At 60.8% G+C, this 55,985-nt stretch carries 55 protein-coding genes (2 of these 55 only partly in view); 28 read left to right on the forward strand and 27 right to left on the reverse strand.

Annotation, left to right across the window (positions count from 1 at the left end; all coding sequences use genetic code 11):
• The 5 genes from gltB to E8M77_RS15615 all read left to right on the forward strand — a co-directional run.
• Positions 1 to 382 carry the end of a glutamate synthase large subunit gene (gene gltB / locus E8M77_RS15595; protein WP_137131548.1) on the forward strand. Its footprint begins 4,334 nt before the window's first position, so the window shows 382 of its 4,716 coding nt (coding positions 4,335-4,716); its start codon lies off the left edge, out of view; it ends in the stop codon at positions 380 to 382.
• 24 nt (positions 383 to 406) lie between these two features.
• Entirely contained in the window at positions 407 to 709 is a 303-nt protein-coding gene (locus tag E8M77_RS15600) for an AbrB/MazE/SpoVT family DNA-binding domain-containing protein (protein ID WP_137131549.1), read from the forward strand.
• Positions 706 to 1,104 (forward strand): type II toxin-antitoxin system VapC family toxin, encoded by a 399-nt coding sequence (locus tag E8M77_RS15605; protein ID WP_137131550.1) that lies wholly within the window; start codon positions 706 to 708, stop codon positions 1,102 to 1,104. The genes E8M77_RS15600 and E8M77_RS15605 overlap by 4 nt, the downstream gene beginning before the upstream one ends.
• Before the next feature lie 24 nt (positions 1,105 to 1,128).
• Positions 1,129 to 2,583: a glutamate synthase subunit beta gene (locus E8M77_RS15610; protein ID WP_137131551.1), complete on the forward strand. Its 1,455-nt coding sequence runs from the start codon at positions 1,129 to 1,131 to the stop codon at positions 2,581 to 2,583.
• 73 nt (positions 2,584 to 2,656) lie between these two features.
• Positions 2,657 to 3,244: a nucleoside 2-deoxyribosyltransferase gene (locus E8M77_RS15615; RefSeq protein WP_137131552.1), complete on the forward strand. Its 588-nt coding sequence runs from the start codon at positions 2,657 to 2,659 to the stop codon at positions 3,242 to 3,244.
• 13 nt (positions 3,245 to 3,257) lie between these two features.
• Here E8M77_RS15615 and E8M77_RS15620 read toward each other — a convergent pair whose 3' ends face one another.
• Together E8M77_RS15620 and E8M77_RS15625 are read right to left on the reverse strand one after the other, a co-directional pair.
• Positions 3,258 to 4,442 (reverse strand): DUF459 domain-containing protein, encoded by a 1,185-nt coding sequence (locus E8M77_RS15620; RefSeq protein WP_137131553.1) that lies wholly within the window; start codon positions 4,440 to 4,442, stop codon positions 3,258 to 3,260.
• A gap of 53 nt (positions 4,443 to 4,495) precedes the next feature.
• A complete protein-coding gene (locus E8M77_RS15625; protein WP_137131554.1) occupies positions 4,496 to 5,710 on the reverse strand; it encodes a lytic murein transglycosylase in 1,215 nt (404 codons plus the stop codon).
• A gap of 204 nt (positions 5,711 to 5,914) precedes the next feature.
• On the opposite strand from E8M77_RS15625, the gene galU reads away from it, so the two are divergent.
• Positions 5,915 to 6,799, forward strand: a complete 885-nt coding sequence (gene galU / locus E8M77_RS15630; RefSeq protein ID WP_137131555.1) for a UTP--glucose-1-phosphate uridylyltransferase GalU — start codon at positions 5,915 to 5,917, stop codon at positions 6,797 to 6,799.
• 73 nt (positions 6,800 to 6,872) lie between these two features.
• On the opposite strand, the gene E8M77_RS15635 is transcribed toward galU, so the two are convergent.
• The gene (locus E8M77_RS15635; RefSeq protein ID WP_137131556.1) at positions 6,873 to 8,399 is read right to left on the reverse strand and encodes an outer membrane beta-barrel protein; all 1,527 of its coding nucleotides are present in this window, start codon (positions 8,397 to 8,399) and stop codon (positions 6,873 to 6,875) included.
• Between the two features lie 147 nt (positions 8,400 to 8,546).
• Between E8M77_RS15635 and E8M77_RS15640 the strand changes: the two genes are divergently transcribed.
• Positions 8,547 to 9,530, forward strand: coding sequence for a KpsF/GutQ family sugar-phosphate isomerase (locus tag E8M77_RS15640; protein ID WP_137131779.1), 984 nt, complete (start codon positions 8,547 to 8,549; stop codon positions 9,528 to 9,530).
• Positions 9,531 to 9,542: 12 nt separating this feature from the next.
• Here E8M77_RS15640 and E8M77_RS15645 read toward each other — a convergent pair whose 3' ends face one another.
• On the reverse strand, positions 9,543 to 10,004 hold the full coding sequence (locus E8M77_RS15645) for an NfeD family protein (protein ID WP_137131557.1): 462 nt from the start codon (positions 10,002 to 10,004) through the stop codon (positions 9,543 to 9,545).
• Position 10,005: 1 nt separating this feature from the next.
• On the reverse strand, positions 10,006 to 11,013 hold the full coding sequence (locus E8M77_RS15650; protein WP_137131558.1) for an SPFH domain-containing protein: 1,008 nt from the start codon (positions 11,011 to 11,013) through the stop codon (positions 10,006 to 10,008).
• A gap of 174 nt (positions 11,014 to 11,187) precedes the next feature.
• On the opposite strand from E8M77_RS15650, the gene queC reads away from it, so the two are divergent.
• The 4 genes from queC to E8M77_RS15670 all read left to right on the forward strand — a co-directional run bounded on the left by queC (position 11,188) and on the right by E8M77_RS15670 (position 13,830).
• Entirely contained in the window at positions 11,188 to 11,895 is a 708-nt protein-coding gene (gene queC, locus E8M77_RS15655) for a 7-cyano-7-deazaguanine synthase QueC (protein ID WP_137131559.1), read from the forward strand.
• 4 nt (positions 11,896 to 11,899) lie between these two features.
• Positions 11,900 to 12,256 (forward strand): 6-carboxytetrahydropterin synthase QueD, encoded by a 357-nt coding sequence (queD, locus tag E8M77_RS15660; RefSeq protein ID WP_137131560.1) that lies wholly within the window; start codon positions 11,900 to 11,902, stop codon positions 12,254 to 12,256.
• Positions 12,235 to 12,990, forward strand: a complete 756-nt coding sequence (gene queE, locus E8M77_RS15665) for a 7-carboxy-7-deazaguanine synthase QueE (RefSeq protein ID WP_246659299.1) — start codon at positions 12,235 to 12,237, stop codon at positions 12,988 to 12,990. The genes queD and queE overlap by 22 nt, the downstream gene beginning before the upstream one ends.
• 75 nt (positions 12,991 to 13,065) lie before the next feature.
• A complete protein-coding gene (locus E8M77_RS15670; RefSeq protein WP_137131562.1) occupies positions 13,066 to 13,830 on the forward strand; it encodes an MBL fold metallo-hydrolase in 765 nt (254 codons plus the stop codon).
• Positions 13,831 to 13,877: 47 nt separating this feature from the next.
• Here the strand turns inward: E8M77_RS15670 and hemH are convergent, their stop codons facing one another.
• From hemH to E8M77_RS15715, 9 genes are all read right to left on the reverse strand, one after another.
• Positions 13,878 to 14,915 carry a ferrochelatase gene (gene hemH, locus E8M77_RS15675; protein WP_137131563.1) on the reverse strand — a complete coding sequence of 346 codons (1,038 nt, stop codon included), beginning with the start codon at positions 14,913 to 14,915 and terminating at the stop codon, positions 13,878 to 13,880.
• 145 nt (positions 14,916 to 15,060) lie between these two features.
• Positions 15,061 to 17,052 carry a 5'-nucleotidase C-terminal domain-containing protein gene (locus E8M77_RS15680; protein ID WP_137131780.1) on the reverse strand — a complete coding sequence of 664 codons (1,992 nt, stop codon included), beginning with the start codon at positions 17,050 to 17,052 and terminating at the stop codon, positions 15,061 to 15,063.
• 267 nt (positions 17,053 to 17,319) lie between these two features.
• Positions 17,320 to 17,682, reverse strand: a complete 363-nt coding sequence (gene omp10, locus E8M77_RS15685; RefSeq protein ID WP_137131564.1) for an outer membrane lipoprotein Omp10 — start codon at positions 17,680 to 17,682, stop codon at positions 17,320 to 17,322.
• A gap of 137 nt (positions 17,683 to 17,819) precedes the next feature.
• Positions 17,820 to 19,271: a homospermidine synthase gene (locus tag E8M77_RS15690; RefSeq protein ID WP_137131565.1), complete on the reverse strand. Its 1,452-nt coding sequence runs from the start codon at positions 19,269 to 19,271 to the stop codon at positions 17,820 to 17,822.
• Between the two features lie 168 nt (positions 19,272 to 19,439).
• Positions 19,440 to 20,660 (reverse strand): hypothetical protein, encoded by a 1,221-nt coding sequence (locus E8M77_RS15695; RefSeq protein WP_137131566.1) that lies wholly within the window; start codon positions 20,658 to 20,660, stop codon positions 19,440 to 19,442.
• A 264-nt stretch (positions 20,661 to 20,924) separates the two neighbouring features.
• Positions 20,925 to 21,821, reverse strand: coding sequence for a DUF3445 domain-containing protein (locus E8M77_RS15700; protein ID WP_137131567.1), 897 nt, complete (start codon positions 21,819 to 21,821; stop codon positions 20,925 to 20,927).
• A complete protein-coding gene (locus E8M77_RS15705; RefSeq protein WP_137131568.1) occupies positions 21,818 to 22,495 on the reverse strand; it encodes an aminotransferase class IV family protein in 678 nt (225 codons plus the stop codon). The genes E8M77_RS15700 and E8M77_RS15705 overlap by 4 nt, the downstream gene beginning before the upstream one ends.
• On the reverse strand, positions 22,423 to 23,619 hold the full coding sequence (locus tag E8M77_RS15710; RefSeq protein WP_137131569.1) for an aminodeoxychorismate synthase component I: 1,197 nt from the start codon (positions 23,617 to 23,619) through the stop codon (positions 22,423 to 22,425). Before E8M77_RS15710 ends, E8M77_RS15705 begins: the two co-directional genes overlap by 73 nt.
• A 76-nt stretch (positions 23,620 to 23,695) precedes the next feature.
• Positions 23,696 to 25,537 (reverse strand): M3 family oligoendopeptidase, encoded by a 1,842-nt coding sequence (locus E8M77_RS15715; protein ID WP_137131781.1) that lies wholly within the window; start codon positions 25,535 to 25,537, stop codon positions 23,696 to 23,698.
• A gap of 206 nt (positions 25,538 to 25,743) precedes the next feature.
• On the opposite strand from E8M77_RS15715, the gene E8M77_RS15720 reads away from it, so the two are divergent.
• The 4 genes from E8M77_RS15720 to E8M77_RS15735 all read left to right on the forward strand — a co-directional run bounded on the left by E8M77_RS15720 (position 25,744) and on the right by E8M77_RS15735 (position 32,260).
• Positions 25,744 to 27,282, forward strand: coding sequence for a sigma-54 dependent transcriptional regulator (locus E8M77_RS15720; RefSeq protein WP_137131570.1), 1,539 nt, complete (start codon positions 25,744 to 25,746; stop codon positions 27,280 to 27,282).
• Between the two features lie 277 nt (positions 27,283 to 27,559).
• Positions 27,560 to 29,455: a DUF882 domain-containing protein gene (locus tag E8M77_RS15725; protein WP_246659283.1), complete on the forward strand. Its 1,896-nt coding sequence runs from the start codon at positions 27,560 to 27,562 to the stop codon at positions 29,453 to 29,455.
• A gap of 144 nt (positions 29,456 to 29,599) precedes the next feature.
• Entirely contained in the window at positions 29,600 to 30,352 is a 753-nt protein-coding gene (locus E8M77_RS15730) for a response regulator transcription factor (RefSeq protein WP_246659284.1), read from the forward strand.
• 51 nt (positions 30,353 to 30,403) lie between these two features.
• Positions 30,404 to 32,260, forward strand: coding sequence for an ATP-binding protein (locus E8M77_RS15735; RefSeq protein WP_170975896.1), 1,857 nt, complete (start codon positions 30,404 to 30,406; stop codon positions 32,258 to 32,260).
• Positions 32,261 to 32,276: 16 nt separating this feature from the next.
• Here the strand turns inward: E8M77_RS15735 and E8M77_RS24075 are convergent, their stop codons facing one another.
• Positions 32,277 to 32,621, reverse strand: a complete 345-nt coding sequence (locus tag E8M77_RS24075; protein ID WP_246659285.1) for a hypothetical protein — start codon at positions 32,619 to 32,621, stop codon at positions 32,277 to 32,279.
• A 218-nt stretch (positions 32,622 to 32,839) separates the two neighbouring features.
• Here E8M77_RS24075 and E8M77_RS15745 point away from each other — a divergent pair, with 218 nt between their 5' ends.
• From E8M77_RS15745 to E8M77_RS15765, 5 genes are all read left to right on the forward strand, one after another.
• Positions 32,840 to 34,768, forward strand: a complete 1,929-nt coding sequence (locus E8M77_RS15745) for a mechanosensitive ion channel domain-containing protein (RefSeq protein ID WP_170975897.1) — start codon at positions 32,840 to 32,842, stop codon at positions 34,766 to 34,768.
• Between the two features lie 95 nt (positions 34,769 to 34,863).
• Positions 34,864 to 36,051 carry an alpha/beta fold hydrolase gene (locus E8M77_RS15750; protein WP_170975898.1) on the forward strand — a complete coding sequence of 396 codons (1,188 nt, stop codon included), beginning with the start codon at positions 34,864 to 34,866 and terminating at the stop codon, positions 36,049 to 36,051.
• A gap of 47 nt (positions 36,052 to 36,098) precedes the next feature.
• Positions 36,099 to 36,377, forward strand: coding sequence for an EF-hand domain-containing protein (locus tag E8M77_RS15755; RefSeq protein WP_137131574.1), 279 nt, complete (start codon positions 36,099 to 36,101; stop codon positions 36,375 to 36,377).
• Positions 36,378 to 36,431: 54 nt separating this feature from the next.
• Positions 36,432 to 37,550 carry an efflux RND transporter periplasmic adaptor subunit gene (locus E8M77_RS15760; protein ID WP_137131575.1) on the forward strand — a complete coding sequence of 373 codons (1,119 nt, stop codon included), beginning with the start codon at positions 36,432 to 36,434 and terminating at the stop codon, positions 37,548 to 37,550.
• Between the two features lie 25 nt (positions 37,551 to 37,575).
• Positions 37,576 to 40,686: an efflux RND transporter permease subunit gene (locus tag E8M77_RS15765; protein ID WP_137131576.1), complete on the forward strand. Its 3,111-nt coding sequence runs from the start codon at positions 37,576 to 37,578 to the stop codon at positions 40,684 to 40,686.
• Positions 40,687 to 40,874: 188 nt separating this feature from the next.
• Here the strand turns inward: E8M77_RS15765 and E8M77_RS15770 are convergent, their stop codons facing one another.
• The 3 genes from E8M77_RS15770 to E8M77_RS15780 all read right to left on the reverse strand — a co-directional run bounded on the left by E8M77_RS15770 (position 40,875) and on the right by E8M77_RS15780 (position 42,441).
• On the reverse strand, positions 40,875 to 41,135 hold the full coding sequence (locus tag E8M77_RS15770; RefSeq protein WP_137131577.1) for a DUF2312 domain-containing protein: 261 nt from the start codon (positions 41,133 to 41,135) through the stop codon (positions 40,875 to 40,877).
• 173 nt (positions 41,136 to 41,308) lie between these two features.
• Positions 41,309 to 41,614 carry a DUF1244 domain-containing protein gene (locus E8M77_RS15775; protein ID WP_137131784.1) on the reverse strand — a complete coding sequence of 102 codons (306 nt, stop codon included), beginning with the start codon at positions 41,612 to 41,614 and terminating at the stop codon, positions 41,309 to 41,311.
• A gap of 26 nt (positions 41,615 to 41,640) precedes the next feature.
• Positions 41,641 to 42,441: an N-formylglutamate amidohydrolase gene (locus E8M77_RS15780; protein WP_137131578.1), complete on the reverse strand. Its 801-nt coding sequence runs from the start codon at positions 42,439 to 42,441 to the stop codon at positions 41,641 to 41,643.
• A 226-nt stretch (positions 42,442 to 42,667) separates the two neighbouring features.
• Between E8M77_RS15780 and E8M77_RS15785 the strand changes: the two genes are divergently transcribed.
• Together E8M77_RS15785 and pyk are read left to right on the forward strand one after the other, a co-directional pair.
• Positions 42,668 to 43,099: a DUF1036 domain-containing protein gene (locus E8M77_RS15785; RefSeq protein WP_348639909.1), complete on the forward strand. Its 432-nt coding sequence runs from the start codon at positions 42,668 to 42,670 to the stop codon at positions 43,097 to 43,099.
• Positions 43,099 to 44,538: a pyruvate kinase gene (pyk, locus tag E8M77_RS15790; RefSeq protein ID WP_137131579.1), complete on the forward strand. Its 1,440-nt coding sequence runs from the start codon at positions 43,099 to 43,101 to the stop codon at positions 44,536 to 44,538. The genes E8M77_RS15785 and pyk overlap by 1 nt, the downstream gene beginning before the upstream one ends.
• 121 nt (positions 44,539 to 44,659) lie before the next feature.
• On the opposite strand, the gene E8M77_RS15795 is transcribed toward pyk, so the two are convergent.
• The 7 genes from E8M77_RS15795 to E8M77_RS15825 form a co-directional block, all read right to left on the reverse strand.
• Positions 44,660 to 45,373, reverse strand: a complete 714-nt coding sequence (locus tag E8M77_RS15795) for a dienelactone hydrolase family protein (protein WP_137131580.1) — start codon at positions 45,371 to 45,373, stop codon at positions 44,660 to 44,662.
• Positions 45,370 to 46,371: an alpha/beta hydrolase gene (locus tag E8M77_RS15800; RefSeq protein ID WP_137131581.1), complete on the reverse strand. Its 1,002-nt coding sequence runs from the start codon at positions 46,369 to 46,371 to the stop codon at positions 45,370 to 45,372. The genes E8M77_RS15795 and E8M77_RS15800 overlap by 4 nt, the downstream gene beginning before the upstream one ends.
• A gap of 27 nt (positions 46,372 to 46,398) precedes the next feature.
• Positions 46,399 to 47,001, reverse strand: a complete 603-nt coding sequence (locus E8M77_RS15805) for a hypothetical protein (RefSeq protein WP_137131582.1) — start codon at positions 46,999 to 47,001, stop codon at positions 46,399 to 46,401.
• A 93-nt stretch (positions 47,002 to 47,094) separates the two neighbouring features.
• Positions 47,095 to 47,220, reverse strand: a complete 126-nt coding sequence (gene ykgO, locus E8M77_RS15810; protein WP_062279996.1) for a type B 50S ribosomal protein L36 — start codon at positions 47,218 to 47,220, stop codon at positions 47,095 to 47,097.
• A gap of 148 nt (positions 47,221 to 47,368) precedes the next feature.
• Positions 47,369 to 48,427 carry a 5-(carboxyamino)imidazole ribonucleotide synthase gene (locus E8M77_RS15815; protein ID WP_137131583.1) on the reverse strand — a complete coding sequence of 353 codons (1,059 nt, stop codon included), beginning with the start codon at positions 48,425 to 48,427 and terminating at the stop codon, positions 47,369 to 47,371.
• Complete coding sequence (gene purE / locus E8M77_RS15820; protein WP_137131786.1) at positions 48,424 to 48,891, reverse strand: 5-(carboxyamino)imidazole ribonucleotide mutase; 468 nt, start codon at positions 48,889 to 48,891, stop codon at positions 48,424 to 48,426. The genes E8M77_RS15815 and purE overlap by 4 nt, the downstream gene beginning before the upstream one ends.
• Before the next feature lie 51 nt (positions 48,892 to 48,942).
• On the reverse strand, positions 48,943 to 49,146 hold the full coding sequence (locus E8M77_RS15825; RefSeq protein WP_137131584.1) for a DUF465 domain-containing protein: 204 nt from the start codon (positions 49,144 to 49,146) through the stop codon (positions 48,943 to 48,945).
• A gap of 373 nt (positions 49,147 to 49,519) precedes the next feature.
• On the opposite strand from E8M77_RS15825, the gene E8M77_RS15830 reads away from it, so the two are divergent.
• Complete coding sequence (locus E8M77_RS15830) at positions 49,520 to 49,696, forward strand: DUF465 domain-containing protein (protein ID WP_137131585.1); 177 nt, start codon at positions 49,520 to 49,522, stop codon at positions 49,694 to 49,696.
• Between the two features lie 301 nt (positions 49,697 to 49,997).
• Here the strand turns inward: E8M77_RS15830 and E8M77_RS15835 are convergent, their stop codons facing one another.
• Both E8M77_RS15835 and E8M77_RS15840 read right to left on the reverse strand, forming a co-directional pair.
• Complete coding sequence (locus tag E8M77_RS15835) at positions 49,998 to 50,258, reverse strand: metalloregulator ArsR/SmtB family transcription factor (RefSeq protein ID WP_137131586.1); 261 nt, start codon at positions 50,256 to 50,258, stop codon at positions 49,998 to 50,000.
• 100 nt (positions 50,259 to 50,358) lie between these two features.
• A complete protein-coding gene (locus E8M77_RS15840; RefSeq protein WP_137131587.1) occupies positions 50,359 to 51,135 on the reverse strand; it encodes a sulfite exporter TauE/SafE family protein in 777 nt (258 codons plus the stop codon).
• A gap of 204 nt (positions 51,136 to 51,339) precedes the next feature.
• On the opposite strand from E8M77_RS15840, the gene E8M77_RS15845 reads away from it, so the two are divergent.
• The 5 genes from E8M77_RS15845 to E8M77_RS15865 form a co-directional block, all read left to right on the forward strand.
• Complete coding sequence (locus E8M77_RS15845) at positions 51,340 to 51,993, forward strand: thiamine phosphate synthase (RefSeq protein ID WP_137131588.1); 654 nt, start codon at positions 51,340 to 51,342, stop codon at positions 51,991 to 51,993.
• A gap of 8 nt (positions 51,994 to 52,001) precedes the next feature.
• A complete protein-coding gene (locus E8M77_RS15850; protein ID WP_246659286.1) occupies positions 52,002 to 53,117 on the forward strand; it encodes a tetratricopeptide repeat protein in 1,116 nt (371 codons plus the stop codon).
• 233 nt (positions 53,118 to 53,350) lie between these two features.
• Positions 53,351 to 54,151: an inositol monophosphatase family protein gene (locus E8M77_RS15855; RefSeq protein ID WP_137131589.1), complete on the forward strand. Its 801-nt coding sequence runs from the start codon at positions 53,351 to 53,353 to the stop codon at positions 54,149 to 54,151.
• Between the two features lie 129 nt (positions 54,152 to 54,280).
• A complete protein-coding gene (locus E8M77_RS15860) occupies positions 54,281 to 55,321 on the forward strand; it encodes a flagellar motor protein MotA (RefSeq protein WP_137131590.1) in 1,041 nt (346 codons plus the stop codon).
• A 3-nt stretch (positions 55,322 to 55,324) separates the two neighbouring features.
• Positions 55,325 to 55,985, forward strand: partial view of a peptidoglycan -binding protein gene (locus E8M77_RS15865; RefSeq protein WP_137131591.1) — the 5' portion only. The gene runs 371 nt beyond the window's last position; the window shows 661 of its 1,032 coding nt (coding positions 1-661); it begins with the start codon at positions 55,325 to 55,327; its stop codon lies off the right edge, out of view.

Raw genomic sequence — 55,985 nt, forward strand, 5'->3', positions numbered from 1 at the left:
CAACTTTGCAGCCGGCATGTCTGGCGGCGTGGCCTATGTGCTGGATGAAATCGGTGATTTCGCCAAGCGCTGCAACATGGCCATGGTCGAGCTGGAACCGGTGCCGGAAGAAGACGACATGCTGGAGAAGCTCCACCACCGTGGCGGCGATCTCATGCACAAGGGGCGCGTGGACGTCTCCGGTGACATGACCCGCCATGACGAGGAGCGCCTCTACCAGCTGATCTCCAACCACCTGCATTACACGGGCTCCAACCGTGCCAAGGAAATCCTTGACCGTTGGAGCGAATATCGCCCGAAATTCCGCAAGGTCATGCCGGTCGAATACCGTCGTGCGCTGGAGGAGATGGAGCGCATGCGCATGGGTATTGCGGCGGAGTAGTTTTGCTCTTGAAGGTCTTGTGATATGACGTCGTCATATCACAAGGCGGAGATGATCATGTATCCAGTCCCAAAGGAGCGTAGGGCGAAGATATTTATGAACGGCAGAAGCCGAGCTGTCCGGATACCGAGCGATTTCGATCTCAGCGGAGATGAAGTTGTAATCCGTCAGGAGGTTGATGGCGTCATAACCATTCAACCCGCCAGGCAAAAACTTTCACCTGGCGGATTGATCGAATGGCTGAGGAAAGCGGAGCCACTGGGCGAGGATTTTCCGGAGATCGAGGATCTGCCTGTTCGGGAGATTGATCTGGACCTTCCGAAATGAGTTACCTGTTCGACACCAACGCCATTTCGGAATTTATCCGAAACCCGGATGGTCAGACTGCCAAAAGAGTGGCCGCGCTCAAGGATGGTGAACTGAGAACCAGCCTGATCGTCGCCGCCGAACTGAGATATGGGGCAGCCAAGAAAGGCTCCGAACGTCTGACACGGGTCATCGAGACAGTGTTGGCCGAATTTGAGGTGCTGCCCTGGGAAGCGCCGGCCGATGTTCACTATGCCTCGCTCAGAAACAGCCTGAGCCGAAGTGGGCAGCCGATCGGTGACATGGATATGCTGATAGCGGCACATGCACTCGCCCTAGACGCAGTGCTTGTAACGGACAATGAAAGAGAGTTTTCCCGCGTGCCGGGATTGAGAGTTGAAAACTGGCTGCGCTAGCGGCGGAGATTGAGGGTTGAAGACATGGGCAAGGTAACGGGTTTCCTCGAAATCGACCGGCAGGTGGCAAAATACCAGCCGGCCTCCGACCGCATTCGCCATTTCCGCGAATTCGCCATCCCGATGTCGGATGCCGAAGTCACCAAGCAGGCAGCGCGCTGCATGGACTGTGGCATCCCCTATTGCCATGGCCCGACCGGCTGCCCGGTGCATAACCAGATCCCGGACTGGAACGATCTCGTCTATAACAACAAGTGGGAAGAGGCGATCCGCAACCTCCATTCCACCAACAATTTCCCGGAATTCACCGGCCGTGTCTGTCCCGCTCCGTGCGAGGAGGCCTGCACGCTGAACCTGGAAGATGCGCCGGTCGCCATCAAGACCGTCGAGCAGGCTATTGCCGACAAGGCTTACGAACTGGGCTTCATCGCGCCGCAGCCGGCCACCGTGAAGACCGGCAAGCGCGTTGCCGTCATCGGCTCAGGCCCCGCCGGCCTTGCGGCTGCCCAGCAGCTTGGCCGCGCCGGCCATGAAGTGCATGTCTTCGAGCGCGAGAGCAAGCCCGGCGGGTTGCTGCGCTATGGCATCCCGGATTTCAAGATGGAGAAGAACTTCATCGACCGCCGCGTCGAGCAGATCACCGGCGAAGGCGTCACCTTCCATTGCGGTGTCAATATCGGCGTCGATATGCCCATGCAGCAGCTTCTGGATGCGCATGATGCGGTTGTCTATTGCGGCGGCTCGGAAACCCCGCGCCCGGCCGGCATTCCCGGTGTCGATCTGCACGGCGTCTATGATGCCATGCCCTATCTGGTGCAGCAGAACCGCCGCGTCGGCCGCGAAAACATCGACAGCGTCGGCTGGCCCTCGGAGCCGATCCTGGCCGGTGCGAAGCACGTCGTCGTCGTCGGCGGTGGCGATACGGCATCCGACTGCGTCGGCACTGCCTTCCGTCAGGGCGCCGTCAAGGTGACGCAGCTCGACATTCGCCCCATGCCGCCCGAGAAGGAAGACAAGCTCGCCGTCTGGCCGTTCTGGGCCACGAAGATGCGCACCTCCTCCAGCCAGGCCGAAGGCGCAAACCGCGAATTCCAGGTTGCGACGCTGGAATTTGTCGGCGAAGACGGTCAACTGACCGGCGTGCGCTGCTGCCAGGTGGATGAGCGCCGCAAGCCGATTGCCGGCACGGATTTCATCATCAAGGCTGATCTGGCCTTCATCGCCATTGGCTTTTCGGGTCCTGCCAAGGAAGGCGTGCTGACCGAGATGGAAGGCAAGCTGGCGCTCAATGTCGATCGCCGCGGTTCCACCAATGTCATCGCCAATGAGCGCGACTACAAGACCTCCGTTGACAAGCTCTGGGCTGCCGGTGACGTGCGCCGTGGCCAGTCGCTGGTCGTCTGGGCAATCCGTGAAGGTCGCCAGGTGGCCCGCGCCATCGACGAGGCGCTGATGGGCGCCACCGTTCTGCCCGCCTGATCCGTTTCCCCACCTGTCAGCCCGGTTCGCCGGGCTGATCTTTTTTCCCCTTTCATTTACCGGATACCCGGCCATGTCGTTGAAACTCTATCTTGCCGGGCCGGAGGTTTTTCTACCCAATGCCCGCGAAATTCTCGATGCCAAGGCGGCGATGACCCGCGCCTATGGCTTTGAGCCGATCTGCCCCGGTGACATATCGATCGAGCCGGCACCGACCCGCCATGAATTCGGCCTGAAGATCAGCGGCGTAGACGAGGACATGATGAACCGCGCTGATGGGGTGATTGCCAATCTCACGCCGTTTCGCGGGATCGCGGCCGATGTTGGCACGGCCTTCGAGCTTGGCTATATGTGCGCTCAGGGCAAGCGCGTTGCCGCCTATACCAACATGACTGCCAACCATTTCGCCCGCACCCGCGATTTTTATGAGGGCGATATCCGCGAGGGTGCCGATGGCCGCAAGCGTGGTCCCGACGGCCTGTCGCTTGAAGATTTCGACATGATCGAAAACCTGATGCTGCATGGCGGGATCGAGCGTCGTGGCGGGCATATTGCCGTGCATGCGGCGGCTATGGATGCGCTCTATACCGACCTTACGGCATTTGAAGAATGCCTGTCGGTTCTCGCCTCCGGCAAGGCAAAGCCTGCCCTCTCGGCTTGAATTGCCAGTCGCTTTACTGCGGTGTCGCGCCGGTCGTGTCGGCGCGGTAATAGTCCACCCGGCCGATCGGCGCTTCGGCCATGGCGCCTTTCGTCAACAGCAGGCTGCGCGGCGTGTCCGTGGGTATGCTCGCCGGGCCGGCGGCACCCAGCAGATCCTTGCCGCCATCGAGTTCCGGATCTGAGAGGCTGATCGGCTGGCTCGGAACATTGGCCTCGGCCTCCGGCGGCAGGCTGGAGAGAAGCGGCAGATTGCCGGCATCGAGGCGGATCAGCTCGCTTATGCCGAGATCTCCCAGATAACGGCGGGCGAGCTTTTCCACGTAGAAGGCGAGCTTGCGCTTGCCGGCCTCGGTGAAACCCAGACCGTCCGCGCCACGTAGGCGCACCTGCTGGCCGTTGATATCCGAGCCGGTGACGATGAACTGCCCGCCTTCATCGACAAAGCCATCCCAGATGTCGACGAATTCACCGCCCGTCTTTTCGACCGTCTGCCGGTAGATGCCGTTGAGGGTCACGGCATCGGCCGTCAGTGATGGCGACTGGAAGGCCGGCAATCCGACCCAGAGAAGCGGCAGCTTGCGTTCTATAACGATCAGCGCCAGTTGCGCCACGCGCGCCTCGTATTCTTTCAGCCAGGCCTCGGTGCGAAATTTTTCGCGGATATCGCCTATGCTCATGGCCTGGCGGTCATTGGCGCCGATCATTACCACGACCATGGCCGGCTTCTCTGCGTCCAGAAGCTGGCGCAACTCGCGCGGCCAATCGTAGAAATCCTGTCGCACGAGGCCGGAGGAGCCGGACCCGTTTTCCAGAATGGCCACGGTCGGATCTTCGGCAAAGGCGGCAGAAAGGCCAGTTGCAAGGCCTGACGCGGTAAAATCGCCGATGACGAGGATCTTGCGGGCGTTTTCCATCTTGTCGGCGGCAATCGGCGGGGCGGCTGCGACCGGCGCCGAGGGTGCGGTAGGCAATCGCCGCGGCAGAGGCGTGACGGCATCCGGCTCGCGGTTGCGCTGGCGGGGCGGCTGGATGTCGATGATCGACCGGCGTGGCGGTGGCTGCTGGGCACGGCGGTCACCAAACATCAGGTCGAGAAGCGTGCGCCTTTCCTGCGCAAGCGCCGGCGCTGTGTGCCCCTGCAGGACCAACAGAACGCAGACCGCGACAAGGCTGCGCCGTGCTTTCGCCTTCACCATGCCTGCCGTGGCCTCCCTTATGCCGCTGCCATCTGGCGCGCGACACTCCAATGTCATTTGCGCAGGGCGTGCAACAGCGATTTCGACGGTTCGCCATCACTTTGCATGCCAAGTCGTGTCTGCAGGGCACTGATGGCGGCCTTGGACCCTGAGCCGAAATTGCCGTCGATCTCGCCATCATAATAGCCGAGGGCCTTCATGCGGCTTTGCAGCTCGAATTTTTCCTTGATGTCCAGCGTGCCGTTCGGCCGCGGCCAGGATTGCGTCATGCCGCCGACGCCGGCGATTTCATCGGCCAGAAGTCCGACGCCGAGCGCATAGCTGTCGGCCGCATTATATCGCTTGATGACGAAGAAATTCTTGGTCATCAGGAAGGCAGGGCCACCGGCGCCGGCCATCAGCTTCAACTCGGCCCGGTCGCCCTGGCGCGGAAATTTCTTGCCGTTTGGTCGCGTGAAGCCCAGCGCTGCCCATTGGGCCAGCGTCTTCGTCTGGCCGGCATAGCGCGCCGCACCCGCCGGCAGAACCGCTTCATAGCCCCAGCTATGCCCCGTCTGCCAGCCGTTCTCGGCCAGAAGATTGGCAGCCGTTGCCAGCGCATCCGGGATCGATGTCCAGATATCGCGCTTTCCATCGCCATCCGCATCGACGGCATAGAGCAGGTAGCTGGTCGGGATGAATTGTGTGTGGCCCATGGCGCCGGCCCAGGACCCGGTCAGGTGGCTCGGTGTCACATCGCCCCTCTGCAGGATTTTCAAAGCTGCGATCAGCTGCGTGCGGGCAAATTTGGCACGCTTGGGATCACCCCAGGCCAGTGTCGCCAGCGCCTGCGGCACGTGATGCAGCCGGTCGTGCTTGACCAGAACTGCACCATAATTGGATTCCATGGACCAGATGGCGAGCAGGATATGCTTGTCGACGCCAAAATGCTTTTCGAGCGCATTTAGTGTGCGCCCGTGACGCGCCAGCATCTCGCGGCCAATGCGGACAGTATAGGGGTTTACCCGCGAATCGAGATAGTCCCAGATCTGCGACTTGAACTCTGGCTGGAAGTTGGCCTTGTCCAGAACTTCTTTGTCCGGCGCGGTAACGCCAGCAAATGCCTGCTCATAGGTCGAGCGGCTGATACCGTTTTCGGCAGCGGACTGGTAGAATTTGGAGACCCACGACTTGAAACTCGCATCTGCTCGGGCATCTATCGCCGAAGTCACAACCATCATTGTGGCGATGGTGGCGAGGGCGAAGCGATGGTTGCGAAGAATTGTCATCAGCAGCCGTTTCCCTTGTGCTGTCCGGTCTCAAATATGCCAGGATCGGGAACGACGCCCTGGCTACGCCACAGGGTAAGCCGACAGTGTCAACAAATTCTTTACCATAAGGACACGCTTCTGTCATTGTTTGTGAGATGGTAGTGATTATTCAATAAGCGATGCAGTGCACCGCAATGAATGTAAGTGCTCTAGGAGGCATGAGTGGGACAACAGAAGATTCGTAAGGCCGTATTCCCCGTCGCTGGTTTGGGTACACGCTTCCTTCCGGCAACCAAGGCGGTTCCGAAGGAAATGCTGACCGTCGTCGACAAGCCGGTCATTCAGTATGTCGTCGATGAAGCAGCGGAAGCCGGCATCGAGCATTTCGTTTTCGTTACCGGCCGTGGGAAGGGTGTCATCGAAGACTATTTCGACATCCAGTTCGAACTCGAGCAGATGCTGCGCGAGCGCAACAAGAATGCCGAACTGACGCTTCTCGCCGATCTTCTGCCGACTGCCGGCACGGCGAGCTTCACGCGCCAGCAGGTTCCGCTCGGTCTCGGCCACGCCGTCTGGTGCGCCCGTGATATTGTTGGCAATGAGCCGTTTGCCGTTCTCCTCCCCGACATGATCATGTCATCGGAAAAGAGCTGCCTGAAGGGCATGGTCGAGGTCTATGACAAGACCGGCGGCAATGTTCTGGCCGTGGAAGAATGCGATCCGGCCCTGGCACACAAGTATGGTATTGTCGGCGTTGGCGACAAGGTTGGCGAGGAAGGCTTCAAGATCACCCAGATGATCGAAAAACCGGCCAAGGGCACTGCCCCGTCGAACTTTTTCATCAATGGCCGCTACATCCTGCAGCCGGAAATCTTCAAGATCCTGGAAACCCAGGAGCGCGGCGCCGGCAACGAAATCCAGCTGACCGACGGCATGCTGGCGCTGGCCAAGAGCCAGGATTTCTCCGCCTACCACTTCAAGGGCGAAACCTATGACTGCGGCGCCAAGGATGGCTTCATCCTGGCCAATCTCGCCTTCGCCCTGAAGCGCGACGATATCCGCCCGCTGATCGAAGGTCCGCTGAAGGCGATCACCTCGAAGCTCTGAGCTTCACTGCACCGTGTAAAAACGAAAAGCCTCGCAGGCGAGAATCTGCGAGGCTTTTTTGTGGAGTCTGAGATCAGCGGCGCAGGCTGAGACCGAGTCCCGCCCGTACCAGGTTGCTGTCCGTGCCGCCGGCCACATCAGTATGCTCGTAGCCAACCGTTGCGGTCACGTCGAAATAGCGGTTGATGGTCCACACGAGACCGGCCCCGAGCTGCCAGTCGGTTTCGCTTGCCGTTGCGGGAAAGTCGCGAAGCGTGGTCGAACCGTTGAGCCGGCCGGTGAGATCGTTCAGCAATTGCTGGCTGACCCCGGTGCTCAGCTGATATTCCACCCAGCCGCTGGAACCGGGCGTCGTCGAATCCTGAATGGTGGTGCGCAGTCCGGCATCTACTTCCGTGCCGCGATGCGGCGACCAGACGAGCGTGCCATCGGTGGTAAAGGCCTCAATGGAGGAGAGCCGCGCGTCCTCGTAATTGACGGTGGCATAGCCGAGGCCCAGTTCGCCGCGCAGCTTTTCGCCGAAATCAAATTGCAAGCCGGTGCGCCCGCCATAGCTCTTGGATGAGCGCGCATAGCCCGACGCGTCGCGTTCCTCGTCGTAATTCGACTGGCCGATCGTTGCCTCGATGAAGGGAATGAGCGCCGGCGACAGTTCGTAACCGAGGCGCACGCGCCCTTCGACGGCGGTGCGATCACGGTCGCTGAGGCTGAGGTTGCTGCCATCGGAAAGCCTTGCACTGCCATAGGCAACGCGGGTGGCGGCAAGCGCTGCCGTGCCGCGCAACAGGCCGAGATCACGGGTAACGGCTGCGCCCGCCGTATAGCGATCGACACCGGCCTGGGTGCTGGCAGAGGAAATGGCGTTCGGATCGTTGGCGTCTTCGCGCTCGAAAGCATAGCCGGTCGTCAGGTTGACGATCGTCTCGTCGGAAAGGTCGAGCCGCAGATCGGCGTTGATGTTTGCCTGCGGTTCCGTTGCGCGGTTGCCGCTCAGATTGCGTTCATAAGTGCCCTGTCCGGTCACCGTCAGCGCATGGCGCGACCAGTCGGAGGTCAGCGTCGCATTGCCGGTGGTGGCCAGATAGCTGCGGCTGGATGTGGTGGTGCCGCTTTTCGTGCGTTCCGAATTAATGCTCTGGTTGACCGTGGGGCGCAGGGTGAAGGTGCCGATGCGCACGCCCATGCCGTCATCGGTTCTGCCAAGCGGTTCTTCGCCGGGCTCGATGGCCGTATCTGCGGGTTCGATCAACTGGTTAATATCGTCGGCTTCAAAGCCGTCCACGGCATTCAGCGTCTCGCCTTGCAGCATGCCACCACGCAGGGCGGTGTTGCTGGCAGCGTTTGCGCTTTGCTCCGGGCTCAGCTCTGTGCTAGCGGCATCGCTGGTGACATCGGTTTCGTTGTCTGCCGCAGCTGCGCTTGTCGTTGTCCCGCTTGTCGCTGCCCTTGTGGCAAAGGGGCTGGCTTGCGCAGTGGTCTCCGTTGCCGGGCTTTGCGCCTGCGCACCGGTCGGCAGCAGGATGACGACCGATGCAACGAGGAGCGCAAGCCGCGCGTCACGTCGGGTCGAAAAACCGCCGTTGGGTAAGGAGATCGTCATTGCGCCTGCCTGGCATGGTGAATTGCTTACCCAAAGGTAAAGCAGGCTGGTTAACGATTGATTGAGAATGCGGTGTCAACGCACTTGGCGGCGCATGGACTTCGAACACAGCGCAGGATAATTTCAGGCATGGATACAAACACAGTCATGAACACCAATGTCGAAGCGGATGCCGTTCGTTCTGCCCTGAAGACCATCGCTTTGGAAAAGGCCGGACTTGCAGCGCTGGAAGCGGCGCTTCAGAACGGGCTTGGCGAACCGATGCGCCGCGCCGTCGAGATGATTTCCGGCATTACCGGGCGCGTCATCCTGACCGGCGTCGGCAAAAGCGGGCATATCGGCGTCAAGCTGGCTGCCACCTTCGCCTCCACCGGCACGCCGGCCTCCTTCGTGCATGCGGCGGAAGCCAATCATGGCGATCTCGGCATGATCGCCGCCAATGATCTGGTGATCGCGCTGTCGAAGGGCGGCGAAAGCGCCGAACTGCGCAGCATTCTTGCCTATACGCGGCGGTTTTCCATTCCGCTGATCTCGCTCACCTGCGCGCCGGATTCGTCGCTGGCCAAGGCATCGGACCTCGTTCTGCTGCTGCCCAATGAGCAGGAAGCCTGTCCGCATGGGCTGGCGCCCACGACATCCACCATGATGCAGCTGGCCATGGGCGATGCGCTAGCGATTGCGCTCCTCGAGGCACGCGGCTTTACCGCCCATGATTTCCACGTCTTCCATCCGGGTGGCAAGCTGGGTGCCAGCCTTATCCATGTGAAGGACATCATGCACACCGGCGACCGCCTGCCGTTGGTGCCTTGCGGCACGTCCATGCAGGAAGCCGTTCAAGTTCTGTCGCACAAGCGCTTTGGTTGCGTTATCGTAGCGGACGGGGATGGTAGGATCGCCGGCATCATGACCGCTGGCGATCTCTCACGAAATCTCACCCGGAATCTGGGAGCTTTGACTGTCGATGACGTCATGACGCGGACGCCGAAAACGGTGCCGCCGGACACCTTGGCAACGACTGCTTTGGCGATGATCAACAAGCACAGCATCGAAGCATTGGTCATTGTTGATGAGACAAAGCGGCCTGTCGGCCTCATTCACTTCCACGATCTGCTGCGCATCGGCGTCGCCTGATACGCACCTGTCTCAGGCGACGGGTTCGACAATCAGCTCGTTGCCATCCCACACAGCAACCCGCACCCGCATGCCGGCCGGCAGATCCGGGCCGGAGACCGACCACCAGGTATCATCCAGCCGGATGCGTCCGCGTCCCTCGCGGATGGGCTCCACCAGCGTTGCCGTGCGCCCGACAAGACTCTGACCCCGCTGGTTGAGCAGCGGTTCGTCGGTGGTGATATCCCGGCCACCGAAAAAGTGGCGGCCGGTAAGCGTCATGGCGATGGAAAGTACGGCAAACAGCACCAGTTGCACATGCCAGCCCCAGAAGGCCATGTCCCACAGCGCCAGCGAGGCGCCGCCCATCACCAGGGCTGCAAGCCCTATCCAGATCAGGAAATTGCCGGGTGCGGCAAGTTCTGCCGCCAGAAGCACAAGGCCGAGGATCAGCCAGCTCCAGGGCCCAAGCCCGGCGAGGAGGTTCACCAGCATGTCAGCTCTCCGGCGTTGTGAAGGGCTTGACGGTTGGCGTTGACCGGGCAGGGGTGACGCGGCGTACGGAACCGGCTGCTGCATCGCCATTATCACCGAAGACTTCGCGGGCAATCGCACCGATGCCGCCGAGCGATCCGATAAGCGCCGAGGCTTCCATCGGCATCAGCACGATCTTAGAATTGCTGGATGTGCCGATCGCTGCCATGGCTTCGGTGTATTTCTGGGCGACGAAATAGTTGATGGCGTTGACATTGCCGGCGGCAATCGCGTCCGACACCATCTGCGTCGCCTTGGCTTCCGCTTCGGCCAGACGCTCACGGGCTTCTGCCTCGCGGAAGGCGGCTTCGCGGTCGCCCTCGGCCTTCAGCACGGCGGCCTGCTTGGCGCCTTCGGCGCGCAGGATCTGCGCATTGCGCGAACCTTCGGCCTCCAGCACCTGGGCGCGCTTTTCACGCTCCGCCTTCATCTGCCGGCCCATGGATTCAACCAGATCGCGCGGCGGCTGGATATCCTTGATCTCGACGCGGGTGACCTTGATACCCCAGGGGCCGACCGCATCATCCACCACGCGCAGCAGTCGTTCGTTGATGACTTCGCGGTTCGACAGAAGCTCATCGAGATCCATCGAGCCCATGACCGAGCGGATATTGGTCATGGTGAGGTTCTGGATGGCATTTTCCAGGTTGGAAATCTGATAGGCGGCCTGCGCCGGATTGAGGACCTGGTAGAAGGCGACCGCATCGGCCGAGACGCTGGCATTGTCCTTGGTGATGACCTCCTGCGTCGGCACGTCCAGCACCTGCTCCATCACATTCATCTTGGCACCCAGCTTGTCGATGAAGGGGATGATCAGGTTGAGGCCCGGATCGAGCGTGCGCGTATAGCGGCCGAAACGCTCCACCGTGTAGCGGTAGCCCTGCGGCACGGTCTTGATCCCGGCAAACAGCACAAGGATGACGAAGACCACAAGTGCAATGACGACGATATCGAAGCCGGACAGATCCATGTGCCTCTTCTCCTTGAAGATGGGTGATGCTCGCCCTCATGTAGGTTACGCAGGCACATGATGCCAGTGGCCGTGGCCATGCGTTGCGTTTGCGTCGCGGTGCATTTTCGGTTATCAGGCCCGCCTTAGAACCACCGGTCGCAGCCTACCCGGTAAAAACAAGGACCCTGACCCATGAAGATACTCGTCGTCTGCTCCGGCGGACTCGATTCCGTGACGCTTGCCGAAAAGGTGGCCGCGGAACACCAGTTGATCGGCCTGATTTCCTTCGACTATGGCCAGCGCCATAAAAAGGAGCTGGATTTCGCCGCCCGAGCTGCCGCCCGTCTCGGCGTGCCGCATGATGTGATCGACATTTCCGGCATTGGCCGTCACCTGACAGGTTCGGCACTCACCGATGATCTCGATGTGCCGGACGGGCACTATGCCGAGGATACGATGAAGGTGACGGTGGTGCCCAACCGCAATGCCATCATGCTGTCCATCGCCTTCGGGCTTGCTGCTGCCCGCAAGGCAGACGCCGTGGCCGTTGCCGTGCATGGCGGCGATCACTTCATCTATCCAGACTGCCGGCCGGGTTTCATCGACAGTTTCCAGGTGATGCAGGACCATGCGCTGGAAGGCTATGCGGACGTGGTGCTGTATGCGCCCTTCGTGCGGATCTCCAAGGCCGATATCGTCACCGAAGGGGCAAGGCTTGGCGCCTCCTTCGCCGAGACCTGGTCCTGCTACAAAGGCGGGCAGCATCATTGCGGGCGTTGCGGCACCTGCGTGGAGCGTCGCGAGGCCTTCTTCCTGGCCGGCGTCGAGGATCCGACACATTACGAGGACCCGGATTTCTGGAAGGCCGCCACGGTCGGCTTCAAGGCCGAGGCGGTGTGACGCCATGTTCAGGATCACCAAGGAATTTCACTTTTCCGCTTCGCACCAGCTGACGCATTTGCCCGATGACCACCAGTGCGCCCGCCTGCATGGCCATAATTACATCGTCGTCGTGGAGCTTGCCGGCGAGGCGCTGAACAGCGATGGCTTCGTGCGCGATTATCACGAGCTGAAAGTGCTGAAGACCTATATCGATGATGAGTTCGACCATCGTCACCTGAACGATGTGATGGGCACGTCCATGTCTACGGCGGAAAATCTCGCCCGCCATTTCTACGACTGGTGCAAGCAGCGCTTTCCCGAAACCTCTGCCGTGAAGGTCAGCGAGACGCCGAAGACCTGGGCGGAGTACCGACCGTGAGCGTGAACGAGACCTCGCTGATCCGCATCAGCGAGATTTTCGGGCCGACCATTCAGGGCGAGGGCGTGCTGATTGGCCAGCCGACTGTTTTCGTGCGCACCGGCGGCTGCGATTACCGCTGTTCGTGGTGCGACAGCCTGCATGCGGTGGAAAGCCGCTTCCGCGCTGACTGGAAGCCGATGAGCGTCGAGGCGATCTGGGCGGACGTCCGTGCCTTGTCCTCTGGCCGGCCGCTCACCGTCTCCCTGTCGGGCGGCAATCCGGCCATTCAGCCGCTCGGAGACCTCATCGCGCATGGCCATGGCCTCGGCTATCGTTTTGCGCTGGAAACGCAGGGCTCGATTGCAAAACCCTGGTTTGCCGATCTCGACGTGCTGGTTCTGTCGCCCAAGCCGCCATCCAGCGGCATGAAGACGGATTTTGCAGCCCTTGCCGACTGTCTGGCGATGGCGGGGGAAAAGCCGCGCATCGTGCTGAAATTCGTCATTTTCGACGAGGCCGACTATGCCTTTGCCGGCAGGGTGGCAAGCCTGCATCCGGGCCTGCCGGTCTATCTCCAGCCCGGCAACCACACGCCACCGCCGCCGGAGGCCGACGACGCCGTGATCGATCTCGACGGCATCATGGAGCGCATGCATTGGCTGGTTGACCGGGTGATCGCCGATGGCTGGTTTTCCGCAACCGTTTTGCCGCAACTGCATGTACTGCTCTGGGGCAACCGGCGCGGGGTATGATCCATTCAAACCTCTGATTGGACCATCAGCGCATCCTGCGCGAATTTCGGCAGATGATCCCGACGAGGCGCCCCGATGAAGCTGCAATTGATCCGCAATGCCACGCTGAAGCTTCACTATGCGGGGCGCTGCATCCTGATCGACCCCTATTTTGCGCCGCGCCATAGCTTGCCATCCTATACAGGCCGCTCTGCCAATCCGCTGGTCGATCTGCCGTTGCCGGTTCCAGACATCCTCGATGGCGTCGAATTGGTCATTGTTTCGCACCTGCATTCGGACCATTTCGATAGTGTCGCCAAGGCGCTTGTACCCAAGGACCTGCCCATTCTCTGCCAGCCGGGCGATGAGGGCGAGATTGCCAAAGCGGGGTTCACGGATGTGACGCCGCTTGCCGATGAGATCGACTGGCAGGGCATTCGCTTCACGCGCTGCGAGGCAAGCCATGGGCTGGGGCCGGTGGTCGAAATCATGGGCAAGGTCATGGGCGTTTTGATCTCCAGCCCGAAAGAGCCAAGCCTCTACTGGGCCGGCGATACGGTGCTTTACCCGCCGGTTTTGCAGAGGATCCGCTGCGACAGGCCGGATATCACCGTCAGCCATTCCTGCGGTGCGCTCTGGGATGATGATCTGATCGTCATGGATGCGGCTGAGACGGTTCATCTCGCGAACGCCGCTCTGGCGGCGAATGCCGGCGCGATTGTCGTTGCCACGCATATGGAGGCGCTGGACCATGCCAGCGTCAGCCGTGACGATCTGCGCGCCGCAGCCAATGCCGCCAGGATTGGCGTGGACAGACTTGTCATTCCGCAGGACGGTGAGGCGATCAGTTTCGAGATCTGAGGCAGGATGAAAGCGGCGCCGGTCGGAACGGCGCCGCCATTTCCGATTTACACCCAGCCCATCAGTTCGCGGCGGGTGATGTGTTCCAGTACGCGCATGCCGTCCTCGCTGTCGTTCAGGCAGGGGATATGCGAAAACTTCTCGCCGCCATTGTGCAGGAAATCCTCGCCGGCTTCCACGGCGATTTCTTCCAGCGTTTCCAGGCAATCGGAGACGAAGCCGGGATTGAGAATGGCGATGCGCTTGACGCCGTCCTTGGCGAGCTTTTCCACGGTCTTGTCGGTATAGGGCTGCAGCCATTCTTCCGGCCCGAACCGTGACTGGAAGGTCAGCATCATCCTATCCTTTTCCCAGCCCAGACGGTCGCGCAGCAGGCGCGTCGTCTTGTAGCACTGGCAGTGATAGGGGTCGCCCTTGTTGAAATAGGACATCGGGATGCCGTGATAGGAGGTGATGACGAGTTCAGGCTCCCAATCCAGCGTCGCCAGGTGCTTTTCGATCGAACAGGCCAACGCATCGATATAGACCGGATCGTCATGATAGCGCGGCACGGTGCGAAGCGCCGGCTGCCAGCGCATCTTCAACAGCGCCTTGAAGGCCTCGTCATTGACCGTGGCGGTCGTTGCCGCCGCATATTGCGGATAGAGCGGGAAGAGCAGGATCTTCTCGCAGCCGGCCTTCTGCATTTCTTCCATCTTGGCCTGGATGGCTGGCTGGCCGTAACGCATGGCCCAATCGACATGCACATGCGGCATGTCCTTGAAGCGTTCCGCCAGGATTTCCGCCTGGTTGCGCGTATAGGTGCGCAGATAGCTCTCGTCGAGATCCTTGTTCCAGATGCTCTTATAGGCCTCGCCGACCTTCTGCGGACGCTTGTTCAAGACGATGCCATAGAGGATCGGATACCAGAACAGCCGCGACCATTCGATGACGCGTTTGTCGGTCAGGAATTCCGCCAGATAGCGGCGCATCGACCAGTAGTCGGTGCCGTCCGGTGTGCCGAGATTGACGATGAGAACACCGACCTTGCCGAAACGAACGGGTGGGTGATCGGGCGGCAGATGAGAGACGGGGGCATTCGACATCAATAAATTTCCCGGAAAAATGCGTGAAGGTCCAAGTCCGGCTACGCAGGCCGGAACCGTTCAGTTCTCTGTAGAAACAAAAAACGGCCCGGGAAAGCCCGGACCGTTGTCCTTTGTCGTGACAAATGGTCCCTGATGCTGCGGCTTACTTGGCCGGCAGCAGCAGTTCGGCGCCAACGGCGATCACATTGGGATTGCGCAGCGTGTTTGCCTTGGCAATCTTGGTCCACTGTTCACCGTCGCCATAGGCTGTTTCGGCGATCTTCCACAGCGATTCACCCTTGAGCACGATATGCTTGGTCGGGCCGGCCGGAGCCGGAGCGGCAGGCGCTACCGGGGCGGGGGCGGCAGGCGCTGCGGCCACAACCGGTGCGGCTGGCGCTGCCGGCGCTGCAGGAGCAGGAGCGACTGCCGGTGCTGCGGGTGCAGGTGCAGGTGCAGGTGCTGCAGCAACAGCCGGGGCTGCCGGAGCGGCTGCGGGGGCAGCGGCAGCCGGTGCCGGAGCCTTCGGCGGAGCCACATAGCCAGCCGGCGTCAGGTCCTTGATGCGACCGTCCGTATAGGGCTTGTAGGGCGAATTGGCGCTGATGTAATCGGCCACGGCCTGTTCCAGGTTCGGCCCGAAGTCATAAGGGTTCACCGCATTGGTGGCGAACATCTTGAAGCCGTCGCCGCCGCCGCGCACATAATTGTTGGTCACGACGCCATAGGTCTTGGCCGGATCGAGCGCCACGAAGCCCGTGCCTTCCTTGACCATCACGTCGCTGACGCGGCTGCCGACCGGCTTGGAACGGTCGAAGGCATAGGTCATGCCGCCCACCTGCACGAAGCGGCCTGCGCCGTCCTCGATCTGGCTGACACCGTTTTCAAGGGCCGCCTTCAGATCGGCACCCTTGATCTGGAAGGTTGCGATCGTGTTCTGGAACGGCAGGACCGTCAGAACTTCGCCCATTGTCACATCGCCCTGGTCGATGGAGGCACGCAGGCCCCCGCCATTGACGATGGCGATCGTGATGCCCTGTTCCTTGACACGGGCGAGCGAGGCGTCGGCAACGAGATTGCCCATCGAGCATTCCAGTGCACGGCATACCTTGCGGTCGCCGTTGATATCGCCTTCAGACGTGCCGACAACCTTCTTCTTCAATTCTTCCAGCGGCGCGCCGAGTTCCTTCACCTTGGCCACATAGGCTTCGTCCGGCTTCACCGATGCATCGAGAAGCTTCGGCCCGCCGGTTGCCGATTTCACCACGCCATTGTCGTCGAAGGTGACCGTCAGTTCGCCGAGATATTTGGAATAGGCATAGGCCGTGACGACCGGAATTTCGACGCCTGCCGGGTTCTTCACCATGGTCGGATAGGGACCGGAGGACTTCGGGTCTGTCGAGGACAGGTAGGTGTGGCTGTGGCCGCCGACCACCACGTCGAGACCATCGACGGCTGCTGCGATTTCCTTGTCCTTGTTATACCCGACATGTGTCAACGCAACGATCTTGTTGACGCCCTGGGCCTGCAGGTCCTTCACGGCCGAGCGCAGATAGGTGATTTCGTCTTCAAACGAGATATCCGGGCCAGGTGAAGAGGTCTCGCCGCTATCGGTTGCCAGAACCGAGACGACACCCACCTTCTGGCCGCCGATCTCCTTGACCACATAGCCCTTATACTTGCCGTCGAGCAAAGTGCCCTTCTTGGCAATCGTGTTGCCGGAAATGATCGGGAACTTCAGCGCCGCAATAAATTTGTTCAGCTCTTCCGGGCCGTCGTCGAATTCGTGGTTGCCGATTGCCATGGCATCAAAGCCGATGCCGTTCATGAAGTCGGCAACCGGGGCGCTCTTGAAGGTCGAATAGTAGAGCGATCCCTGGAACTGGTCGCCGGCATCGAGAACCAAGATATTGGCGCCGCTATTGGCCGCGCGGAAACCATCGATAGCGCTTTTGACGCGCGCAATGCCGCCGAAGCATTCATTGGCATCGGCTTCCTTCTGCGAACACGTGGCGTCGGACTTGTTGATCGCCTCGATGCGCGAATGCAGATCGTTGATGTGCAGGATGTCGAGCTTGTAGTCGGCAAAGGCCACCCCGGCGGACAGGGCGAACGTCGTCGCTGCGACTACACTTAAACCCACGCGTCTGATCATCATCGTAACTCCTGTTGTTCAGGCGACGGTTTGCGCCGCCTTGTTCCGCCTGTTTTTAATTATGGATTGTGACAGTCATTCCACTTGGCATGTTTCCATCAAGGAAGAGCGACTTCAAGCGAAATATGACAGGCGTGCCGCGCTCTATCCACACAAGCTGTGGCTGCAGAATTATTTCAGCCTGCCCGGTCGCTCCCGGCGTGCTTGGTCCAGATATGCAAAACCCCGCCGGAGCGGGGTTTCAGGAGAGATGAGCAAGCTGAATGGTCAGATGCGCCGTGTCAGTGAGAATTGCGAGCCGCTATCGGCCGTGCAGTTGAGCTGCGAGGGCGAGACCATGGCGCAGTTGACGCGTGATTGGGTCTGGCGAACAATCGAGGTCATGTTGATCTCGACCAGCGTGGGCGACACATTGGTATAGGTGCCGCTGGCCAGAAGTGCGTTGGTATCGGTCGCGCGGGTGTTGAACGTGCCGCCCTGGAAGGTGGATACGATGCCGTTCGGATCGACCCAGCTGCCTTCGACGCCCTGCGGCTGCGGGGGTGGTGGGGCAATGCGCGGTCCCGGCGATGAAACGCAGGCCGTCAGCATTGCAGCGGCAACAACCGCCAGGGCTCCCTTGATCTTCATAGTCTGTCTCCCGCGATTCGCTCGCCAATCTCTAAAATAACGATGGCGCGAACCCCCATCTAATGCAAGGCGGACACATTGACAGTCCGCCTTGCCTGTTTTCCCCGCAAAGCTTCGTTATGCGGGCTGAAATCCGATCAGGTGCGTACCAGAATATTCTTGAACTGCCAGGGGTCCTTCTCGTCCAGCTCTTCCGGGAAGAGGCCCGGACGGCCATCAAGCGGCGTCCAGTCCGTATAATGGCCTTCGACCGGGCCAAGATAAGGGGACTGAACTTCCAGGCAGCGCTTGTAATCGACTTCGTCGGCTTCGACGATACCGGCCTTCGGGTTCTCGATGGCCCAGACCATGCCGGCGAGCACGGCAGAGGTTACCTGCAGGCCCGTGGCGTTCTGATAGGGCGCGATGCGACGGGTTTCTTCCAGCGAAAGGCGTGAGCCATACCAGTAGGCGTTCTTTTCGTGGCCGTAGAGCAGCACGCCGAGTTCGTCGATACCCTCTTCCAGCTCATGTTCGTCGAGAACGTGCAGGACCGGCTGTGCTGTGCCGCCATTGCCGAACATTTCGTGCAGCGACAGCACGGCATCATTGGCGGGATGGTAGGCGTAATGGCAGGTCGGGCGATAGACGACTTCGCCATCCTTCTCGACCGTGAAATAATCGGCAATCGAGATGGATTCGTTGTGGGTGACGAGGAAGCCGTATTGCGGGCCGGGTGTCGGGCACCAGGTGCGAACGCGGGTATTGGCGCCGGGCTGTTCCAGATAGATGGCTGCCTTGCAGCCCTTCTTGTGCTTCTTGGCGTTCTTCGGCATCCAGTTCTCATGGGTGCCCCAGCCGAGTTCGGCTGGCTGCAGGCCTTCCGAAATGAAGCCTTCGACCGACCAGGTGTTCCAGAACACATTGAGGGGCTTGGGGTGCTTGGTCAGCTGCGTGTCGCGTTCGGCAATGTGGATGCCCTTGACGCCGAGCTTCTTCATCAGCTTGGCCCAGCCTTCGCGGTCGTTCTGGTCGGGCTCTTCGAACTTCAGGCCGGTGTCTGTGGCCAGGTTGACGAGCGCCTGCTTGACGAACCAGGACACCATGCCCGGATTGGCGCCGCAGGTGGACACGGCCGTCGTGCCGCCGGGGTTCTTGCGCTTTTCAGCCCGTACGGTTTCGCGCAGCGCGTAATTGGTGCGCTCGGAATTCTTCATGCTCTTGTCGAAGTAGAAGCCGAGCCAGGGTTCGACGACGGTATCGATATAGAGCACGTCCAGCTTGCGGCAGAGCTTCATCAGGTCGAGCGAGCCCGTATCAACCGAGAGGTTGACGCAGAAACCCTGGCCTTCGCCTTCGGTCAGAAGCGGCTTCAGCAGTTCTTTGTAGTTTTCCTTGGTCACATGCGCCTTGATGTGACGCACGCCATGCTTGGCCAGGATCTCCATGTCGGAGGGCTCCTCGCGCGGGTCGATGACGACCATCCGGCTCTTGTCGAATTTGAAATGGCGCTCGATCAGCGGCAGCGTACCGCGCCCGATCGAACCGAAGCCGATCATTACGATCGGGCCGGTGATTTCGCCATAAACCGGATAGGTCTGCGTGGTCATTGCGTATCTCCTTAGAAGGGCGGCTGCGCGCGGCTCTGATGTCCGCAAAGCTTTGTCTGAAAAGCTTGCCGGGACCGTTTGCGCCCTAGATCACAATTCCACGACAGAATAAAGACCGTCCTTCCGGCAAGTGCGTGCTGGCGAGTGCTTGGCACCCGCCGCCTCCGATCAGATGGCCACCCGGTTCTGCCCGACCTGCTGTCTGCGCAGATGCCGGAACAGGCCAAGCATGGTCATGACGAGGCCCGCAGAGATCAGCGCCAGCCACAGGCTTTCGACTGGATTGGAAGCGGCGACCGCAATGCAGTCAGTATAGGCAAGATACCAGAAACCGACATAGATCAGCATGAAGAACGCCAGCGCAACATAATAGATCAGCGGAAGCAGCAAGGCCCGCGCTGCAAGCGAGTGCGACGGCAGGCTTGCAAGGGCGCCGATGCGACCATTGCCGAACACCACGGTGATGCCGAGCGCGGCGATGATGGGCATGTGGCCGACGAGATCCACGCGGCCGAAATCCACGACGGCGCCGAGGAAGATAAAGGCGAGCACCACGGCCGAGGCCCGGCTGGATGCCTTGCCGCCCAGCAGAAGCATGGCGGCCGCGCCAAATTCCACCCAGCCGGCAAAATTGAGGAAAACTTCCGGCGGCATGCCCATGGAGAGATGTGGAAACTTGGCCAGGAGCGGTATCGACCAGCTGGCATAGGCCCATTTTTCGATGGCCGCCCACATCAATGTCCAGGACATGAAAAGGGCAAGAACGCCCAGCCTGTCTTTGGCAAGCCAGTTCAGCCGCCTGATGCCGAGATAGTCGACGCTGATTCCGATGACGTAAAAGGCGATGCCGAAGAACAGCGGATAGTCGAGCAGATGGTAGATGCCATATTGTCGTGCCGCCCCTGTCCAGAGACAGATCAGGCCAGCTCCGGCCAGCCAGGTTGTCTGCCGGCTGAGGCATGTCAGCGCCAGCAGCAGTTGAAGCCATTGCAGGGAAGGGTTTTGGGCAAACAGTTCCGGCGTCAGCCAGATCGGGGCGGGCAGAAGCCAGAGCCAGGACAGCCAGACGCCAAGTGCGACGCGAATCAGCCGATCGGCCACGATGAATGGCTCGTTCGTCAGCGCTGTCGGCAGCGCCATGCCCTTGTGGGCGACATCAAAGCCGATGCACAGCCACAGCGCCGGCAGGCTCAAGGCGAAACCGACCAGCCAGGGCCAGTTCGCCATGAAGTCCAGCGGCGAGACCGGCGCCACGGACAGATCATAGGGTTGAAACCATTTCACATGCGCGCAGGCGGCTGTGGGCCAACTCGCCATCGTGATGCAGAGCGCAATAATGACTGCCTGTTTCGTGCCGAGACGGCTTGCCGACGATCCAAATGTAAGCATGGAAATATCTCTTGCGGCGACTATAAAGCCATTATGCTGCATAGCGTTTTAGCCGCAAGAAGGCAGAATAAAGTAACCTTCACATTCGCAGAGTGAAATGTATTTCTACTTTTGAGTGTGTTATTCTGAAATTTTCCAGCCGGCTGAAAGATCGATAGAAAGACTATGATTTTAATAGAATCATACTCTTGCTAGAGGTTCTTGTGATTCCGACATTTGCTCAAGAGGGTGCGACTAAGAGATGCAAATGTTGGAATCGAACCGCTAGGAGAATGCGGCGGCCTTTTCCCGCAGCATGGCAATCATTGCGCTGCGCTTGGCCAGAAGCCCCTTGTAGGCCGCTTCTTCCGGCGTCATCGCCTCCAGTTGATCGGCAAGCGATGCCATCAGGGCTGCGCCATTCGCTTGCCTGGCCAGTGCGGTGATCGGATCGAGATAGATGCGGATGGTGAACAGGATGTCGCCGCTTGCCGGCAGCTTGCGCAGCGTCTGGCGTTCCACCCGCAGGAAGCAATCTTCCGGCGGCAGGTCCGGCAGTTTGCGTTCGCTCTTGGGCTTTGGGGTAAACAGCTGGTCGTTCCAGTTCACCGACCAGTTCATGCGCTTGACCGCCCTGTCCGGCGACAGCCGATCGAACATGCGGTTGATGAGATCCGCATTGCGGCTGGCCCCATCGAAACCCGGCACATCGGCATGTACCTCATCCATCACCCGCCCGAATTTTTCCTCCAGCGACCAGGAGGAGGGGAAAGCAACGAAGGCGGCGGCAATGCGCCAGCCGTCTTGCCCGCGCCGCATGATGACGAGATCGTCCTCGACCAGAAGCCCGGCCCGCACAAGCGGCGGTGTGTTTTCGTCTACAAGATCGACAGGCGCGCCACCCTCGGGACACAGGTTTTCTGCCTCCCGCCGGTAAAGATTCGGATAGCGGTCTGGCAGATAGGCGGCAAGCAGATCGAGCACTTCCGCCTGTGCCGATTGGGTCTCGGCTTCTGCCCGGAAAATCTCGGGATAGTGGGTGGAGAGCAGCGCACGTTTTTGTGCCAGATAGGCGGCCAGATCCGCATCGGGCTCGATCCAGTCGGCAAGGTCGAGCTGCGACAGGCCGATGGTGAACGGCGTCGAGGATCCGTCATAGGGGGTGTGGGTGAGGTTTCTCACTCCACCAGTTCCGCCGCGATCAGCCCGCGCAGCGAATTGCCGACAAACACCTTGCGATGTTTGAGATCGTCCGGCATCAGCACCTGCGACCGTGCCTTGCGCTCGCGGATCAGGTCGGCGCGCAGCACGCCCGGCAGCAGGCCTGAACTGAGAGGCGGCGTGAGCAACTGGCCGTCTTCGGCCTCGACGAAGAGATTGGTGATCGTGCCCTCGCACAGCTCGCCACGCTCGTTCAGCAGCAGAACCTCATCGGCCTCAGCCTTGGAAAACTCGGCGCGCGCAGCATCATAGGGGGCGCGCCGGGTGGTCTTGTGGCGAAACAGGCTGTCGTCGGAGGCAAGACGCTGGCCGGCAATGCGCAGCCGCCAGATCCGGCCCTCGGGCTCCGGCTCAAAGGGCGTGGTGGTGATGTCGATCTTGCCGCGATAGGTCATGGCAAGGCGCACGCGAAGCGGACCAGAGCCGCTGACGGCGGCCTTCAACTGCGCCTCCGCACCGTCCGGTTGGCGAAAGCCCAGCGCGTCTGCGGACCGGCTGAGCCGTCGCAGATGCTGGTCCAGCCGCAGGAAGCCGTCCTGCGGTTCCCAGCGCATGGTCTCGATCAGCAGGAAGTCGGCCGTCTGCTTGGCTGTCCTGCCTGCTGGCTTACTGCGAAGCGCGTTTTGAGTAGGCATTCGTCGTATTCCGCCTTTGCCGTCGAATCGAAGACAATTCCGCCGCCAACATTGAAGACTGCCCTGCCGCCGTTGAAAAGAGTGAGCGTGCGGATCGCCACTGAAAATCGCATGGGCCCTGCCGGATCGCAATAGCCGATGGCGCCGCAATAGATATCGCGCGGCCCGGTTTCTAATTCGCCCAGAATGCGCATGGCCCACATTTTCGGGGCGCCGGTGATGGAGCCGCAGGGAAACAGTGCCGACAGAATCTGCGGCAGGCCGATGCTGGGCAGGAGTTTTGCCCGCACATGGCTCACCATCTGGTGCACGGTCGGATAGGTCTCGATGGCAAACAGTTTCGGCACGGTGAGCGTGCCCACTTCAGAGATCACCGAGATATCATTGCGCAGCAGATCGACGATCATGCGGTTTTCGGCCTGCGTTTTTTCATCCGAGAGCATGGCGGCAATGATGGCCGCATCCTCCTGCGCGTCCGCGCCGCGTGGTGCCGTGCCTTTCATCGGGTGCGTCTCGATCACGCCCTCATTATCCACCTTGAAGAACAGTTCTGGCGAGCGCGACAGGATGATCGGCCCACCCAGATCAATCAGCGCGCCGTAATGCACCGGCTGGCGGGCTGTGAGTGACCAGAAGGCTGTGAGCGGATCGCCCTGCCAGCGGGCTGTTACCGGCATGGTCAGATTGGCCTGGTAGCAATCGCCGCGCCGCAGATGCGCATGCAGCCGGTCAAAGCGCGTGCGATAGGTTTCGAAATCCCAGCCCATTTCGACATCGGTGAGGAAGGGTGGCTTGCCATCGCTATCCGCAACCGTGGTTTCCACGGGGTTTGCCAGGGGATGGTCGCCTCTAGCAGGCGCATCGAAAATGCCCATGCAGACAAGCGGGGTTTCGCGATCCGGCACGATCAGCGGCGTCAGCTTCTCCTCGAAGACATGGCCTGCTTCATAGGAGAGATAGCCGGCAAGCCAGAGCCCGTCCTTGCGTGCCGCCTCCAGCCGCTCCAGCGCCGGCAGGATTTCCTCGGCCTTACGCGCCATGACGATTTCGCGCGGTCGGTCGAAGACAAGGCTCGTTCCTGCGCGGTCATCGCGGAAGAGGGCGTAGGGTGAATGAACTGACATGCCGTTGCAAAATTCCCGGTATCCTCCGCCCGCCGCTATATCCCAAGTCCGGGAGACGGCGGCGGGCATAGAGACGTTATACCCGATCCATGGCTTCCAGCTCGTCGATCAGGCCCTCAATCATCGAAAGCCCTTTCGACCAGAAGGCTGGATCGGTGGCATCAAGGCCGAAGGGGGCCAGTAACTCGGAATGGTGCTTGGTGCCGCCGGCCTTCAGAAGCTCGAAATACTTTTCCTGGAACCCTTCCTCGGCATTCTGGTAGACGGCATAGAGCGAGTTCACCAGGCAATCGCCAAAGGCATAGGCATAGACATAGAAGGGCGAGTGGATGAAGTGGGGGATATAGGTCCACCAGGTCTCATAGCCTTCCGAGATCCTGATGGCCGGCCCGAGGCTTTCGCCCTGGACCGAGAGCCACAGTTCGCCGATCTGTTCGGCGGTCAGTTCGCCTTCCTTGCGCGCCGTGTGCAGCTTGCGCTCGAAATCGTAAAAGGCGATCTGGCGCACGACCGTGTTGATCATGTCCTCCACCTTCTGGGCGAGCATTGCCTTGCGCTCGCGCCTGTCAGTGGTCTTTTCCAGAAGCGCGCGGAAGGTCAGCATTTCGCCGAAGACAGAGGCCGTTTCGGCCAGTGTCAACGGTGTCTGGCACATCAGAGCGCCCTGTCCGCCGGCCAAAACCTGATGCACGCCATGGCCCAGTTCATGGGCAAGCGTCATCACATCGCGCGGCTTGCCGAGATAGTTGACCAGCACGTAAGGATGGGCGGAGGGCACGGTCGGATGGGCAAAGGCACCCGGCGTCTTGCCAGTGCGGGCCGGCGCATCGATCCATTGTTCGTCAAAGAAGCGGCGAGCAATAGCGGCCATATCCGGCGCAAAGGCGCCATAGGCGGATAGAACCGTTTCCCTGGCATCTGCCCAGGGAATGAGGGCGGTCGGCGCTTCCGGCAGCGGCGCATTGCGGTCCCAGAAATTCATCTGTTCCATGCCCAGCCACTTTGCCTTCATCGCATAGTAGCGGTGCGACAGGCGCGGATAGGCCTGCTTGACGGCTGCCGCCAGCGCATCCACCACTTCGCGCTCGACCCGGTTCGACAGATGGCGGCCATCGGCAATATCCTCAAAGCCGCGCCAGCGATCGCCGATTTCCTTGTCCTTTGCCAGCGTATTGGTGATGAGGGTGAAGACGCGCAGATTGTCCTTGAAGGTTTTGGAGAGGGCCTTGGCGGCCTTGGCTCGCTTCTCTTCCTGCGGTTCCTGCAACAGGTTCAAGGTGCGTTCGAGCGGCAGAATCTCGCCGTCGATGTCGAAGCGCAACTCGGCCATGGTCTCATCAAACAGCCGGTTGAAGGCGGCCGCACTCGTCATCGACTTTTCGAGGAAAAGCTGTTCGAGCCTGTCATCCAGCTGATAGGGCTTGTCCTTGCGCAGGTCGAGAATCCAGGGCGCGTAATGGGCAGCCTTCGGATCGCTGGCAAGGCACGCATCGATCACGGCATCATCGATGCGGTTGAGTTCAAGCGCAAAGAACAGAAGATGGGTGGAGAGTTCCGTCAGCTTCGATTGCACGTCGCCATAGAACTTGCCATTGGCCGGATCGGACGTGTCGGAAAAATAGGTAAGGCCGGCAAACGAGCCGAGCCGTCCGACAAGATCATCGATCTCTTCATAGGCGGCGACGGCGGCACCAAGGCCATCCTGACCGGTCTTGCTGGCGGCTTGCGCCAGTTTGCCCTTGAAACGTGTCTCGAAAGAGCGCGATAGTTCCAATGCGCGTGCCATATCGGTGCGGAATTCATCGCCGTCCTTTGATGGGTAGAGATCGGCGAGACGCCAGATGGGAAGTTCGCCCAGAGCAGCGTCCTTTATGCCGTTCGCGGCACCTTCGGCGGTGGCATAGGCGATTGCTGGCATCGTGAAGGCTTGGCGGATTGTATCGGACACGGTCAAGGCAGGTCTCCCATCATCTTCTTTTGGCGCAAATCGGAGCGCTCAGGCTGTTTTCATCGGTCACGTTTAAAATGCAAGCATTTCTCAAAACGGGATGTTTAACCCCATCTGAGACAACAGTATCGAACGGTCCCGCCATGGGACATGAAGTTTGAGAATTCGGAGCAGACATGACGGCCCATATTCTTATTGTCGATGATGATCCCGTCCAGCGCCGCTTGCTGAAGAATGCCGTTGAGCGCTATGGCCATGCGGCCCATGTCGCGGAAAACGGTCGCATTGCGCTCGAATTCCTGAAGCGCAACCGGCGCCAGTTCAACGTCATCGTGCTTGACCTGATGATGCCGGAGCTTGACGGCCTCGGCTTCCTGCAGGCAGCCACCGAAATCGGCCTCGACATTCCCGTCATCGTGCAGACCGGACAGGGCGGCATAGAAACCGTGGTTCAGGCCATGCGCGCCGGTGCATTCGATTTCGTCGTCAAGCCGGTCTCGCCGGAGCGCATCGCGGCCTCGATTGCCAATGCGCTGAAGGTGGATTACCGCGACAGCAAAGTGAAGGCCGTCCGTAAGACGAAGGGCGCAGCCGTCAGCTTCGGTGATATCGTCTCGGCAAGCCCCGATATGCTGCGCGTCATCGATCTGGCGCATCGTGCTGCCCAGTCGCATATTCCCGTCGTTCTTGAAGGCGAATCGGGTGTCGGCAAGGAAATGATTGCCCGCGCCATCCAGGCCAGCGGCGAACGCGCCAACAAGCCGTTCATCACCGTCAATTGCGGCGCCATCCCGGCCAATCTCGTGGAAAGCATTCTCTTCGGCCACGAGAAGGGTGCCTTTACCGGTGCGACGGAACGCCATACCGGCAAGTTCATGGAAGCCGATGGCGGCACGCTGTTTCTCGACGAGATCGGTGATCTGCCGCTCGATGTGCAGGTGAAGCTGTTGCGTGCCGTGCAGCAGGGCGAAATCGAGACCGTCGGTGCCGGCAAGGTGCAGAAGGTCGATGTGCGCCTGATCTCGGCCACAAACAAGGATCTGATCGAAGAGGTGCGCGCCGGGCGTTTCCGCGAGGACCTCTATTATCGCCTCAACGTTTTCCCGATCACCATTCCGGCGCTGCGTCGTCGCAAGGAAGACATTCCGCATCTGGCACGCGTGTTCACCGAACGTTTTTCGGCCGAGCAAAAGCATGAGCGCCCCTTGCAGGTGGGAAGCGGCGCCATGGCGCTTCTGACCTCCTATGACTGGCCGGGCAATATCCGCCAGCTGGAAAACGCCATCTTCCGCGCCGTGGTTCTGGCAGAGGGCGGCGAGTTGACGGAAAAGGATTTCCCGCAGATCGCGGCACAGATCCCCGACTTCCAGAGTTCGGAACTGCTGGCGACGGTCGTTGTGCCGGTAGAGGACTATTCCACGCATGACGACGCCGAGCAGGCCATGTCCGATATGCTGCGCCAGGCGCGTGCGGAAGCGGCCCGGTCGATGTCGATGTTCGGCGCATCGGACAATGTCATCGTCAGCACCGACGAAACCGGCGAGGTTCGCAAGCTCGCCGACGTGGAAGAGGAACTGATCCGCTTCGCGCTGAAATTCTATCGCGGGCAGATGAGCCAGGTGGCGCGCAAGCTCGGCATCGGTCGCTCAACGCTGTATCGCAAGCTCAAGGATTACGGGATTGACCCCGACGACCCTTTGAAGGAGGCGGCGTGAACCCCGCGTCGCCTCCAAACCGATAAAATCATGCATTTATCTTCAGGCAAGGATGTTTCGTTACGAACCGTCAACCTTTCGGTAGGCTTTTGTTGACTATGAAAGAAGTGCTTGTGCGCATGTGGCAGATTTGCCATGGTGTCACCGCAATTCACGGTCATGTGAGGCAGCACCGGATGTTGTCTATCAGACGGGGAACGTTTTGCCGTATCAGTATGCAGATTCAACACCTTCGGGTGACAATGGACGGCGGCCGGTCGCACGCTTTTTGAGAACGGTGGTCAAGCGCGCCGCGGCAGCATTCCTGTCTCTGGCTCTCAGTGTGTCTGCGATTGCCGTTCCCGCAGCGCCTGCCTTGGCCGCTGGCGAAACCCGCAGCCTGAAACTTTATTTCGTCCATACCGGCGAACGCGCCGTAATCACCTTCAAGCGCAATGGTCGCTATGACCAGCAGGGTCTGCAACAGATTAACCGGTTTCTGCGCGACTGGCGTCGCAACGAACCGACGAAGATGGACCCGCGCCTTTTCGATCTGGTCTGGGAAGTCTATCGCCGCGCCGGTGGCAGCGATTACATCCATGTCGTCTCCGCCTATCGTTCTCCCACCACCAATGGTGCGCTTCGTTCGCGCACCAAGGGCGTGGCCAAGAATAGCCAGCACATGCTGGGCAAGGCCATGGACTTTTTCATTCCCGGCGTGAAGCTTGCCACCCTGCGCGGCATTGCCATGCAGATGCAGGTGGGTGGCGTCGGTTATTATCCGACCTCCGGTTCACCTTTCGTGCATCTGGATGTCGGCAGCGTGCGCGCCTGGCCGCGCATGTCGCGCCAGGAACTGGTTCAGCTTTTCCCCAATGGCAACACCATGCATCTGCCGGCTGACGGCAAGCCGCTGCCCGGCTATGAGCAGGCGGTTGCCGATTACAAGCGCCGCATCGGTGCCAATTCCATCCAGATCGCCGGAACGGCCGGCAATGCGCCGTCGTCTTCCTCCAGCCGCAAGCCGACAAACCTGATGGCCATGCTGTTTGGCGGTGGTGGTGACGAGGATGAGGATGCCGAAGCCATTGCAGCGCCGGCCGAAGTGCCAAGCCGCCCGGCAACCCGTGCCCCGGTTGCCGAAGAGCCCGCGGACGACGCGCCGGTGCAGGTGGCCGTTGCCGCGCCCGTGCGCCCCGAAATTGCCGCTGCGCCGGTTCGCCCGGAAATTGCTGCCGCAGCTGATGTTGCAGCACCCGTGCCGCTCAGCCGTCCCTCCTTCCGCCAGGATCCTGCCGTTGGCGGTCTGGCATCCGCCCTTTACTCGCCGCAGCGCAATGCGGCGCAGGAAGCGCTGGCCGCTGCCACCACAGTGACGCCGCTCGCAAGGCCGGCGCCTGAAGCCGAGACATTCGTCGATCTGGCCAGCATGACCATTCCTGTGCCGACGCTGCTTGGACCGCGTGGCATGAAGGGTGATGCAGAACCGTCCAATATCGTCACCGCCTCGCTGGGTGCGGCTGAGGAACAGGCGCTTCTGTCTGCTGTTCCGGTGCCGGCGCATCGTCCGGCAGCGGTGTTGGAGCATGTTGCCGAACCGGCAGTGCCAGCTCCTGCGCAATCTGCCATGACCAATGCCTCTGTCGCACCGCCAGTTCCCACTGCTGCGCCTGTCGTCGATCCGGAGCCGGAAAAGCAGTCTCTTACACCCGAGCTGATCGCCGAACTGGCGCGTGGGGCCGATTATAACCCGACGCCCATGCCAACGCCTACGCCCAAGCCGCAGACCAAGCCTTCTGCCCCGCAGCAGGTGGCTCTCGCCACCCCGGCTCAAGGTGGTTCGGGCACGATGGTGTTCAACGATGGTTTCGATATGCCAAAACCGGTGGCTGAGCCACAGGCAAAGACACAGCCGGCCCAGCCGCAGCGCGTGGTCAAGGGTGGCGCCGTGTCCAAGCTTGGCGGTCGCCCGGCCACGCCCGGCACCAAGGTGCTCACCGGTGACATGTTGGCCCAATGGGCTACGGCCACCAACCGCACGGATACGGTTGCCTCGATGAAGGCGCCGCGCATGGTTGCCCGCACCTTCACCAGCGACGGCGCGGCAGGCTATGGCGGCGGTTTCAAGCCGGTATCGCAGGCGGTGGCCGTCGATCCGAACCGGTTCAGCGGCGCCAATATCGTCAAGCCATAATCAGGCTTTGCGTCCAAACGGAAAAATGTCCGCCTGGTGGATAACCGGCGGGCATTTCTGTGTCTGGCTAAGATCGGAGGACGCTCAGGCTCGACCGATCGGATGATCTGGTCACCTATTCCCTGCGCGGTCACGGCCACCCCCATGTTCATGGCTGTTGCGGTCACGGCAATTGCGCAATACTGGCTGCGGCGAAGCCGTCGCCGGAAAGCGAGTGCTGTCTTGGAAGTCCAGACTGGGAAAGCCGATCGAATATCCGTGCTCATCGTGGAGGACGACGCGCCGACGCGCCAGCGCATCGCCGATGGACTTTCGGATGCGTCCGCCTTTGACGTATCGCAGGCCGGCACGCTGGCCGAGACGCATCGCTTGCTCGCGGCCGGTTATCCCAATGTGCTCTTGACGGATCTGCAATTGCCGGATGGCCATGGCATGGATCTCATCCGCGAGGTCCGCCAACGCTCGCAGGCGACGGAGATCATGGTCATCTCCATCCTGGGCGATGAAGAGAGCGTGATTTCCGCCATTCTTCTGGGGGCGAACGGCTATCTTCTGAAGGATGCGCTGCTGGCCGATATTGCCGACACCGTGCGCGATCTGATGCGCGGTCATTCGCCGATCTCTGCCTCTATTGCGAGGTTCATTGTCAAGAGGACCCAAGGGGCCAAGGATCCCGCTGCCCGGAGTGACCTCAACACCGCCAAACTGACCGCCCGTGAGATCGACATCCTTTGGGGCATTGCCAAAGGGTTCAGCTATAGTGATATCGCTGATTATCTGGGGATTTCGCGCCAGACCGTGCCGGGATATATCAAGAACATCTACCGCAAGCTGGAGGTCAATACCCGCGGCGAAGCGGTGTTCGAGGCGGTGCAGCAGGGCTTGATCAAGTTGTAGGCGAGAAGGTACTGCGTGATGGGCTGGGGGATCGCTCGACTGCAGGGCAAAATGGCGCGCATGCTTGCGTATCTGGCGCTGCAGCTGGCCATTATCGGGCTGTGTCTTCTGGCAAGGCAGGTCAGTCCACCACTTCCTCCCGCCGCGTTGAAGTTGCAGGGCGTGGAGTTGCAGGACGACACAGGACAATTCCATCCGGTGACATTGCCGGATTTCCGTCCAGTTCCGGTGGAGCCCCTGGGCGTCGCAGTTTATCGCGTGACCTTTGAACGCACGCCATCGCAAGACCTTACGCCCTGGGCGATTTTTGTCCCACGCTTTACCACCAGCCTGGAATTGTCGGTCAACGGGGTTGTGATCCACGATACCCGGCGAAACGTCCTCAACCGTCGGCCCGAACGCAATATTTCGGCGATGGCGACGATCCCGGCAAAGCTCCTGCAGGATGGCAAGAATGAACTGACGCTGCGCCTGCTGATCTGGGGCCCGCTCAGCGGTTATCTGGACAGCGTCTATGCCGGGCCGGAAGCGCAGCTGGCGCCGGTGCATGAACGACGTACACTGCTGTTTGAAACCTTGCCCTTGCTGATGATTGCCGGCCAGGCGACGCTTGGCGGAATCCTGGGGATGATCTGGCTCAGTCGTCGCAACGACCACAGCTATGGCCTGCTGGCACTGGCGATGCTGATTGGCTTCGCTCAGTATCTCGTGTCAATGCCGGCGCCGCCGCAGACTTTGGGACTGGTGGGGGCAGCCGTCGTCGCGCAGGCGCCTCTCATTCTGCATTTCATCGTCCGCTTTATCGGCAGGCAACCATCGCCCTGGCTGTTGTTGACCTTTCTTCCGCCCATCGCCATTGCAATGGCTGGCTTTTTGGGGCGCCATGATTTTCTGCGTTCGATCTTCCTGCCGCTGGGGCCGCCGGCCATCGGCGTCTGCATCATTCTTGTCTGCCTTCTGCTCGGGCGGGCGGCCCTGCAAGGCAATCGCAACGCCTTGATCCTGGGTATGGCATTTTCCGTCATGCTGGGCTGTGCCCTCAGTGATATTCTCACCTTTACCCGCATCATTCCCGGCGAGCGCCTGTTTATCGGCTGGTTGGGATATTGGGGGGTCCTGATGGTGATTGGCAGCTGGCTGACCTGGCGTTTTGTCCAGGCGCTCAACGATGCCGACAGCTTTGCCGACCGGCTGGTAAGGCAGGTGACGCAGGCCGAGGAAAAACTACGGGCCAACTTCGCACGCGAGGAGGAGCGCGCCCGCGCCGTGGCGCTTTCTCTGGAGCGCACGCGTCTGATGCGCGACCTTCACGATGGTCTGGGTGGGCAACTCGTCAGCATTGTCGCCCTTTCAGAACGATCCGGCGACACGACAAATTCGATTGGCGATGCGGCACGGGCGGCCCTGCGGGATTTGCGGCTGGTGATCGATGCCATGGAAGAAATCGACGGGGATCTGATGCTGGCGCTCGGCTCCTGGCGGGAGCGGATTTCGGGGCAGCTACGCGCTCATCGCATGAACCTTGGCTGGAGCGTCAGGACGCCGGGCGGGCTTCCGGTCTATCCCGGCCTTCGCCCTCGCCATGTCATCCAGCTGATCCGGCTGCTGGATGAGGCGGTAACCAATGCCATAAAGCATTCCAGCGCCACGACCGTGACGATAACGATCGAGACGCTCGCGGACGAATCCGGTGTGTCCCGTGGACATATCCGCGTCGATGACAATGGACATGGCTTTTCACCCGAAACCGAGCCCTTGACCACCAGTGGTCAGGGCAGGGGATTGCTGAACATGAAGAAGCGTGCGGCCCTGTGTGGCGTCGCCCTGTCGATCTCAAGTCAATCGACAGGGACGAGTGTGGCGCTCACCCTGCCGGATGACTTTCCCGAAGCGTTCCAGGCGAGTTGATAGGCTTGGCGGGTGGTCAGCGCACGCCAACCCTGTTGACCGGACCGCCGCGGTTTGCCGGTGTGCGGGCCACGCCGACGCCCGGCGCGCCAACACCTGGGGCGCCGACGCCTGGCACGCCCACACCGGGAACGCCGACGACACCCACGCCGGGCCGGGCAACGCAGCCGACCGGACGTCCCGGTGCGGTGCAATAGATCGTGGCGGCGACCGGCGGGCGCACGACGCATCCTTTCGGGACACCGACGGTCTTGCAATAGACCACGGCGGCAGCTGGCGCTGCGGCAAAAATCGGCAATGCCAGGACGGTAATATAGGTGAAGGCCAGTGCGGCCTTGAGGCCAGTTCGGCGGCTTTGCATGGCGCAATTCTCCAGAATGTTATGGACACCGACACGTGCCGGTCTGACCAGAGCATACGCCGGTCCAGAACCGCCACCACGCCATGAACATGGGGTATTGGCACGCCTCTGGCACAATTACTTCTGCCTATCGCCCGGTGTCGGACAAGGAGCAGATCGGCGGCCGCTCCCTTTGTCTCGCGACTTCCACTCAACCAGACAGGCAGGCCAGAAACACGATGGAAGGTTCAACAGCCCCCGACGGTGCCAGCACCACGCCCGCATCACCGATCGTTGATGTTGGCGATTGGATCTTGACCACGGAGCGGCTCCTGGACCGGTTTGAGGATGAGTTGCTGGACGCGGCACTGGCATTGCCGAACCTCAATCGGGATGTGCTGCGAGCCATCGACATTTCGGTTGCAACCGCGCCGCAGAGCCTGTTGCTTGCCATGCTTGCCGGGGGACTGGTCCTGCTGGCTTTCATGCTCAGTTTCTACAAGTTTGCACCGCGACGAGACGCGGCGGCGCTTGATCCCGTGCCTCTTCTGGCGGTTCTGAAACTGACCGGCTGGAGCCTTCTGCCTTTGCTGATTGCCACAGTCATCGGTCGGCTGGTCTCGGTGCGCTATCTCGATACGGTCCCGGCAGGAACCGGTTTTCCGCGCGACGTCGTCATCGCCATCATCTCCTGGCTGGCATCGATTACCTTTCTGGGTATCGCCCTGCGGCCGGGTATCGCGCAATTGCGACTTGTCTCGCTGGATGAGACGGGTGCCAGGAGAGGGCTGCGGCATGGGGCGGGAATCCTTGCCTTTGCCCAGGTGATGGCCTGTCTCTGGGCTGCGGCGGAACGCGCTGGCATGCCGCCAAATTCCATCAAGCTGCTGGCCATTGCCGGTGCTGTCTTGCTCTCGGCGCTGGTGTTTCGATTGCTGCATCTGTTGCGCCGCCATGGGTTGACGCCCCTTGTCCACTTTCTGGCTGGCTCGTGCGTGGTCGTCGGTGCCGCTCTGTGGGTCTGGGGTTGGCTGATGCAGCAGTTCGATCTCTATCAGGGGATCAAGGGAACGGTGATCGCGCTGCTGCTGGCCATGGCATTCGACCGGTCCATCGCGCTCACCATTGAGCTGTCGCGACGACCGGCCATGATGCGCCGTCTGTTCGTGCTTCGCGTGGTCGTCGATGCCCTGGGGGCCGTGGTCATCCTGCGGCTGATCGTTGAGTATTGGCTTGTCGGCACCTTCGCCGTCATTTCCGATAGGGACTGGCCGCTCTATTCCCGTCAGCTCAATTTCGCGCTGCTGGCCCTGTTTCTCGCTGCCGTTCTTGCTGCCGTGACCCATGCCTGGGTCGAGGCCCGCATGATGCCGAAAGAGGTATTGGCATTCGCCGAGGACGAAGACTTGCGCCGCGCACGGATGACCACGGTCCTGCCCATCGTCAAGGCCGGGTTGCTTGTCCTCATCGTCTCGGCCTTTTCCCTCGTCGCCCTCTCGGCTCTGGGTGTGGATACGACGCCGGTCATCGCCGGCGCCGGCATTCTGGGCCTGGCCGTCAGTCTTGGTTCGCAGGCCTTGGTCAAGGATGTGATCTCCGGCATTTTCTGGATGCTTGACGATGCATTCCGTCTGGGCGAGGAGATCGAAATCGATGGCACCCATGGACGGGTGGAGCAGATCCAGATCCGCAGTCTGCGGCTTCGCGATCCCGATGACAGGCTTCATACGATCCCCTACGGACAGATAGAGACGGTCGCCAGTCGTAGCCGTGGCCTCTTGCTGGCGCGGGTCAGCGTCTTGCTGAAGGAGCCGCCCGATGCCGTCCGGCAGGATCGCTTGCTGCGGCTGGCCGCGGCAACCTTGCGCAGCGATGCCAGCCTGCGCGAAGCGATCATCGGCAAGATCACTATCGGCCTCAACCCGGCTGCAGCGGATGGCCGGAATCTGGTGCTCAAATTCCATTTGTCGCGAACCAGTGCGGCCAATGCTCCCGCCCTGATCGACGCTCTTCTGGTTGAAGTCCTCGAAGCCTCCGGCTTTGGTCTCGTCGCTGGAGGCATCGTGGTGTCGCTGGAGGAAAGTCGCACGGTCCCGCACCCGCAGCCGGGCCAGCCGCAAGACCAGGGGCAGCCTGCATTGGCTCCGGCGCCGGACCCAACCCCATGAACATGGGATGGTTTCAATGACACGCCTGAAGGATTGTGCCGCCACCACGAGCCGGCGTCTTCGCCCCGCGCTCATTGGCGAGATGGATGGGTGGCATGTTCGAGCGCAAAAATGACGGGAGACAGAGGCAGAGGGCGAGTATCCTGCGGGCAGCCATCTCAGTACCTCGCAAGAGCGCATTGCTTGCTGTCTGCCTCTCTTCCATGGCGCTTGCCGGCTGCCAGAGCACGACGGAAGGTCTTTTGACGCCTGTTGCGGCAGATATCCAGCCGCAGCAAACGCGCACCATCCTGGCCGTCACCAACCGAAAGCCCGATACGGGCACGAGCCGGGGCCTTATCTTTGGCGGTGAACGCGACACGATGGTGCATTTCCTCAGCCTCACCATGTCCATGCCGCCTGGCCGAATTCCCGGAACCCTGCCGGTCAATCACGCAAAGCCCGATCCCAAGAAGGATATCACACTCGTGCGGGCCCATGATCTGGACTATCGCGACCTGAAGGCGCAGGTGGCCGCGCTGCCGAAGACCACCGGCAAGGCCAAGCCGCGCGCGCTGGTCTTCACCCACGGATACAACACGCAGTTTGACGAATCCGTCGTGCGCTTTGCGCAGATCGTCGATGATACCAAGTTCGAGGGCCTTCCCATTCTGTTCAGCTGGCCATCGCGCGGCGCGACCGCAGGCTATGGCTATGACAAGGATTCGGTCAATTACAGCCGCGATTCCATGCAGCAATTGCTATCCGCGCTGGCGGCAGAGCCCAATCTTGGGGGAATCGACATCTTTGCCCATTCCATGGGCGCCTGGCTGACGATGGAAACATTGCGGCAGATTGCGCTCTCCAAGGATGCAAAGACGCTTGATCGGATCGGCACCGTGGTGCTGGCCGCACCCGATATCGACTTCGACGTGTTTCGCACCCAGATCAGCCAGCTTGGCGCCCTGCGCGGACGGCTGACGGTCTATGTTTCCTCCAATGATCGTGCCTTGCAGATTTCGCGGCGATTGTTCGGTGGAAAGATCCGTACCGGCGAGACCACAGATCCCGCTCAGTTCCAGGCGCTCGGGATTGAGGCCCACGACATTTCCGCGGTCAAGGGCGGGCTCGGCAAGGACCATGGCAAGGCCTTTGGTGACGCCACGACGATTGCGGGTATCGGCCATGCGCTTGCCGCAGGCCCACAACGAACCATTCCGTCAGGTTTGGAAACGCTGATTCTGGCCGTTCCGCGGCTGGACAATGGCCTGCTGACCGCCTCCGCCCGGCAGCTCGCACCCTGATCGGAAACCCAACCTGGCGGATAGCTCGACCCACAAAGGAGATTGAAATGATCAAGGTTGCAGTTCCCGCTCTCGTTCTGCTGGCCAGCCTCACCATGGCCTCATCCGGTCATGCGCAGCAGGACGCGTTCATGAGCGCCGACAAGAATGCCGACACGATGCTCGATCAAAACGAGTTCAAGCTTTTTATCGACAGCATGGCCGCATCCGGCAAGCCTGTCGCCGTGAAGGTCAAGCAGGCCAAACGCTATGGCATGGCGTTTGGCCGCATCGACCAGGACAAGAACGGCCTGCTGACGCCTACCGAACTCAAGGCCCTGCAATAGATCCGTGATCGGCGAAAGATCTGCACGGATCCGGACAAGGGAAGGGTTGCCTCCATGAAAAGCTCAATCATCCGCATTGCCGCAGTTCTGCTCATTTCGGGCCTGTGCGGGCATGCCGGCGCGCAGGCACAGAAGCGCCAGCTGATCGTGGAGGCCCCGACCCTTACCGAGGTTACGCTCTATCTGGAAACGACAGGTACATTGCGGGCCGTCAACCAGATCGATCTGGTTGCGCGGGTATCGGGCACGCTGGAACAGATCAATTTCCGGGATGGTGACAGGGTGCGTGCCGGAGATGTGATCTTTGTCATCGAGCCTGAACCCTATCGCATTAGTCTTGCGGCGGCAGAGGCGGAATTGAAGCAGCAACAGGCCAACCTGCAGCAGGCAATTTCCAACGCTGCCCGCCAGGAAGGGCTTTCGGCAAAGCAGGCGGTATCGCAAAGCGCAAGTGAAACAGCCGAGGCACAGCGCCTTTCAGCGGAGGCGCAGGTGGAGGCGGCCAGGACCAAGGTGCGCAGCGCGCAACTGAACCTCAGCTATACCGAGGTGAAGGCGCCGTTCGATGGTACATTGTCAGCCCGCACTGCCGATATCGGTGCCTTCATCAACGCCGCTGCTTCTCCCAGGCTGTCATCCCTCATCGAGCCGGCCTTGCTCCATGTGCTCTTCTCGGCCAACGAAAAGCAGGTGATCGCTCTTCGCCGTGCACTGGCCGAGCGCCATCTCGATCTGAAGAGCGCTGGCACGATCCGCATAGAAATAGGCTTGCAGGATGAGGCCACTTTTCCCTATGGCGGGACGCTCGACTATATCGCGCCAGAAATCGACAGCACGACGGGCACCCTGACCCTGCGCGGCTTGGTCGAAAATCCCGGACGCCTGCTATCGCCGGGCATGTTTGCCCGTGTGCGCATTCCCATCGTGACACGCAGGGCACTCACCGTGCCGGAAACCGCTATCGGCAATTCGCAGGCGGGCCGCACACTCCAATTGGTCGATGCCGTCGGCACGGTTGCCATCACCAAAGTCACCCTGGGTGAAAAGGCATCCGACGGTCGCCGCGAGATTCTCAGCGGTCTGAAGGAGGGTGATCGCGTCATCGTCAAGGGCGGAGCAGGGCTGCGCGGCGGTGAAGCCGTCCAAGTGGTCGAGACGCTCGATCAACCCTGAACAATAGACATGGGGAGGCCGAGCGATGGCCAGGTTCTTTATCGATCGACCGGTGCTTGCAAATGTGATCGCGATCCTGACCGTCATTCTCGGTCTGGTGGCATTGATCGGCCTGCCTGTTGCCCAGTACCCCAATGTTGTGCCGCCCTCCGTTCAGGTGACAGCGCGCTATCCCGGCGCCAATGCCGAGACCATCGTGCAGGATGTGGCGCTGCCGATAGAGCAGAAGGTCAACGGCGTCGAAGGCATGCTCTACATGCAATCGACGGCGACCAGCGACGGCACCTATGCGCTGACCGTCACCTTCGCCATCGGCACCGATCCGGACGAGGCGCAGATTCTGGTGCAGAACCGCGTGGCGAGCGCGACCCCCTCGCTGCCGGATGCGGTCCAGGCGCAGGGCGTGCAGACCGCGAAGCGTTCGACGGCGATCCTGGCCATTGCAGCACTCACCTCGGACAATCCCGAGCATGACAGCCTGTTCATGACCAATTACGCGACCATCAATCTGGTCGATCAGATTGCCCGTGTGCCAGGTGTCGGCAGTGTTTCCGTCTTCGGTGCCGGCAGTTATGCGGTGCGCATCTGGATGGATCCAGCCCTGATGGCAGCCCGCGGCCTGATGCCCTCAGACGTCACCAATGCCATCCGCCAGCAGAGCCGCACCTCCTCGGCAGGCCAGCTTGGTCTGCCGCCGGTGCCGGAAGGCCGCGAGTTCCAGTACACGCTCAAACTTGATTCCAAGCTTGCCGATGTCGCATCCTTCGGGGACATTATCCTGCGCTCCAACGACAATGGCGACATTGTGCGGCTGAAGGATGTGGCGCGGGTAGAGCTGGGCGCCCAGCAATACAGCCAGGATTTCAGCCTCGATGGCAAGCCATCGGCAGGCCTTGCGCTGTTTTTGCTGCCCGATGCCAATGCGCTTGACGTGATCACGGCGGTCAAGGCGAAACTGGATAGGCTGTCTGCCGATTTCCCCGAGGGCATGCATCAATCCGTACCATTCGACACGACCCTGTTCGTCGAAGCGGCCATCGATGATGTCTACCATACGCTGGTGGAGGCGGCTTTCCTTGTGCTGTTCGTCATCCTTGTCTTCCTGCAGGATTGGCGCGCCACGCTGGTGCCGGCAACGACGGTGCCCGTCACCATCGTCGGTGCCTTTGGAGCGCTCGCCCTGTTCGGCTTTTCGGTCAATCTGTCCACCCTGTTTGCCATTATTCTGGCCATCGGCATCGTGGTCGATGACGCTATCGTCGTGGTGGAGGCTGCCGCGCGCCATATGGAGGAGGGCAAGACACCGCGGGAAGCGGCCGCCCTTGCCATGGATGAGTTGATGGGGCCGATCATCGGCATCACGCACGTGTTGCTGGCGGTGTTCCTGCCTGCGTCCTTCCTGGCGGGCCTAAGCGGCGAAATGTACCGCCAGTTTTCCCTTGTCATCGCGGCCACCGCCCTGATCAGCGCCATCAACGCGGTCACATTGAAGCCGACGCAATGCGCCCTTTGGCTGCGCCCCCAGGCGCCTGACCGGCGCAAGAACCTGTTTTATCGCGGCTTCAATGCTGGCTATGATGCCGTCGAGCGGGTCTATGCGCAAATGGTCCGGGTCATGACGCGGTTCAGCATCATGATCTCGCTCGCGACGCTGCTTCTCGTCGGCCTGTCGGTCTCTATGCTTGCGCGCGTACCGACGGCTTTCCTGCCGGTCGAGGATCAAGGCTATTTCCTCGTCTCGGTGCAATTGCCGGAAGGTGCCTCGCTGGAGCGAACCCGTCTTGCGCTGCATGACACACGCAAGCGTCTTGAAACGCTCGATGCGGTCGAAACCACCGTTGCGATCAGCGGCCTGTCGGCACTCAACAACAATGCCAGCCTCTCCAATGCCGGCGTGCTCTATGTGATCCTCAAGGACTGGAGCCTGCGCCAGAAGGGAGACGACCTGTTGTCGCTCTATACGTCCATGCGTGCGCTGACGGCAAATCTCCCCGATGGGCAGGCACTGGTTCTGCCGCCGCCGCCCATTCAGGGCATTGGCAATGCGGCGGGTTTTGCCATGCAGATTCAGGCCCGTGACGGCGCCTTCGATTATGCCGCACTGGAGGCGGTGGCCGCCGATGTCGCCCGCGCCGCCGCGGCAAATCCTGTGTTTCGCGAGGCCATCAGCCCGTTTCGCGCCGACGCCCCGCAGTTTTCGGTGGTGATAGACCGCATCAAGGCTCAGCGCGCGGCTGTCGATGTGGGAAGTGCCTATGATACCGTCAGCCAGTATATCGGCTCGGCCTATACCGGCCAGATCAACCTGTTCGGCCGTGTCTTCCAGGTCTATGCTCAGGCCGATGCTTCGCAGCGTGTCGAGGTGGGGGATCTCGAGCGTATCATGCTGCGCAACAGTGCCGGCCAGATGGTGCCCCTCGGCTCTATCGCCGACATCAAAGCTGAGACCGGGCCTGCTTTGATCAGTCTCTACAATCTCTATCCGTCGGCCCAGATCATTGGTTCGCAGGCGCCCGGCTATTCCACGGGCCAGGCGCTCGATGCGCTGGACGGTTTCACCCAGGCGCTCTTGCCGCATAACTATGGCCGCGAATGGACGGCTGTTTCCTATCAGGAGCGGGAGCTCGGCGGGCAGATCTATCTCGTCTACGGCCTTAGCCTGTTGCTGGTCTATTTCGTGCTCGCGGGCCAGTATGAGAGCTGGTATGCGCCCATTGGTGTGATCGCGACCGTGCCGCTCGCGCTGATCGGTACGGCGGCCACGCTGCTCTTGGCGCAGGCTGCGGTCAATCTCTACACCCAGATCGGCCTTGTGCTTCTGATCGCGCTCTCGGCCAAGAATGCGATCCTCATCGTGGAAACGGCTCGGGACCTGAGATTGCGTCAGGGTTTTTCCGTTGTGGATGCCGCTGTGAAGGCCGCGATCACCCGATTGCGACCCATCCTGATGACGTCGATCGCCTTCATCCTGGGCGTCGTGCCGCTGGTTTTGCAAACGGGTGCCGGAGCCAGCGCACAGAAATCCATCGGCATCGCCGTCCTGACCGGCATGATCGGCTCGACATGCCTCACGGTCGTCTTCGTGCCGTCCCTGTTCGTGGTTCTGCAAAGGATGGAGGAGTGGTGGAAACGTTGATGCGGCGGGTGCCGCGCAATCTGTCTTGCTGCACCTTATCCGCGCCAGCCTGCCGCCAAGCTGCTGCGCACATTCCATGAGAATGATGGTCTTCTGGCAGCTCTCGTGATTCCGACATTTGCACGCAAGGAATTCGTTGCGGGATGCAAATGTCGGAATCGAACCTGTGGCTGAGCGGGCCGGAAGGCCTATTCCATGCCGAGTGCAGCCATGTAGGTTTGCAGGATTGTTTCTTCCTCGAGACGCTCATTGGCGTCCTTCTTGCGCAGGCGGATGATCGTCTTCATCGCCTTGGTATCGTAGCCACGGCCCTTGGCCTCGCCGAACACATCCTTGATGTCGTCGGCAATGGTCTGCTTTTCCTCTTCCAGGCGCTCGATCCGCTCGATGAACTGGCGAAGTTCGGCGGCCGCTACGTTGACTTCCCCGCTCGTTGCCACTTCTTCCATGGGTCGTTCCTTTTGCTTGGCCTTGGCACCTGCCGTGCTTTGCCGGCAGTGGTGGCCATATTGGTTGGTTGACGATGAACAGCTCTTGAGAGGCCTTCCGGGGGAGGACCTCGTTGAGGGTTTCACCTGCCGCGAAGTGCCGGCAAGGTCAAGGCGTTTTCAGGTGCCCGCTTTCATTTGTGCGGGTTGTTGAGGGCGAATGCGGCTTTTTGAGCGTCGCTGGCTTCGCCCTGGTACAGTTTCTTCCAGTCCTCATAGGGCATGCCATAGACCATCTCGCGCGAGGCATCCTTGCTGATGGCAAGCCCTGCTTGCTCACCGGCTTCCCGATACCAGTTGGACAGGCAATTGCGGCAGAAGCCGGCCAGATTCATCAGGTCGATATTCTCGACATCATGCCGATCCCGCAAGTGCTGCACCAGCCGGCGAAAGGCGGCAGCTTCCAGTGCAATACGCTGGTCCTCGGTCAGTTCTGGCATCTCGGTCAAGGCTTGTCTCCCGATGGTCAGGCCTGCGGCGGATAAGGGCCGGTGCGTGACGGATGGATTTTGTAGTCATGCAGGGCCGGATCGGCGTTGAGGGCTGCGAAAATCGGTACCAGCCGCTCGGTCCAGGCGGCAATGCCATCTGCGTCGCCGATCAGATCCTGTCGCACTTCCAAAAGCGCATGCGGCAGGCCACCGATCATGCAGTGCCGGTACATGGTATCGTTCTTCAGCGCCCCGTCATAGGGCTCGTTATCGCCGATCAGAATATCGCCGGGTTGGCTCAGATGATCGATCAGCGGGCGGACGGCGCGCTCGTCGCTATCCCACAGAACGGCGGCATGCCAGGGGCGGGCCACGCCCTTCCAGGCCGGTGTATAGGAATGCAGCGAAAGCACCAGCGGCGCCTTGCCGCTTGCTTTTGCCACGGCCGCAATTTCCTGCGCGACGGCCTGGTGATAGGGGCGGTGAAAGGTTTCCAGACGGTACTGCCATTCGGCCGGGGTGATCGGATGATTGCCGGGAATGATGGCGCCGTCGGAGATCTTCATGATCAGCGTCGGATCGTCTTCCCCACGGTTCGGATCGATCAGCAGGCGCGAGAAGCAGGAGATGACGGCCGGCACTTGAAGCCGTGCGGCCAGCGCCCGCGTCAGCGCCTCTATGCCGATATCATAGGCGATATGGCGGGAAAATGCCGTTTCATCCAGGCCCAGCGTGCCATAGGCCGCCGGCAGACGGTTCATTGCGTGATCACCCAGAAGCACCATGCCCCTGTCACGAAGGCCGGGTATCACTTCATGGGAATTGAATGCCTGCATTGCCATCCGCTTGCCGAATTCGTTGTGTTTGTGATGTTCCTGTTCGCATGTGGCCGAAGCTTGCGCAAGCAGAGCCTGCGGTATGTCAACCGGTGGTCAAGTGATTATAATCGATTAGATTTCATTGACTTTCAGGTGACGGCAAGCGAAGACAGTGCACAAGATCTCTCATGGAGTCCCGACGGAAGCCGTGTCGAAAAGCATAATATCCTATCTCTCGCCGAGATTGATCCCCGCGCTCGCCTTTGCCATGGCCAGTGCGCCCTTCATGTTGTTTGCCGATGTGGCGCATGCCGATTTTCGGGTCTGCAACGGCACCCAGAACCTTGTCGGGGTGGCCATCGGCTACCGTGCCGGCGATGGCTGGATTTCCGAAGGCTGGTGGCAGGTTCCCGCCTCCAGCTGTGCGACATTGATTGAAGGCGAATTGCAGTCTCGCTATTATTATCTCTATGCGGAGGATGCCGCACGCGGCGGCCGCTGGACCGGCGACGTCAACATGTGCGTGGCCGAAAACGAGTTCAAGATCACCGGCGTCGAGGACTGCTTTGCCCGCGGTTACCAGCGCATGGGATTCAAGGAATATGATACGGGCCGTCAGGGCAGCTGGATGGTCCAGCTATCCGACACACCAGGCACGCAGGAAGGCCAGAACTGATGAAGCGCAATCGCAAAGTGAAGATCCTCGCAACCCTCGGACCGGCCTCCTCCGACGAGGCGATGATCGAGAAGCTGCACCAGGCGGGCGCGGATCTGTTCCGCATCAATATGAGCCATGCCAGCCATGACGTGATGCGCACGCTGATTCAGCGCATCCGCTCCGTCGAGGCGCGCTGTGGCCGCCCGATTGGCATCCTCGCCGATCTGCAGGGCCCGAAGCTGCGCGTCGGCAAGTTCGCCAATACCAAGGTGACACTGGCGCCTGGCCAGACCTTTACCCTCGACAATAACGAGGCGCCCGGCGACGAAAACCGCGTATTCCTGCCGCATCCGGAAATCCTGGAATCGGTGAAGCCCGGCGATCGCCTGCTGATCGACGATGGTAAGCTGCACCTGCGCGCCGAACAGTGCGACGGTAAGAGCATCGTCTGCACCGTGGTCTCGGGCACTGCGATTTCCGATCGCAAGGGTGTGAGCCTGCCCGATACGCTGCTCGCCGTTGGTGTGCTGACCGATAAGGACCGGCTCGATCTCGATGCCGTCCTGGAGACGAACGAGGTTGACTGGGTGGCGCTTTCCTTCGTGCAGCGCCCGGAAGATCTGGTGGAAGTGCGCAAGATTTCCGGCGGCCGCGTTGGCCTGATGTCGAAGATCGAAAAGCCGCAGGCCATCGAGCGTATCGAGGAAATCATCGAGCTTTCCGACGCGCTGATGGTGGCCCGTGGTGACCTTGGCGTGGAAATGCCGCTCGAAGCGGTTCCTGGTCTGCAGAAGCAGCTGACGCGCGCATGCCGCCGCGCCGGCAAGCCTGTGGTGGTTGCCACCCAGATGCTCGAATCGATGATTACGGCGGCTGTGCCCACACGCGCCGAAGTCTCTGACGTTGCCACCGCCGTGTTTGAAGGCGCCGATGCGATCATGCTGTCGGCCGAATCGGCTTCCGGCCAGTATCCGGTGGAAGCGGTCTCCACCATGGCCTCGATTGCCAGCACCGTGGAGAAGGATCCTTACTACTCCAACATCATCTACGCGCAGCGCCCGCAGCCGGAAGCCACCGGCGCCGATGCGATTTCGCTGGCGGCCCGCCAGATTGCCGAAACGCTGCAGCTTTCGGCAATCGTCACCTACACCTCGTCCGGCACGACAGGCCTTCGCGCCGCGCGTGAGCGTCCGCAGGTGCCGATCATTGCGCTGTCGCCGATCGTGCAGACGGCCCGCCGCCTGTCTGTCTGCTGGGGCCTGCACTGCGTGGTGGCCGAAGAGCCGAGCGATCTCGACGACATGGTCAACAAGGCCTGCCGCATCGTTGCCTCGGAAGAATTCGGCAAGCCGGGCGACCGGATCATCATCTCGGCAGGTGTGCCGCTCGGCACGCCGGGCGCCACGAATATGCTGCGCATCGCCTATATCGGCCCGGACGGCCAGTCGGGCGTCTGAGCGGTTTGAAGATAGAGTGCATGGAAAAGGGAGCCTCGGCTCCCTTTTTTGTGGGTATCAATACCCGCCGGCTTCAATACCCGCCGGCTTTTGTCGCGGTCGTGGCAGTTTCGGTGGTGCGCTATAGCCGCTCCGTCAGAAAGTTCAGGAGATATGTCCACGACCTGCGGGATGCCGCTTCGTTATAGGCCATGCCGGCCTCGGGCGAGCGTGCGTTCGGGTTCGTGAAGGCATGTCCGGTTCCACCAAACCCGACGACTTGCCAATCAGAGCAGTGCTTACTGAGTTCTGATGCAAGTCCTGCCAGATCGTCGGGCTTGGCAAGCGGATCATCCCAGCCGTGTAGAATGAGTATGGACGGCTGTATCTGCGTACTCTCACCTTGTGCCGCGTCATAGACACCATGGAAGGAGATGGCGGCATTGAAGTCAGCGCCGGAGCGAGCCAGATCCAGAACGGCCTTGCCGCCGAAACAATAGCCCATTGCGGCAACGCGCTTCGGATCGACCATCGGCAACGACTTTATTTCTTGCAGTGCCCGCTGCATCCGTTGCGAAAGACGTGGCCGGTCTGAATTCAGTTCGTTCATCCAGGTGAATGCTTGGGATTCCGACGTCGCCCGCCGCCCTTCGCCGTAGTAATCGATCGCGAGCACGACATATCCGAGATGCGCAAGTTCGGTGGCTCGTTCTATCTCAAATGGTCCAAGTCCGCCGAATGCAGGGGCGACGATCACGGCAGGTCCGGGTTGGGCCGCTGCATCATCATACACTAGCTTACTGTGGAAAGTGGTCCCGTCATCCGAGTAGCTATGGTCACGAATTTGAACAGTCATGGTTGGCTCTCTTTTTCCCCTGCCACCCGCGCTTCCACCACGCGGGCCAGCGCCTGCAGGTCACGGTCCTTGCCGGCCAGTTTCTCTATGGCGGCGATGGCCAGATCGGTTGCCACATAATCCGGCTTGTGGCCAACGCCCTTCAGCCAGACCAGTTCCGAATGCTTCAGATCGCGCTTCAACCCGGTAGAATGAATATTGGCAAGCACGACAGGATCGCTGTCGCCGGTGATGATCACCGCTGGCGTCTTGATGTCGCTGTAGCGCGGGCTGACGCGCTCGACATAGGCGAGAAGATTGGCGACGTCCCTGGCATTGTCGCGGAAATTCTGCGGGCGCAGCACAAGCGCTGTCGCGCCGTCCTGTGCATAGGCCGCGCGTCTTGCATTGGGGGCAAAGACGGATCGCGTTCCCGCATCCAGCAGCAGCATGCCGGCCGGCATGACCAGTAATTGGCTGAACAGCCAGCCGAGGACCGGAGTGGAGGTGAGGCGATAGTGCCAGTCGATGCCGCCCGGCCAGGGATGCGTGGCGGCTGCCAGGAAGACCGTTCCGATGACCTTTTCCGGGTGCAGCAGGGCAAAGGACGCGGCAATGGCGCCGCCGAAGGAATGGCCGACAATGATGGCCTTATCGATGCCGCGCCTCTCCATCAGCTTGTCGATGGCGTCGGCCTGACCGTCGGGGAAGTCGTTCTGTGGCCCGCCGCGTTCGGAATAGCCGTGGCCGGGCCGATCGACGAACAACAGCTCGGCGCGGCCCTTCAGGGGCGCAAGGAAAGCTGTTTCCTGATCGCGCAGATTGCCGCTGGCACCGTGGACGAAGACGATGGGGGGCAGGTCTGCATCGGCACCAGCGTGCACCTGCAGCGCATTGAGACTATAGCCGCCAATATCCGTCAGCGTTCCCAGGTTCGGGAAGCGCCGCTCGATCTGGGCCGCCTGCCAGGCGGTGAAGCCGAATGCGGCGGCTGTAAGTGCTGAAATAGCAATGAGCATGATCAGGAAATTGGACAGGAGAATGCCTCAGGTACGGCTGCCGGCGAGCTTTTCGGTCAGTTTCATCACGTTCTCGCGCGCTTCGCGTTCAGCGGGATAGACGGCGAGGAAGCGTTCCCAGGCTTTCAAGGCCATTTCGTCCTCGCCCGCCTGGGTGAAAATCGTTGCCAGTCCGGCAATCGCTGGGAAATAGCGGGGCTCACGCAACAGGACCTGATGGATATCCGCCATGGATTTGCGCGCATCGCCCATGGTGAAGTGAAGGGTCGCTCGGCGATTCCAGCCTTCCGGATAATCGGGCTGCAAGAGCGTTACCTGATCGAGGAAATCGAGTGCAGCACCATTCTTTTTCTCCTCAATCGAACCATTGGCCCATTGCATCAGGAGATTGACAGTCGCGCTGCCCGAATCGGTCCAGTTCGACCGGATCTGGTTGGCGATGCTGCGGGCCTTGTCCGGATCGCGCTCGCGCTTCAGAGCATCAAGCAGCATGGCCTGAGTCTTGGGCGTTTGCGGGGCAGAGACGGTATTGCCACTCGGGCCCGTGGTTGTGGGAGCATCCTGCGCCATGCTGGCGGATGCGACCAAGACCGAAACGAGAATCAAACTGGGCAAACGAAAAAAGCGCATGCGGATAAACTAACCCGCCTGCGCCTGATATCAAACCGAAAAACGCGTTTTCCCGAGATCGTGATCCAGGCCGCTCTGCGGCCCGGACAGGTCTCAGCCCTGGCGGGCCTTAAAGCGCGGATTGGCCTTGTTGATGATGTAAACGCGGCCCTTGCGGCGAACCAGACGGTTATCGCGATGACGAGCCTTAAGCGCTTTGAGCGAATTCTTGATCTTCATTGTACTGGTCCGCGTATTCGGGGGGCAGTTTGAGCCCGTGTGTCTCTGACAATCAAAAGCGCGCTCATCGGCGCGCTCTTTAGGATGGGAGGCTGATACAGGTTCATCCCTGGCCTGTCAACCGCGGGCCCCTGCGCCTTAGGGGATTTCACCGCAAAAGCTGTGTGACATGTCCCATTTTACGGGCAGGCCGGGCCTCGGTCTTGCCGTAGAGATGCACGAGCACATCGGGTTTTGCCAGCCATTTCGGCACTTGGTCGATGTCGTCGCCAATCAGGTTGGTCATCACGCAATCGGAATGGCGGGCCGGATCGCCGAGCGGCAGGCCGGCGACGGCGCGGATATGCTGCTCGAACTGCGAGATCACGCAGGCGGCTTCTGTCCAGTGGCCGGAATTGTGCACGCGTGGGGCAATTTCATTGGCAATCAGCGTTCCATCGGCCATGACAAAGAATTCCATGCCGATGACGCCGACATAGCCCAGCGCCGACAACAGCCGTTCTGCAGCCTCGCAGGCTGCCTCCTGAGTCTCTTGCCCGACTCGCGCGGGAAGCGTCGACGTGTGCAGGATGCCGTTGCGATGCACGTTTTCGGCAAGATCATAGGCGCGCATCTCGCCGTGGCGAGAGCGCGCGGCAATCACCGAGACTTCGCGCTCGAACGCCACGAAGCTTTCAAGAATCAGCGGCACGCCGCCCATGGTCTCAAAAACGCCGTCAGCGCTGTCGGCGCTGGAGCGGAACACCCGCTGGCCCTTGCCGTCATAGCCCAGTCGGCAGGTCTTCAAGACGCCCTGTCCGCTAAAATCGGCCAGTGCCTGTTCAAGATCAGCCTGGCTGTTCACCGCATGGAATTTCGCCGTCTCGATGCCGCAGGCATTGAGGAAGCGCTTTTCCGTCAACCGGTCCTGCGCCACATCGAGCGCCTTGGGCGGCGGATAGACGGGCAGGCTTGCGGCCAGTCGTTCGGCGGCGGACACGGGGACATTCTCGAATTCATAAGTGATCACGTCGCAGGCGCTGGCCAGTTCATCCAGCGCTGCGGGGTCGTCATAGGCGGCGACAATTTGGCGATTTGCCGCTTGTGCTGCCGGGCAATCGGCCTGCGGTTCCAGAATGATGGTACGGAAATTCAGCCGGGCTGCGGCCATGGCCAGCATGCGCCCGAGCTGGCCGCCGCCGATAATGCCGATGGTGGAAAGCGTCATGGCGCCTCGTCGATGGGATAATCTGCGACCGATGCGGTCTGGCGGGAACGGTATTCGTCGAGTCGGTCGGCCAGGTCGTCGTCGGAAAGGGCAAGAACGGCTGCGGCCAGAAGTGCGGCATTCACCGCACCGGCGCGACCGATGGCCAGTGTGCCGACGGGAATGCCGGCCGGCATCTGCACGATGGAATAGAGACTGTCAGTGCCAGACATGGTCTTGGATTGCACCGGCACGCCGAAGACCGGCAGCGGCGTCAGGGCTGCCACCATACCGGGCAGGTGGGCGGCGCCGCCTGCACCGGCAATGATGATCTGGAAACCTTCCTCGCGGGCGCCCTTGGCAAAAGCAAACATACGCTCAGGCGTGCGGTGTGCAGACACGATCCGCGCCTCGTAACCCACATCCAGCGCATCCAGCGTGTCTGCGGCGTTTTTCATGGTTTCCCAGTCTGACTGGCTTCCCATGATGATGGCAACCGGCGGTCTTTCCTGCGGCAAGGTCCACGTCCTCCGTCGTCACGCGATAATGTCGGGAATGATCTGATCTTCGAGCTGGCTCATCTTGTCCTTGATGGCGAGCTTCTTTTTCTTCATGCGCTGGATGCGCAGGGCCTCGCAGCCGGTGGCGATCATGGCATTGATGGCGGCATCATAGTCTTCATGCTCCTGGCGAAGCCGCGCGAGCGTCAGTCTAACATCCGCCTGTTCCTGATCAGCCATGTCTTGTCGTCCCCATGTCTTCATTCCGGTCTTTGTCTCGCCGGGGAATGCCGAAAAGCTCCTATCACCAAACCTGTGAAACGACCAGAGCGTGGAGCCCCAAATATGGCAGTGAAATATGACGGGTATAAAGCCGATGAATCAACGCCTAATGCCGCGTGTCGAAAGAGGGGCTCGGATGCGCCGTCGCGGAGCAGCCAGAAGGGACGAAGTGCCGTCTTCACGATCGCTTAAAGACGATCATCGATTTGCCCCGAAGAAGTCATGATTTCACCTTCGACAATCGCTTTCGATCGTGTCACACTTCCTTCGCAAACCTGACGCCAGCGGCTCAAGGGGAGCTGGTGGCCGAAGATAAGGAAGGACGTGCCACATGACAATTCAGGCCCATATCGCATCGCTTGAACAGAAGCATGGCGCTCTTGAGGAGGAGCTCCAAAGTGCACTTGCATCGCCATCCACCGACGATCGGGAAATTGCCAGTTTGAAGCGGCGCAAGCTGCGTATCAAGGACGAGGTAGAGCGACTGCGCAAGACTACGCGCCACTGATTTCCAGGTTCCTGAGTTGAGTGCCGAGTTTAGCTTGGCAGCGACCGCCGCCGACCGGGTTTTTAAGACCTGTGCCGCGCGGCGGTTTTGTTTTGTCTTGGACAATGCGGGAAGCCGCAGCACGAAAGCGCTAGTGGAATGAATTTGACATTTGATACCCGTTTGCGGCTCGATCTTCGATCAAATGTCAAATTCGAAACTTCCACTAGAATCATAATCTGACTAGTGGTTCTTGTGATTCCGGCATTGGCTCAAGATGGTTCTGCTAAGGGATGCAAATGTCTGAATCGAACCACTGGGCTCAGGACCAGAACTGATCGATCCAGATATTCAGCTTGGTGAAGCCCTTGGTATTCACTGCATAGATGCGCTTGGTGCCATCCGAGGTAACGGTGACGAGATTGCTGTCCAGCAATGCCTTCAGGTGCTGCGACACGGCGGGCCGGCTGATCGGCAGGCCTTCCGCAAGCTCGTTGACGGTACGCGGCGCACGCCTGAGTTCTTCCAGCAGATGACGCCGGTTGGGATCAGCAATGGCTGCAAAAGGATCGTTCGTCGTCATGCCCACACGCTACGCGAGTTCCAGGGCCGGAGCAAGAAGATTTGTGCGTCGCAATATTCGAATTGCTGGCAACTATAGGCTCGCAGGAGCGGATTTACTTTCACAATGGCAATGCATCGTAGAGAAGCTTCAGCGAGGCAAGAAGACCAAGACCATAGGCCAGCGGATAGAAGACGTCCGGCTTGAGGCGGCGCACGATCATGGCGCCGGCCACGGTGGAGACGAGCGCCACCGGCAGCAGCGTCAACGAAATGCTGAGGTTTTTTGTGTCGAGAGCACCGAGCGCCACGTAGGGTATGATCTTGATGGCATTGACCAGCGCAAAGAAACGCACGCTGGCACCGGTATAGGCCTTCGGGTCCAGCTTCATCGGCAGGGCGTAGATCTGGAAGGGTGGTCCGCCGGCATGCGCCACGAAACTGCCATAGCCGCAGAGCGTTCCCCAGATCATGGCCGGTGTCCAGCGATGCGGCAGAGGCTCGATCTGGTCTCCAGTGCGCGGGCCATAGGTCTGGTAGAAGTAGCGACCGGCAAAGATGATCATCGACAGGGCGATGACGAATCGAAGCGCATCGGGCGGCACGAGTGCCGAGGTTGCCCAGCCCAGTGCCACGCCGATCATGCCGCCGGGCAGGAACATCAGGAGCAGTTTGCGGTCATTGTAATGGCGCCAGGCGTAGAGCGCCACCATGTCCATGACGATAAGGATCGGCAGGAAGATGGCGGCCGCATCGACGGGGCTGACGACCAGTGCCATCAGCGGCACGCCGATCAGCGCAAACGCGCCGCCCAGCCCGCCCTTCGACATGCCGACAAGGGCAACGGCCGGAATGGCGGCGGCAAAAAACATCGGGTCGGGGAGGGCAAAGCCAAGCATGTGCTGATGAAGGTTGATCGCGGGGCCGGTCCGGTCTATCGGACTTGGACAGAGATGACGAGCCCTTGCGCGGATCAACTTGCATTTTCGTGTGATGCAATAGGGTTTGGCTTTGCGGGCAGACGCCACAATGAACATAACAATGGACGGCCCTGGTCTCTCGACAAGAGTTTCAGCCGGGCCAGCGCCGAGATGGGACAGACCATGACACTTCCGCAAGATCGCTGCCGCCTGGTTTTGATCGTGCCTGATGCCGAGGATGATGCGGCGCTTTGCGAAAAGCTGGCGCATGCGCTGCGCGGCGGCGATGTCGCCTCCGTCATCCTGCCGCAATACGGGCTGGATGACGCAAGCTTCCAGAAGCGCGCCGAACTTCTGGTGCCGATCATGCAAGAGGCCGGTGCCGCTGCCATCATCTGCGGTGACAGCCGGGTTGCCGGCCGCGCCAGGGCCGATGGCCTGCATGTGGTGGGCAAGGTGGATGTGCTGGCCGAGGCCATCGAAAAGCATGCGCCCAAGATGATCGTCGGGGCAGGATCTGCCGCCGATAGGCATACGGCGCTGGAAGTGGGCGAGGCGCGTCCCGATTACATCTTTTTCGGCAAGCTGGATGGCGATATCAAGCCGGAAGCGCATCCGAAAAACCTGGCGCTTGGCGAATGGTGGGCTGCCATGGTGGAAATTCCCTGTATCGTCATGGGCGGCACGGATCTTTCGTCGGCGCTTGAAGTTGCCGAAACCGGCTCGGAATTCGTGGCGTTGCGCCATGCCATTTTCGACAACCCGGTGGGAACTGCGGCAGCCGTTGCGCAAGTGAATGCGATGTTGGACGAAAAAGCGCCACGGTTTGAAGCTTGAAGGGTGTGATGCGCCACACCTTCCGTTGTCTCGCCCTTTCTGTTGTCGTTCTTGGCCTGCCGGCTTGCCTGGCCGGAATGGCCGTTCCTGCCGCAGCGCAGGGGCAGGGGCGGGTGGTGACACGCCCGGTCGATCCGAATGCCGGAACGATCAGCCGGGGTGGCACAGGCGCCGAAGCCGAAGTCAAAACTGATCGGCCCTCCGATGAGCCCTATCCCTCCAGCGGTGTGACGCTATACGGCCGCATGGGCAGCGCACTGCCGCCGGTTCCGCCGGAAAAACCCTATAATGGTCCCGTGGACGAGGCTTACGGCGCCTATCAGCGCGGCCTTTACCGCACGGCGCTGGAACTGGCACTGCCGCGCGCCGAAAAGGGCGATGCGCCGGCGCAGACGCTGGTGGCTGAAATGATGATGCGCGGGCTCGGCATAGCGCATGATGCCAAGGGTGCTGCCTTCTGGTACGGCCAGGCCGCCGAACGCGGCAATCCGCCGGCAATGTTCCAATATGCACTGCTGTTGATGCAGGGGCGCCTTGTGCCGCATGACAAGGCAAAGGCGGATGATTACATGCGCCGGGCGGCAGAAGCCGGCAATGCGTCTGCGCAGTTCAACTGGGCGCAGATCCTGACGGCCGACAATCCGGGTGAGAAGGGCCTGAAGCTGGCGCTTCCCTTTTATGAGAAGTCCGCCGAGCAGGGCATATCGGATGCGCAATATGCCGTAGCCCAGCTTTACATCGCCATCGAGGATATCGAGCCGGCGAAGAAAGCCAAGGCACGCGAATGGCTGATGCGGGCCGCCAAGGCCGGCTATGACACGGCGCAGCTCGATATGGGTGTCTGGTTCGTCAATGGCGTTGGCGGCGCGCGCGATTATGACAAGGGCTTCGAATGGCTGCGGATTGCCGCCACGCGGGGCAATGTCGTGGCGCAGAACAAGCTGGCGCATCTTTATATCAATGCGCTCGGCACCCGCCCCAATCCGGTGGAAGCGGCCAAATGGTATGTGCTTTCCCGCCGCGCCGGGCTTGCCGATCCGGCGCTCGAGGACTTCTATCTCGGCATCAACGACGAGCAGCAGAAGCAGGCGATCGACGCGGCCAATCGTTTTCGCCGCAGCTGAGATCGGCTCGGCAGGCATTTCGCAGACCCGTGGAACTGCCGGGAGAGAGGCCTGTTTGCCGGCGAAAGTTAACCCCGATCAGCACCTCTCGGCCAAGCTTCAGGGCCAAGATGGTCTGCCGACTTGAATTATCCCCGGTTTTGTGGTTCTGAACGCGCCTATTCACAAAAGATCTGATGTCGTTCGTCCCGGAAGGACCTGGGACACCCGCCCTATACCCCAAGGATACCCCGATGGCACGCTCCGCCCTTCTCAATGTCATGGTTCAGGCTGCGCTCAAGGCAGGCAAATCACTGTCGCGCGATTTTGGCGAAGTCCAGAACCTGCAGGTATCGGTGAAGGGGCCGGGTGACTTCGTATCCCAGGCCGATCTGAAGGCCGAAAAGATCGTGCATGACGAGCTGATGAAGGCCCGCCCCACCTATGGTTTCCTCGGCGAGGAAAGCGAAGAGGAAAAGGGTACCGATGGCGCGCATCGCTGGATCGTCGATCCGTTGGATGGCACCACCAACTTCCTGCACGGCATTCCACAGTTTGCCGTTTCGATTGCGCTGGAGCGCAATGGCGAAATCGTCGCCGGTGTGGTGTTCAACCCGGCAACCGACGAGCTGTTCACGGCGGAAAAGGGCGGCGGCTCCTTCCTCAATGACCGCCGCATCCGCGTGGCCGCCCGCCGCGTTCTGTCCGATTGCGTCGTCGGCTGCGGCGTGCCGCATCTGGGTCGTGGCAATCACGGCAAGTTCCTTGTCGAGCTGCGCCATGTGATGGGTGAAGTCGCCGGTATCCGCCGCTTTGGCGCCGCCTCGCTCGATCTCGCCTATGTGGCGGCTGGCCGCGTCGACGGCTTCTGGGAAGTCGGCCTGCAGCCCTGGGACATGGCAGCCGGCCTCATCCTCATCCGCGAAGCGGGCGGTTTCGTCAGCGACTTCAAGGGCGGCACAGAGATGATGGAGCAGGGAACGGTGGTTGCTGGCAATGAACTGATCCAGAAACAGCTGCTGGAAGTGTCCAATCGTCCGGTGCCGTCGCGCTGATTGCGCAGCGTCAGGCCGAATGACGGTGAAAGGTCGGGACTGCTCTTGTTTTCCGACTTCACATCACTTCAATTCGTCTTAATTTTGCACTAGCCTCCGCACAATTGTCGTGTGGAGGTTGCGTGCGTTATGGCGAATGATACCCTTGGGGACGTGAACGGTTCCGAACTGGCGCCCCGTGACCATGGGTACAAGCTTTCGAACCCGGTTCCCTTTCTGTGGACCATGTTGTTTTTCCTGATCATCGTCGGCTTCATTGTTGCCATCCTCTATCGTCAGGCCCATCAGGCCTTCATGACAAATCCGGGGCTGAACGGCCTCATTCTCGGCGTCATGGCGATTGGCATCATTCTGATTTTCATGCAGGTGATCAGCCTCATTCCAGAAGTGCGCTGGTTCAATTCGTTCCGCGCCGCCGGCAGTGCCGACCGGGTGGGCCGAAATCCGCGGCTGCTGGCGCCGATGCGCTCGCTGCTGGGCCGCAGCCAGCGCATGGCGCTTTCCACCCATGTGCTGCGCTCCATCCTGGATTCGATCGGCACGCGACTGGACGAATCACGTGACATCTCGCGTTATCTCATCGGTCTTCTGGTGTTTCTCGGTCTTCTCGGCACTTTCTGGGGCCTGATCGGCACGATCGGCTCGATCAGCGAGGTCATCCAGGGGCTGGATCCGAATTCCGGCAATAGCAGTGACGTGTTGAGCACGTTGAAAAGCGGCCTTACGGCGCCGCTTGCCGGCATGGGTACGGCGTTTTCATCCTCGCTGCTCGGCCTGTCCGGCTCGCTGATCCTCGGCTTTCTCGATCTGCAGGCCGGCCGGGCGCAGAATCGTTTCTATACCGAGCTGGAAAACTGGCTCTCCTCCGTCACCGAAGTCAGCTCCGATCTTCCGGTTGCCGATGCGACCGCGACCGGCTCTGCCGACGAAATGCGGCGCATGGTGGAGCAATTGCGCAAGCTGGTGGCTGCTCAAGGCAAGGCGGAAGCCGGCCAGACGGAAAAATCGCTCGCCGCCATGAGCAATCTGGCCGAAGGCATCCAGGGGCTTGTGAAGAACATGCGCAATGAGCAGCAGATGCTGCGCGACTGGATCGAGGCGCAGCAGGAAGAATCAAAGGCCATGCGCCGCACGCTTGACCGCCTTTCCGACAAGATCGGGGGCAAGTAGACCATGGCGCTCGGCCGCAACCGCCGCCGCGAGCGCGCGATCGATTACTGGCCCGGCTTCGTCGATGCCCTGTCGACGCTGCTGCTCGCCATCATGTTCCTGCTCACGGTATTCGTGCTCGCCCAGTTCATCCTGGGGCGCGAGATCACCGGGCGCGACGAGGTGCTGAACCGACTCAACAGCCAGATTGCCGAACTAACCGAGCTTCTGGCGTTGGAACAGAGCGGCAAGCAGGATGTGGAGGATACGCTCGCCAATCTGCAGGCATCACTATCTCAGTCGGAAAACGAACGCACGCGGCTTCAGGCGCTCCTGGAACGGGGTGCCGGATCAAGTGATACGGCAACGGCGCGGATCGGCAGCCTGACCGACCAGTTGAACCAGGAGCAGCAGGTCAGCGCGCGGGCCATGAGCCAGGTCGAACTGTTGAACCAGCAGATTGCCGCCCTTCGTGCCCAGATCGCTGCCGTCGAGGCTGCATTGCAAGCCTCGGAAGCCAAGGACCAGAGTTCGCAGGCGCGCATTTCCGATCTCGGTCGCCGCTTGAACGTGGCGCTGGCGCAGCGCGTGCAGGAACTCAACCGCTATCGCTCGGACTTTTTCGGACGCCTGCGTGAAATTCTGTCGGACCGCGAAAACATCCGCATCGTCGGCGACCGATTCG

Source organism: Rhizobium sp. FY34 (assembly GCF_005222845.1).
In the GTDB taxonomy this organism is placed as follows: domain Bacteria; phylum Pseudomonadota; class Alphaproteobacteria; order Rhizobiales; family Rhizobiaceae; genus Neorhizobium.

Bases quoted from the DNA above. Each gene is read 5' to 3' on its own strand.
- E8M77_RS15600 (WP_137131549.1), top strand. From the start codon at position 407: ATGACGTCGTCATATCACAAGGCGGAGATGATCATGTATCCAGTCCCA.
- E8M77_RS15605 (WP_137131550.1), top strand. From the start codon at position 706: ATGAGTTACCTGTTCGACACCAACGCCATTTCGGAATTTATCCGAAAC.
- E8M77_RS15610 (WP_137131551.1), top strand. From the start codon at position 1,129: ATGGGCAAGGTAACGGGTTTCCTCGAAATCGACCGGCAGGTGGCAAAA.
- E8M77_RS15615 (WP_137131552.1), top strand. From the start codon at position 2,657: ATGTCGTTGAAACTCTATCTTGCCGGGCCGGAGGTTTTTCTACCCAAT.
- E8M77_RS15620 (WP_137131553.1), bottom strand. From the start codon at position 4,442: ATGGTGAAGGCGAAAGCACGGCGCAGCCTTGTCGCGGTCTGCGTTCTG.
- E8M77_RS15625 (WP_137131554.1), bottom strand. From the start codon at position 5,710: ATGACAATTCTTCGCAACCATCGCTTCGCCCTCGCCACCATCGCCACA.
- E8M77_RS15635 (WP_137131556.1), bottom strand. From the start codon at position 8,399: ATGACGATCTCCTTACCCAACGGCGGTTTTTCGACCCGACGTGACGCG.
- E8M77_RS15640 (WP_137131779.1), top strand. From the start codon at position 8,547: ATGAACACCAATGTCGAAGCGGATGCCGTTCGTTCTGCCCTGAAGACC.
- E8M77_RS15645 (WP_137131557.1), bottom strand. From the start codon at position 10,004: ATGCTGGTGAACCTCCTCGCCGGGCTTGGGCCCTGGAGCTGGCTGATC.
- E8M77_RS15650 (WP_137131558.1), bottom strand. From the start codon at position 11,013: ATGGATCTGTCCGGCTTCGATATCGTCGTCATTGCACTTGTGGTCTTC.
- queC (WP_137131559.1), top strand. From the start codon at position 11,188: ATGAAGATACTCGTCGTCTGCTCCGGCGGACTCGATTCCGTGACGCTT.
- queD (WP_137131560.1), top strand. From the start codon at position 11,900: ATGTTCAGGATCACCAAGGAATTTCACTTTTCCGCTTCGCACCAGCTG.
- E8M77_RS15670 (WP_137131562.1), top strand. From the start codon at position 13,066: ATGAAGCTGCAATTGATCCGCAATGCCACGCTGAAGCTTCACTATGCG.
- hemH (WP_137131563.1), bottom strand. From the start codon at position 14,915: ATGTCGAATGCCCCCGTCTCTCATCTGCCGCCCGATCACCCACCCGTT.
- E8M77_RS15680 (WP_137131780.1), bottom strand. From the start codon at position 17,052: ATGATCAGACGCGTGGGTTTAAGTGTAGTCGCAGCGACGACGTTCGCC.
- omp10 (WP_137131564.1), bottom strand. From the start codon at position 17,682: ATGAAGATCAAGGGAGCCCTGGCGGTTGTTGCCGCTGCAATGCTGACG.
- E8M77_RS15690 (WP_137131565.1), bottom strand. From the start codon at position 19,271: ATGACCACGCAGACCTATCCGGTTTATGGCGAAATCACCGGCCCGATC.
- E8M77_RS15695 (WP_137131566.1), bottom strand. From the start codon at position 20,660: ATGCTTACATTTGGATCGTCGGCAAGCCGTCTCGGCACGAAACAGGCA.
- E8M77_RS15705 (WP_137131568.1), bottom strand. From the start codon at position 22,495: ATGCCTACTCAAAACGCGCTTCGCAGTAAGCCAGCAGGCAGGACAGCC.
- E8M77_RS15710 (WP_137131569.1), bottom strand. From the start codon at position 23,619: ATGTCAGTTCATTCACCCTACGCCCTCTTCCGCGATGACCGCGCAGGA.
- E8M77_RS15715 (WP_137131781.1), bottom strand. From the start codon at position 25,537: ATGCCAGCAATCGCCTATGCCACCGCCGAAGGTGCCGCGAACGGCATA.
- E8M77_RS15720 (WP_137131570.1), top strand. From the start codon at position 25,744: ATGACGGCCCATATTCTTATTGTCGATGATGATCCCGTCCAGCGCCGC.
- E8M77_RS15730 (WP_246659284.1), top strand. From the start codon at position 29,600: ATGTTCATGGCTGTTGCGGTCACGGCAATTGCGCAATACTGGCTGCGG.
- E8M77_RS15735 (WP_170975896.1), top strand. From the start codon at position 30,404: ATGGCGCGCATGCTTGCGTATCTGGCGCTGCAGCTGGCCATTATCGGG.
- E8M77_RS24075 (WP_246659285.1), bottom strand. From the start codon at position 32,621: ATGCAAAGCCGCCGAACTGGCCTCAAGGCCGCACTGGCCTTCACCTAT.
- E8M77_RS15745 (WP_170975897.1), top strand. From the start codon at position 32,840: ATGGAAGGTTCAACAGCCCCCGACGGTGCCAGCACCACGCCCGCATCA.
- E8M77_RS15750 (WP_170975898.1), top strand. From the start codon at position 34,864: ATGTTCGAGCGCAAAAATGACGGGAGACAGAGGCAGAGGGCGAGTATC.
- E8M77_RS15755 (WP_137131574.1), top strand. From the start codon at position 36,099: ATGATCAAGGTTGCAGTTCCCGCTCTCGTTCTGCTGGCCAGCCTCACC.
- E8M77_RS15760 (WP_137131575.1), top strand. From the start codon at position 36,432: ATGAAAAGCTCAATCATCCGCATTGCCGCAGTTCTGCTCATTTCGGGC.
- E8M77_RS15765 (WP_137131576.1), top strand. From the start codon at position 37,576: ATGGCCAGGTTCTTTATCGATCGACCGGTGCTTGCAAATGTGATCGCG.
- E8M77_RS15770 (WP_137131577.1), bottom strand. From the start codon at position 41,135: ATGGAAGAAGTGGCAACGAGCGGGGAAGTCAACGTAGCGGCCGCCGAA.
- E8M77_RS15775 (WP_137131784.1), bottom strand. From the start codon at position 41,614: ATGCCAGAACTGACCGAGGACCAGCGTATTGCACTGGAAGCTGCCGCC.
- E8M77_RS15780 (WP_137131578.1), bottom strand. From the start codon at position 42,441: ATGCAGGCATTCAATTCCCATGAAGTGATACCCGGCCTTCGTGACAGG.
- pyk (WP_137131579.1), top strand. From the start codon at position 43,099: ATGAAGCGCAATCGCAAAGTGAAGATCCTCGCAACCCTCGGACCGGCC.
- E8M77_RS15795 (WP_137131580.1), bottom strand. From the start codon at position 45,373: ATGACTGTTCAAATTCGTGACCATAGCTACTCGGATGACGGGACCACT.
- E8M77_RS15800 (WP_137131581.1), bottom strand. From the start codon at position 46,371: ATGCTCATTGCTATTTCAGCACTTACAGCCGCCGCATTCGGCTTCACC.
- E8M77_RS15805 (WP_137131582.1), bottom strand. From the start codon at position 47,001: ATGCGCTTTTTTCGTTTGCCCAGTTTGATTCTCGTTTCGGTCTTGGTC.
- ykgO (WP_062279996.1), bottom strand. From the start codon at position 47,220: ATGAAGATCAAGAATTCGCTCAAAGCGCTTAAGGCTCGTCATCGCGAT.
- E8M77_RS15815 (WP_137131583.1), bottom strand. From the start codon at position 48,427: ATGACGCTTTCCACCATCGGCATTATCGGCGGCGGCCAGCTCGGGCGC.
- purE (WP_137131786.1), bottom strand. From the start codon at position 48,891: ATGGGAAGCCAGTCAGACTGGGAAACCATGAAAAACGCCGCAGACACG.
- E8M77_RS15825 (WP_137131584.1), bottom strand. From the start codon at position 49,146: ATGGCTGATCAGGAACAGGCGGATGTTAGACTGACGCTCGCGCGGCTT.
- E8M77_RS15830 (WP_137131585.1), top strand. From the start codon at position 49,520: ATGACAATTCAGGCCCATATCGCATCGCTTGAACAGAAGCATGGCGCT.
- E8M77_RS15835 (WP_137131586.1), bottom strand. From the start codon at position 50,258: ATGACGACGAACGATCCTTTTGCAGCCATTGCTGATCCCAACCGGCGT.
- E8M77_RS15840 (WP_137131587.1), bottom strand. From the start codon at position 51,135: ATGCTTGGCTTTGCCCTCCCCGACCCGATGTTTTTTGCCGCCGCCATT.
- E8M77_RS15845 (WP_137131588.1), top strand. From the start codon at position 51,340: ATGACACTTCCGCAAGATCGCTGCCGCCTGGTTTTGATCGTGCCTGAT.
- E8M77_RS15850 (WP_246659286.1), top strand. From the start codon at position 52,002: ATGCGCCACACCTTCCGTTGTCTCGCCCTTTCTGTTGTCGTTCTTGGC.
- E8M77_RS15855 (WP_137131589.1), top strand. From the start codon at position 53,351: ATGGCACGCTCCGCCCTTCTCAATGTCATGGTTCAGGCTGCGCTCAAG.
- E8M77_RS15860 (WP_137131590.1), top strand. From the start codon at position 54,281: ATGGCGAATGATACCCTTGGGGACGTGAACGGTTCCGAACTGGCGCCC.